Genomic DNA, 41,792 nt, shown 5'->3' with positions numbered 1-41,792 from the left:
ACCCGAGCCGTCCCGGCCAACAACCCGTCGGCCTTCAACCCCGCAACGAACGTACGGGCCGCCCGCATCGGCCCCACCGTGTGGGAACTGGACGGCCCGATACCGACACTGAACAGATCGAACACACTGATCATGGCTGCACTTCCTGTCGCGTCGGCCGCACCCGGCGGCTCAGTTGGCGGAACCGGGCGTGAACGAGCGGGCCAGCAGCAGCAGGTTCGCGGGCTTCTCGGCGAGTCGCCGCATGAAGTACGCGTACCAGTCGCGGCCGTACGGCAGGTAGACCCGCATCCGGTTCCCGCCCGACGCCAGTCGCAGTTGCTCGTTCTCGCGGATGCCGTACAGCATCTGGAACTCGAAGTCCTCGACGCTGCGCCCGCCCACCCGCGCCAGGTGCAAGGTGTGCTCGATGAGCTTCGGGTCGTGGGTGGCGACCATCGGATACCCCTGCCCCTCCATGAGGATGCGCAGGCACCGCCGGAACTCGTCGTCGACCTGGTGTTTCCTGACGTACGCCACCGAGGCGGGCTCGGCGTAGGCGCCCTTCACCAGGCGCACCCGGCTGCCCGCGTGGGCGAGCCGCCGGCAGTCGGCCGCCGTACGCCGCAGGCACGCCTGGAGGGCGACGCCGACCCACGGGAACTCCGCCCGCAGCTCGCCGAGCAGGGCGAGGGTCGCGTCCACGGTCGTGTGGTCCTCCATGTCGATGGTGACGCCGGACCCGACGGCCGCGGCGGCGGCGCAGACGTCGCGCGTGAGCCGCAGGGCGTGCCCGTACCCGTCACCCGGCAGCGACCCACCGAGCGCCGAGACCTTCAGTGAGACCTCGGCGGTCGCGGCCAGGTCCGCGGCGTGCAATGACCACAGCAGCGCGACGTACGTGTCGCGGGTGGCCTCGGCCTGCGCGAGCGCCGTGGTCCCCTCGCCGAGGAGGTCGATCGTGACCTGGAGGCCCACCCCGGCGAGCTGGCGGGCCACCGCGACCACCTCACGATCCTCCTCGCCCGCGACGAACCGGCGGACGATTCCCCGGGTCAGGGACGACCGCGAGACCAGTGCGCGCATGCGCTCGTTCTCCGCGGCCAGGAGCAGGAGCTTGTTCGGCATGGAACGCCTTTCCGGAGGGCCGGGTCGCGACGCCGTCGCCGGACGGCGGCGAGCGGGTTGGTGCCGCCGGGGTGCGGTGCGCGCACGCGTCCCCGGCGGACGTTCACGGGTGGGCCGTGGGGCCCGCAGCCGCCGCGTCGGCGTCGGCCAGGTAGGCGCGGTACTCGTCGGCCGTCATCAGCGCCGGCGCGTCGGTCAGGCGCACCCGCACCAGCCAGCCCGCCCCGTACGGGTCCGTGCCGATCAGGTCCGGGTCGGCGACGACCGCGTCGTTGGTGGCGACGATCTCGCCGCTCACCGGCAGGTACAGCTCGGCCACCGACTTGGTGGACTCCACCTCGCCGCAGACCTCGCCCGCGCTCAGGTGGGTGCCCGGTTCGGGCAGCTCGGCGTGGATGACGTCGCCGAGGGCGGCGGCGGCGAACGCGGTGATGCCCACGGCGGCCGGTTCGGTCGTGTCGTCGAGCCACTCGTGGTTCCTGCTGTAGCGCAGACGCGCGGGAACGTCCATGGTGCTCACTCCTGGGGATGAATCGGTGCGCGTCAGCGCGGGCGGCGGTAGAGCGGCGGCGGAGTGCCGCGTACCGCGTCGGCGGGGCTGAGGGCGCCGGACGCAACCGACCCGGACCGACCTCCAGCGAAGAGGCCGGCGCGTTCGCGTACCGCGCGGTGCCCGGCGGTCTCGCTGCCGTGGCGCAGCGGCGCGGACCAGCCGGTGAACCGGGCGCCGAGTTCGGCGCGCACGGCGTGCAGGGGTGAGCGGAGCAGGGGTGTCGGACTGTGCTGCACGGAGGCCTCCCTCGTCCCGACGCGGTCGCGTCGTACGGTCGGTTGCCTCCCGCTCTGTCATCGACCTGAGAGCTTCACCGCCGGTTGGCGGCTTGCACCGTGGGTGAGACGACGGATCGTCTGCTTTCCAGAGTTCGCCTCACCCGAGCGGTAACGGGGCCTGAGAGTTTCTTGGGAGTTTGCTCCTTCGGCGCCCCGACGGACGGTCGGGATCTCTCCCGCGCGGGTTCGAACGGCGTCTATGTAGTTGTGGGTCGCCCGCAGACCCTAGGCGACCGGCCGAGCGGGTGTCAACGGCTGCGGACGGTCGCCGAACCGTCACTCATATCGACCACCAGCGATTCTTTACACGATGTGTGATGTGTGCCATTGTACTGGCCACCCGCAGCGCGAGTCCCGCTTGATCGACGGACGTCAGCGCGCAGCCACCTCACACCACCACCCGCCGGCCGCCCGGCCGGACCACGAACGCCAGGAGGCGACCCGTGAGAACTTCGAGACCACGACACCGGCGCGGCTGGCCCGCCGTCCCGCTGGCACTGGCACTGGCCCTGGGGCTGGGGCTGGCCCCGATGGCCTCCGCCGGCACCGCGAACGCGGCACCGCCGCCCAGGCCGACCGGCGCCGCCCCGACCGACGCCGGCACCGGCTCCGGCGCCGCCGACGCCCACGTCCGGCGGTCGCCGCTGCCGGTCAACGAACGAGCCCCGCTCCCCTCGTCCCGGGAGGAGCTGCGCCGCGACTACGACCGGCCCGACGCCGCCCGAAGCCGCGTCGCCCCGTCGATGCGCGCCTCGGCCGCCGCGCCATGCGCGGTCAGCGACTTCACCAGCCGGACCGGCAGCGCCCTGGTGCAGCAGATCAAGGCGTCCACGACCGACTGCGTGAACACCCTGTTCAGCCTCTCCGGCAGCGACGCCGCCCAGGCCTTCCGCGAGGCGCAGATGACCAGCGTGGCGTACGGGCTGCGGGACGACGCCGCCGCCTACGACGGCACCAACCGCACGGGCACCGCCCAGCTCGTGCTGTACCTGCGGGCCGGCTACTACGTGCGGTGGAACCATCCCGCCACGGTGGGCTCCTACGGCCCCGGCCTGCGCACCGCCATCCGCGCCGGGCTGGACACGTTCTTCGCCAACAGCCGCTCCGGAAACGTCAGCGACGCCAACGGCGAGGTGCTGGCCGAGGCGGTCACCCTCATCGACAGCGCGGAGGAGAACGCCCGCTACCTGTACGTGGTGAAGCGGCTGCTGACCAGCTACAACAGCTCGTACGACTCGTCGTGGTGGATGCTCAACGCCGTCAACAACGTCTACACGGTGCTGTTCCGCGGCCACCAGGTGCCCGAGTTCGTCAGCACGGTCAGCGCCGACCCGAGCGTCCTGGACACCCTGTACACCTTCGCCTCCGGCAAGCGGGCCCTGCTCGGCACCGACCGCGGCTACCTCGTCTCCAACGCCGGCCGCGAACTGGGCCGTTTCCTCCAGCACACCGCCCTACGGTCGAAGACGCGACCCCTGGCCCGGGGCCTGCTCGACCTGAGCGCGATCACCGGCCCCACCGCCGCCCTCTGGGTCGGCGTCGCCGAGATGACCGACCACTACGACAAGGCCGAGTGCGCCTACTACGGCACCTGCGACCTCCAGCGGCGGCTCGCGGCCGAGGTCCTGCCGATCACCTACACCTGCGGCAACACCATCCGCATCCGCGCCCAGCAGATGACCTCCACCCAACTCGACTGGGCATGCACGAGCATGCGCAACCAGGACGCCTACTTCCACTCAATCGCGGCGGACACGGGCCCGGTCGCCAACGACCGCAACACGACCATCGAGGTCGTGGTCTACGACTCCAGCACCGACTACCAGACGTACGGCGGGCCGATGTTCGGCATCGACACGAACAACGGCGGCATGTACCTCGAAGGCGACCCGGCGGCCGCCGGCAACCAGGCGCGCTTCATCGCGTACGAGGCGGAGTGGCTGCGGCCCACCTTCGAGATCTGGAACCTCAACCACGAGTACACCCACTACCTCGACGGTCGCTTCAACATGTACGGCGACTTCACCGCCAACATCGCCACCCCCACCATCTGGTGGATCGAGGGCTTCGCCGAGTACGTGTCGTACTCGTACCGGGAACTGACCTACGGCGCCGCCATCACCGAGGCCGGGAAGAAGACCTACTCCCTGCGTACGCTCTTCGACACCACGTACAACCACGACACCAACCGCGTCTACCGGTGGGGCTACCTGGCGGTGCGCTACATGCTCCAGTCGCACCGCGGTGACGTCACCACGCTGCTCGGGCACTACCGCACGGGCAACTGGAACGCCGCCCGCACGCTGCTGACCGGCACCATCGGCAGCCGCTACGACACCGACTGGTACGCCTGGCTGGGCGCCTGCGCGGCCGGCAACTGCGGCGGCACCAACCCGCCCGGAAACCAGGCCCCGGTCGCGGCGTTCACGTCCACCACCAGCGGACTCAACGCCACCTTCACCGACCGGTCCACCGACGCCGACGGCAGCATCGCCGCCCGCTCCTGGACCTTCGGCGACGGCACCACCTCGACGGCGACCAACCCCACCAAGACCTACCGCGCCGCCGGCACGTACGCGGTCACCCTCACCGTCACCGACGACAAGGGCGCCACCGCCCGGACCTCCCGCGACGTCACGGTCACCGGCGATCCCGCCGCGCTGCCCGAGTGCACCGGCGGCGACGTGCGGACGCTGGGCCGCAACTGCCAGCGGAGCAACCTCCAGGCCACCACCGGAAACCTCTCCTACCTCTACCTCCAGGTGCCCGCCGGCACCGCCCGCCTGACGATCACCTCGTCCGGTGGCACCGGCGACGCGGACCTGTACTACAGCCCCAGCGGCTGGGCCACCACGAGCGCGTACACCCACCGGTCGGTCACCAGCGGCAACGGCGAGACGATCACGATCGACAATCCGGCCCCCGGCTACCACTACGTCAGCCTGCACGCCAGGCAGGCGTTCAGCGGGGTCACCGTGAAGTCGGAGTACTGACGACCCGCGCCACGTCCGGCAGTGGTGGCCGCCCGCGCGTAGCGCTGGCGGCCACCACCGGCTGGCGGCCGGCGCGCCCGCGTGGCCTTGCGGATCGGCGGCGGCCCGGGCCCGCAGCGCTCAGTCGTCGGCGGCGAGTTCGCCGAGCGTGACCGGCTGCGCCAGCGGACGGGACGCGTACCCGGCCAGGTCGGCCACGCCCGGCGCCCGGCCCACCTCCCGGGCCACCAGGCAGGCCGTGGCGTAGCCGCAGACCCGACCCTGGCACCAGCCCATGCCGGCCCTGGTCAGCAGCTTCGCGCCCCGGGCGTCGGTGGCGGACAGCTCCCGCACCGCCCGCCGGACCGCCGCGACGGGCACCTCCTCGCACCGGCAGACGAGCGTGTCGTCGGCGCACCAGTCCGGCCAGGCGGCCGGCACGGGGTGGACCGCGTGCAGCGCCGCCGCGAACCGGCGCAGCCGGCGCCGGGCCCGCAACAGCCGGTCGAGCCGGCGGGCCGGGAAGGGCGGCGGACGGCCGAGGGAGAGCGCGGCGGCGCCCCCGGCGAGCTGCCCCTCCACCAGCGCCAGGCCGGCACCGCCGACGCCGGTGACCTCACCGGCCGCGTACACCCCCGGCACCGAGGTCGCCTGAGCCGCGTCGGCGGCCAGCACCAGGCTGCCGTCGCGGTCCAGCCGGGTCGCGCAGCCCAGGGCCACGGCCAGCTCCAGCTGCGGGGTGAACCCGAAGCCCACCGCGAGGCCGTCGCACTCCACCCGGGTGCCGGTGCCGGGCAGCACGGTGCCGCCGGGACCGAGCCGGGCGACGGTCACCCCGGTCACATGGTCGGTGCCGTGCGCGGCCACCACCGCCGTCCGGCGGTGGTAGGGCACGGCGTGCCGCAGCATCCGCCAGCCGTACCGGCCGGCCTCGGCGAGCTTGCCCGCCGCGCCGACGACCGCGCGCGGGTGGCGGGCGTACCCCGCCGGGTCGTTCGCCTCGTAGACGCCGACGACGGTGCCGCCCGCCGCGGCCAGGCCGGTCGCGACCGGCAGCAGGAACGGTCCCGTCCCCGCCACCACGATCCGCCGCGCGAAGGTCACCCCCTGGCCCTTGAGCATGGCCTGGGCGCCGCCGGCGGTGACCACGCCGGGCAGGTCCCAGCCCGGGAACGGCGCGACCCGGTCGTGGGCGCCGGTCGCGACGACCAGCCGGCGCCCGCGCACCACCCCCGCACGGGTGTGCACGGCGAACTGCGGGTCGGCGCGGCCCGCCGGGGACTCCACGAACCAGACGGCGGCGTCGGCCCGGTACGCGACCCGGCCGAGCTGCCCGCGCAGCCGGGCGAACGTCGACCAGTCGGGGTGCTCGCCGCCGTCGGTGTCGGCGCGGTGCCGCCAGAACTGCCCGCCCGGGCGTGACCCGGCGTCGAGCAGCGCCACCCGGCAGCCGGCCCGCGCCGCCGAGGCCGCCGCGGCCAGCCCGGCCGGCCCGGCGCCGACCACCACCACGTCGTACGCGGTCACGGCCGCGGCCCGCCGTCGTCGTGGGTCTCGACCACGTCCCCCGGACGGGCGACGACCAGGCAGGCGCGCTGGGACGGCGTCCCGTTGACGCGTACCAGGCAGTCGAAGCAGATCCCGATCCCGCAGAAGATCCCCCGGGGCCGGTCGCCGACCCGGGTGCGCCGCCACGAGCGGATGCCGGCGGCGAGCAGTGCGGCGGCGATCGTCCGCCGCCCGTCGGTGGGGACGGGGCGGCCGTCAAAGGTGAACGTCATGGCGCTCCGGGGCGAATGGTCGTAGGTCCATGTCCGGGCGGCGCCCGGTCAGCAGTGCCGCGACGGCGTGCCCGGTGGCCGGGGCGAGACCGATCCCGGCGCCCTCGTGGCCGGCGGCGTGGTAGAGGCCCGGCACCCGGGGATCGGCGCCGATCATCGGCAGGTGGTCGGGGCTGTAGGGCCGGAACCCCCGGTAGGCGCGGATCGCCGACACCCGGCCGAGGACCGGGAAGAGCCGGACCGCGCCCGCCGCCAGCCGGCGCAGCGCCGGCAGCGGGATCGTCGGGTCGAACCCCACCCGTTCCCGGGTGGAGCCGATCAGGATCGTGCCCGCCCTGGTGCCCTCCACCACAGGCGAGACCTCCAGGTCGCCGGAGCTGCGGCCGACGTTGGCGACGTAGCCGGCCGCGTACACCTTGTGCCGCACCAGCGGCGGCAGCGCCTCGGTGACGAGGATGAAGCCGCGCCGGGGCAGGATCGGCAGCTCGACCCCGGCCAGGGCGGCGACCTCGCCGGCCCAGACGCCGGCGGCGTTGACCACCGTCGCGGTGTGCAGCGTGCCCCGGTCGGTCACCACGGCCCGGACCGCTCCGGTGGCGTCGCGGCGCACCCCGACGACCCTGGTCCCGGTCAGCAGCCGCACCCCGGCGGCACGCAGCAGGTGGGCGGCGGCCAGCATCGGCTGCACCTGCATGTCCTGCGGATAGTGCACGCCGCCGGCGAGGTCCCGGGCCAGGTGCGGCTCGAACCCGGGCAACGCCTCGGCAGCCACCTCGTACGCCTCGACCCCGACGGCGCGCTGGCTCGCGGCGAACGCCCGCAACGCGGCGTGTTCGGCCGGCGAGGCGGCCACCACCAGCCCGCCCTTGTGTTCCAGCTCGATGTGTTCCCCGCCGAGACTCTCTCCGAGTTCCCGCCACAGGGCGACGGAGTGCCGGGCCAGCGCCAGCTCCGGCCCGGGCGGCTTGTCGGAGACGAGGATGTTGCCCTCGCCGGCGCCGGTGGTGCCGGCGGCCACCCCGCCCCGGTCGACCACAGTCACGGCCAGTCCGGCGCGGGCGGCGTAGTAGGCGCAGGCGACGCCGACCATGCCCGCCCCGATGACGACGACGTCCGGGCTGGCGGCGGTCATGAGGCGACGCGGTGCATCCACGCCTCGACGTCGTCCGCGTGACGGGGCAGGTCGGCGGAGAGCATGCGGTAGCCGTCGTCGGTGATCAGCACGTCCTCCTCGATGCGCATGCCCAGCCCGCGCAGCTCGGCGGGGATCAGTTCGTCGTCCGGCTGGAAGTAGAGTCCCGGCTCCACGGTCAGCACGTGACCGGCCGCGAGGCGGCCGTCCAGGTAGGTCTCGGAGCGGGCGGCGGCGCAGTCGTGCACGTCCAGGCCGAGCATGTGGCCCGAGCCGCAGAGGGTCCACCGGCGGTGCAGGCCGCAGTCCTGCGCCAACGACCGCTCCGGCGTGCAGGGCAGCACCCCGAGATCTGCCAGCCCGTGCACCAGCACGGTCATCGCGGCCTCGTGGAAGGCCCGGAAGTGCGCCCCCGGCCGCAGGCACTCCAGCGCGGCGTCGTTGGCCCGCCGGCACAGCTCGTACAGGTCGCGCTGCAACGGGCTGAACCGGCCGGAGACCGGCAGGACCCGGGTGATGTCGGCGGTGTACAGCGACCGGGTCTCCGCCCCGGCGTCGAGCAGCAGCAGGTCGCCGTCGCGGACCGGCCCGTCGTTGTCGTTCCAGTGCAGGGTCGCCGCGTGCGCGCCGGCGGCCACGATGGACTGGTAGCCGACGTCGTTGCCCTCCAGCCGGGCGCGCTGCCAGAACACCCCCTCCAGGTACCGCTCGGACGTCCGCATCGCCATCGGCAGCGCCCGCACCACGTCCTCGAAGCCGCGGGTCGTGGTGGCCACCGCCTGCTCCAGCTGGGCGATCTCCCAGGGATCCTTCACCAGGCGCAGCTCGGCCAGCACGGCGGCGAACTCGGCGTCGCCGGCGGTGGCCCCGCCGCCGAGCAGCGCGTCGACACCTGCGTCGACGCCGCGCAGCACCCGCGTCGGCGTGTGCGCCCCGGCCAACGCCGGCGCCAGCTCGGCGACGTGGCGGGTCGGCAGGGCCAGCCGGCGGCTGCTCTCGCCTAGGGTGGGACGCCGGCCGGCCCACAGCTCGCCGTAGACCCGGTCCCGGAAGAACTCGCCGTCCTTGCGTCCCGAGCGGGGACGCAGGAACAGCGTGGCGTCCCCGTCGGGTTCGACCACCAGGACGCCGTCGGAGGACTGGTCGCCGGTCAACCAGGTGTACGCCGAGTGGGGCCGGAAGCGGTAGTTCTGGTCGTTGGAGCGCTGCTGGTAGCCACCGGCCGGGACCACCAGGCGCTGGCCGGCGAACAGCTCGTGCAGCCGCGCGCGCCGCCTCGCGGCCCAGCCGGCGACCTCGTCGACCGGCAGGTCGTACTGCTCGGTGTCCGCCCAGCCGGACAGCATGAACTCCTCGAGCGCGGGGCTGACGGGCAGGTCGTGGCTGCCGGTACGCAGGTCGCGGGTCACAGCGGCTCCTTGACGTGGAGGGGTCGGTGGCGTGGGTCAGTGGGGTCGCGGCGGCGCCGCGAAGGTGACGGTGCGGACCGAGGTGTAGAAGTGCAGGGCGGCGGTGCCCTGTTCGCGCGGGCCGTAGCTGGAGGCCTTCTCGCCGCCGAACGGGGCGTGGAAGTCCACCCCGGTCGTCGGCGCGTTGACCCGGATCAGGCCGGTGTCGATCCGCCGGGCGGCGTCGAGCAGCGCGCCGACGTCGTGGCCGTGCACCGAGGTGACGAGCCCGTACCGCACGTCGTTGACCAGGTCGACGGCGCCGGCCAGGTCCGGCACGGACAGGATCGCCGCCAGCGGCCCGAAGGTCTCCTCCCGGGCCACGGGGTGTGCCGGGTCGAGCCCGTCGATCAGCACCGGCGCGACGTAGTAGCCGTCGTCGGCGGCGGTCGGGCCGCCCGTACCGCCGGTGAGCAGCCGCGCCCCGCTGGCCCGCGCGGCCCCGGCGGCGTCGAGGACCCGCTCACGCGCCGCCGCGTCGATCACCGGGCCGGCGACCACGCTCGCCTCGGCCGGATCGCCGAACCGCAGCGACGTCACGGCGGCCACCAGCGCCTCGGTGAACTCCCGGGCGTCGCCCACCACGACGATCCGCCGGGTCGCGGTGCACTTCTGTCCGGCGTACCCCATCGCGGCGTTGGCCAGCAGCGCGGCGGTCTGCCCGAGGTCCGCGTCGGGCAGCACGACGGCCGCGTTCTGGCCGCCCATCTCCGCCTGGACCGGCAGTCCGGCGCGGGCGGCCGCGACCGCGACCTGCGCGCCGACCGCCGCGGACCCGGTGAACGAGACGACGTCGCTCGCCTCGACGACCGCCTGGCCCGTCGCCGGTCCGCCCGGCACGACGTGCAGCAGCCCGCTCGGCAGCAGCCCCTCGAAGAGCCCGGCCACGGCCTCGCCGCAGGCGAGCGCTTCCGGGGAGGGCTTGAGCAGCACGGCGTTGCCGGTGGCGAGCGCCGGCGCGGCCTTCCACAGCGGGATGGCCAGCGGGAAGTTCCACGGCGTGACCAGCCCGGCGACGCCGCGCGGGCGGCGTTCGGTGAAGAGCAGGCCGGGCTGGTGCGCCGGCAGCGAGGGCGCCAGCACGTCACCGGTCGCGGCGTAGCAGGCCTGTGCGTAGTAGTCCAGGATGGCCGCCCCGCGGTCGACCTCGGCGCGGGCCTCCCCCGCCGGCTTGCCGACCTCGCGGACGATGAGGTCGGCGACCGCGTCGGCCCGCTCGCGCAGCCGGTCCGCCGCCGCGCGCAGGGCCGAGGCGCGGCCGGCGGGCCCTTCCCGGCACCAGCCGGCCTGTGCGGTACGCGAGCGCGCGGCCAGTGCGCGCACCTCGTCGGGGGACACCGCGGCGCGCTCGGCGACCACGTCGCCGGGGCACTGCGGAGAACGGCTCCGGATCATTTCGGTCACCACAGGAATCCTGCCGGGAAGGGGTCGTCGGGATCGAGGAAGTACTGGGCGGTGCCGGTCAGCCAGGCCCGCCCGGTGACCGTCGGCACCACCGCCGGGCGGCCCGCGACGGTGGTCGTGTCGACCAGCCGTCCGACGAACCGGGTGCCGAGCAGGGACTCGTTGACGAAGTCGCGGTCGAGCGGCAGCAGGCCCCGGGCGTGCAGCTGCGCCATCCGCGCCGACGTGCCCGTACCGCAGGGTGACCGGTCGAACCAGCCCGGGTGGATCACCATGGCGTGCCGGGAGTGGCGGGCGTCCGAGCCCTCGCCGGCCAGGTAGACGTGGTGGCAGCCGGAGATCTCCGGCTGCTCGGGATGCACGGGCCGGTCGGTGGCGTCGACCGCCGCCATGATGGCCAGTCCGGCCTCCAGCAGCCGCTGCTTGTGGGCCCGGTCGAGGGTCAGGCCCAACTCGGCGAGGTCCACCACCGCGTAGAAGTTCCCGCCGTAGGCCAGGTCGTAGCGGACCCGGCCCAGTCCGGGGACGTCGACCACGGCGTCCAGCGCCGCGACGAAGGACGGTACGTTGCGGATCGTGACGGCGGTGGCGCGGCCGTCGGCCACCGCGACCGACGCCACCACCAGTCCGGCGGGGGTGTCCAGGCGTACGGTGGTCACCGGCTCGGTGACCTCGACCATCCCGGTCTCGACGAGCACGGTCGCCACGCCGATGGTGCCGTGCCCGCACATCGGCAGGCAGCCGGACACCTCGATGTAGATCACGCCGAAGTCGGCGTCCGGCCGGGTCGGCGGTTGCAGGATCGCCCCCGACATCGCCGAGTGGCCCCGGGGCTCGCACATCAGGAAGGTGCGCAGGTGGTCGAGGTGGGTCATCAGGTGTTCGCGGCGCTGCGCCATGGTGGCGCCGGGGATCACCGGCACCCCGCCGGTCACCACCCGGGTGGGCATCCCCTCCGTGTGCGAGTCGACCACGTGGATGACGCGGTTGGTACGCATCAGCGGTGACCCGCCGCGAGCAGCCGCTCGGTGGTCCTGCGGATCTCGGCGGCGACGGCCGGGGGCAGGGGCTGGCGCGGCTGGCGGGTGGGGCCGCCCGGCCGGCCGGCCACGTCCATGGAGAGCTTGATCGCCTGGACGAACTCCGAGCGGGAGTCCCAGCGCAGCAGCGGGTGCAGCGTCCGGTACAGCGGCACGGCGGTCGCCGGGTCCCCGGCGACGGCAGCCTCGTAGAGGCGGGCGCAACTGTCCGGGATGGCGTTCTGGTAGCCGCCGATCCAGCCGACCGCCCCGGCCATCAGCAGTTCGAGGGCCACGTCGTCGGCGCCGGCCAGCAGGTCGAGGCCGGGCGCGAGCTCGGCGATCTCGTACGCGCGGCGGACGTCGCCGCTGAACTCCTTGACCGCGACCACGAGCCCCTCCTCGAAGAGCCGGCGCAGCAGGGCAGGGGTGATGTCGACGCGGGTGTCGAGCGGGTTGTTGTAGGCCACGATCGGCAGGCCGGCCCTGGCCACCTCGCGGTAGTGGGCCAGCACGGCCGCCTCGTCGGCGCGGTACGCGGTGGGCGGCAGCAGCATCACGGCCTGGCAGCCCGCCTCGGCCGCCTGCTCCGCCCAGCGCCGCGCCTCGTCCGCGCCGTACGCCGACACGCCGGGAACCACCGAGAAGCCGGCGGGGGCCGCCTGCACCGCGGTGCGCACGACGGCCTCGCGCTCCTCGGCGCTGAGCACCTGGTACTCCCCCAGCGAGCCGTTCGGGACGACCCCGCGGCAGCCGTTGTCGGCGAGCCACCGGACGTGCGCCGCGTAGGCGTCGAGGTCGACGCTCAGGTCACGGGGGTCGAACGGCAGGGCGGCGGCCGCCAGGACGCCCCGCCACGGAATCTGTTCCACGCCACCTCCAGTAAAATGTTACATGGCACCGTAGCACGGTCGTCGGGACGTCCACCAGATCCGAACGGTGTTCCTCTCCCCGGCACCGACGACCGCACCCGCGACCGTGGTCGGCGCGCCGGCCGGCCGCGTGCCGGACCGGCGCGAGGCGCCCCGGCTAGCGCTCGGGCCGGTCGGCCCAGATGCCGCGCACGTGCCGCAGGTGACCGCGCATCAGGTTCACGACCCCGTCCCGGTCCCCCGCCGCGAACAGGTCCATGAGCTGGACGTGCTCGTCCGCCGAGTCGACCAGCCGGCCGTCCCTGACCAGCGCGTCGAGCCCGTACAGGCGGGTGCGGTTACGCAGGTCGGCGACCGTCTCCACCAGCCGCAGGTTGCCGCCCGCGCGCAGCAGGGTCAGGTGGAACTCGCTGTCCGCCTCGATGTACGCCACCACGTCGCCCCGGCTCGCCGCCTTGACGATGGCCTGCGCGAGCACCCGCAGCTCGCGCAGCTGCTCCGCCGAGAGCCGGCCCACCTGGTCGGCCACCACCGGGATCTCCAGCAGCTCCCGGATCTGGGTGATCTCGTCGAGTTCCCGCTCCGACAGGGACCTGATCCGGAAGCCCTTGTTCTTGACGATCGTGATCAGGCCCTCCTTGGCCAGATCGAGGATCGCCTCGCGCACGGGGGTCGGGGAGACCCCGAACTGCGTCGCCAGCGTGGGCGCCGAGTAGATGGTGCCGGGCCTGATCTGACCCGCCACGATCGCGGCGCGCAGCGCGTGCGCCACCTCCTCGCGCAGGCTCTGCCGCCCCGCGATGGCCGCCAGCGCCAGTACCGGCCCGGCGGCATCGGCGCCGCCCGCCTGCCAGTCGGCTGTCACCACCACGTCACCCCGCTCAGCCCGCGCCGTCACCCGTGGACCGGTCGTCCGACGCCACGGCCCGCCCGAGCTTACCGGTCGGCCCGGTGCCCGCCGCCATCGTCGCCCTGCGCCGGGTCGCCGGTGCTCAGCGGCCCGCGCCCGCCAGGATCTCGGCGGCCGCCCGCTCGCCGGCCTCGATCGCCCCGTCCAGGTAGCCGGCCCACCGGGTGGCGGTCTCCGTGCCGGCCCAGTGCACCCGCCCCACCGGCCGGCGCAGCTCCGGCCCGTACCCGCACCAGGAGCCGGGGGTCGGCGCCCCGCAGAAGCAGCCCCGCGTCCACTCGTCGGCCGACCAGTCGTACTCGACGAACTCCTCGGGCCGCCGGGCCGCCGGACCGACGACGGCGGCCAGGGCGTCCAGCAGGCCCGCCCTGCGCTCCCCCGGCGACATCCGCCGCAGCGCGTTCGCCTCCGGCCCGTAGCTGAACGCGGTCAGCACCCCGCGCGCGGAGTCCGGGGTGCCGTTGTCCACCGTCTCGGTGACCGGCCCGGCGAGGCAGACGGCGACACCGGAGCGGCCGTCCGCGCGCCAGAACGGCTCCGGGTAGACCGCGTGGACCTTGAACGCCGAGCCCATCGGCATCCGCTGGGTGAGCGCGTCGCGCAGGGCCGGCAGGGGCGGGTCGTACCGGATGCGCCCGGCCAGCGTCGGCGCCACGGCGACCACCACCGCGTCCGCCTCGACGCGGTCGGTGTCGGTGTGCACGACCACGCCGGCGTGGTCCTGCGCGATCGCCCGCACCGCAGCGCCCAGCCGCACGGCGTCCGGGCCGAGGGCGGCGGCCAGCGCCTCGGCCAGCACCGGCGGCCCGCCGACGACGCGGTCCTGCTGCGCGCCGCCGGCCATCGCGAGCAGCGCCCGGCTGCCGCCGCCGGAGCGCAGGTAGAACGCCATCTGGAGCAGGGAGATCTCGTCCGGCCCGGCGGCCAGCAGGCCGCCGGCGAGCAGCCGGCCGAGATAGCGGGCGGTCGCCGGGTCCGGCGCGGCCGTGCGCAGCCAGCCGGCCAGCGTCGTACGGTCCCACTCGGCGGCCTGCGCCGCCGCCCACGGCGCGGCCGGGTCGACCCGCTCGGCGTACGCGTCGAGCAGGTCGAGGACCCTGCCGGCGGCCTCAGGCGCCCCGGCGTGCCGGCCGTCGGGGAACAGCACGGTCGACGGGCCGTACGCGGCGGACGCGAAGGTGCCGATCCCGTACCGGGCGAGGAGCCCGTTGACCCGCTCCTGGGTCGGGCCGACCCACTGGGCCCCCAGATCGAGCTGGGTGCCGTCGGCCAGCCACCGGGTGAGCACCCGCCCGCCCACCCGGTCCCGCGCCTCCAGCACCCGCGTGCGTACGCCGGCGCGGGCGAGCGTGAGCGCGGCGGCCAGCCCGGAGAAACCGGCGCCGACCACGACGACCTCGGTTGCCATGCGACGGCATACCCGTTCGCGTCGCCGCCATGACCCGGCCGCCGGCCGGCGTCAACGCAGGTGGCGCCCGGCGGGGCAGCGCGATCGGCCCGCAGGGGCCATCCTTGTCCGGTGCGGCTGCCGCCCGCCTTGCGACGGCGGGGTGCGGCCGGAGCGTCGGAGCACCGTGAAGGACACGAAGGAGGATGCCGTGCGCTACGTCGACGGCCCGGCGGTCGAATGCGACCTCCACCTGGCAGCCGATCCCGCCCGGGTGTGGGAGCTGGTCACGGACATCGAACTGCCCGCGCGGTTCAGTTCGGAGCTGCTGCGGGTGAGCTGGTTGGATGACGCCCGGGGGCCGGCCCTCGGAGCCCGGTTCGAGGGGCACAACCAGCATCCCGCGCTGGGCGAGTGGCGCACCATCTCGCACGTCGTGCAGTTCGACCAGCCGCGGGTCTTCGGCTGGGTGGTCACCGACCCGGACAACCGTTTCGGCGGTGGCCCCGCCGACCTCACGCGCCCGGGGGCCACCTGGCAGTACCGCCTCACCCCTGAGGGCGACGGGTGCCGGCTGTCGCACTCGGTGCGCATCGGCCCCACCCGCACCGGGCTGAGCCTGGTCATCGACCAGGCCCCGGAGCACGAGGAGGAGATCATCGAACGCCGGCTGGCCGCCCTGCGCGAAGCCATGACCGGCACCCTCGAGGGCATCCGGGGGCTCGCCGAGCAGCCCCGCTGACCCGTCGCGTGGCCATCGCCGGCGTGAGCCTCGGCGCCGGGCCACGCTTCGACGGTGGACGGCCCGCCGAGTCAGGCGCGGCAGGGGCCGGCGCCAACGGTGGGCGGCCCGCCGAGCCGGACGCGGCGGGCCGTGTCACTCGGCGGCGCCGGCCGCTGACCGGTGCACCCGGCGGCCACGGCCGGCCGCGTGCTCCGGGAGCGACGCGTGGCGCCGCCGCGGCGTGCAGGCCCTCAGTGCGCCGCCAGGACCCCCGCCTCCGGTTCGAGGCCGGCGAGGCGGGCCGGGCGCACCACGAGGAGCAGGACCGCCGTCGCCGCCAGCATGCCGCCCGCGACGACGACGGCCATGGCGACCGCGCCGGTGCCGAGCACGCCCACCAGGGGCGCGGCCAGCGCGCCGACGCCGAACTGCACGGCGCCGAGCAGGGCGGAGGCCGTGCCGGCCGCCTCGCCGTGGCGGGACAGGGCCAGGGCCGGCGCGTTCGGCATCGCGAGGCCCGCCGCCGCGAGCACCACCCACAGCGACACGAGCAGGCTGGGCAGCCCGCCGATCCCGGTCACGGCGAAGGCCAGCAGCGCCAGGCCGGCCACGCTCCCCGCGCCCAGGGCGACGACCAGGATCCGCTGCGGCGAGTGCCGGCGCAGCAGCCGTACGTTGAACTGGGTGGCCGCGATCAGCCCGACGGCACCGGCTCCGAAGGCCAGCCCGAACTGCTGCTCGTTGAGGCCGTACTGCTGTTGCAGGACGAACGACGACCCGGCCACGTACGCGAACAGCGCCGCCATGGCCAGCCCGGCGACCAGGACCAGGCCCACGAACGTACGGTCGCGCAGCAGCGCGCCGTACACGGACAGCGTCGCGACGGCCCCGCCGCGCCGGCGGCGCTCGGCCGGCAGCGTCTCGCGCAGGCCCAGCGCGGCGACCACGACGAGCACCACGCCGAAGGCGGCCAGGGCGATGAACACGCCGCGCCAGTCCGTCCAGCGCAGCAGGCCGCCCCCGAGGGTCGGGGCGAGGATCGGCGCCGCCCCCATGACCAGCAGCAGCCGCGACAGCAGCTTGGCGAAGGCCGCGCCGTCGAACAGGTCGCGGACCACGGCCATGGCGACCACCGAGGCGGCGGCGACGCCGAGGCCCTGCACCACCCGCAGGCCACCGAGGACGGCGACGCTCGGTGCGACGGCGCAGAGCAGTGACGCCACGACGTACAGCGCGACGCCGGCGATCAGCGGCGCGCGCCGGCCGACGGCGTCGGACAGCGGGCCGATCAGCAACTGGCCGATGGCGAGGCCCGCCAGGGTGCCGGTGAGGGTCAGTTGGACCGCCGCCGACGTGGTCTGGAAGTCGGCGACGATGGCCGGCAGCGCCGGCAGGTACATGTCGATGGTCAGCGGGCCCACCGCGGTCAGCGACCCGAGGACGAGGACGAGCCGCAGGCGTTGCCGGGGGCTCATCAGCTCGCCCGGCGTCGGCCGGGCCGCCGGAGCCTCGCCGGTGTCGACGGCGGCGGTCAACGGATCGTCTCCGGCCGGTCGTCGCGCGGCCGGCCCGTCAGCGGTGTAGGAGTCACACCTGGCTGCAAATCCGGATCCGATGATCTCATTCCCGTCCGGCGGCGAGGTAACGCAGTTCACAGCCCGCCCGACCACGGTGCGACACGGCGCGGTGACCGACCCCAGTGCCGCGTCGACCCCCGTCGCGGCGGTAGGGGTTCCGGGGACGCCCGCCGGCCCGGCGTCCCAGCAAATGGAAGATCCCGCCACGCATCAGGAAGAAGCTCCGACCCCAGGCAGCGTTTCCGCTGGTCAGGCACGTGCTATCGCGCCACGCGCGAAGGGAGGCGGACCCCTGGGGTTCTGATCCCGGGATGCAAGGGTGGACACTGCCGAAGATGCCGCGGCGTGGCGGCATGGCACATCATGGGTTTCTACAGGAGGGCTTGGTCGAGTGTTCAAACGTGTCGCCATCGTCAACCGCGGTGAGGCCGCCATGCGGCTCATCCACGCCGTACGGGACATCGCCGCGGAGACCGGGACACGGATCGAGACCGTAGCCCTGCACACCGACGTCGACCGTACGGCCACCTTCGTCCGCGAGGCGGACCTGTCCTACGACCTCGGTCCCGCGTCCGCGCGCCCGTACCTCGACCTGAAGGTGCTGGAGCGCGCGCTGGTCGAGACCGGGGCCGACGCCGCGTGGGTCGGCTGGGGCTTCGTCGCCGAGGACCCGGCGTTCGCGGAGCTGTGCGAGAAGGTCGGTGTCACCTTCGTCGGGCCGAGCCCGGAGGCCATGCGCAAGCTCGGCGACAAGATCGGCGCGAAGCTGATCGCCGAGGAGGTCGGCGTGCCGGTCGCGCCGTGGAGCCGCGGCGCGGTCGAGACCCTCGACGCCGCCCTGGCGGCGGCCGCCGAGATCGGCTACCCGCTGATGCTCAAGGCGACCGCCGGCGGCGGCGGGCGCGGCATCCGCGTCATCACCAGCGAGGCGGAGCTCGCCGACGCCTACGAGCGCACCAGCCAGGAGGCCGCCCGGGCGTTCGGCAGCGGCGTCGTCTTCCTGGAGCGCCTGGTCACCGGCGCCCGCCACGTCGAGGTCCAGGTGATCGCCGACGGCCAGGGCACCGCGTGGGCGCTCGGCGTCCGCGACTGCTCCGTGCAGCGGCGCAACCAGAAGGTCATCGAGGAGTCGGCGTCGCCGGTGCTCGGTCCTGAGCAGACGGCCGAGCTGAAGGCGTCGGCCGAGCGGCTGGCCGTCGCGGTCGCCTACCGGGGCGCGGCGACCGTGGAGTTCCTCTACCACCCCGGCGACCGGCTGTTCGCGTTCCTGGAGGTCAACACCCGCCTCCAGGTCGAGCACCCGATCACCGAGTCCACCACCGGCTTCGACCTGGTCAAGGCGCAGCTGCACGTGGCCTCGGGCGGGCGGCTCGAAGGCGGCCCGCCGGTGGAGCGCGGGCACGCCATCGAGGCCCGGCTCAACGCCGAGGACCCCGACCGCGACTTCGCGCCCTCCCCCGGCCGCATCGCGCGCCTCGACCTGCCGGCCGGCCCGGGCATCCGCGTGGACACCGGCGTCAGCGAGGGCGACACCATCCCCGCCGACTTCGACTCGATGATCGCGAAGATCATCGCGTACGGCCGCGACCGCGACGAGGCGCTCGGCCGGCTGCGCCGCGCGATGGCGCAGACCACGGTGATCATCGAGGGTGGCGCGACGAACAAGAGCTTCGTGCTCGACCTGCTCGACCAGCCGGAGGTGATCGACGCCAGCGCGGACACCGGCTGGATCGACCGCGTCCGGGGCGAGGGCAGGCTCGTCACGCACCGGCACTCCGCCGTCGCGCTGGCGGCGGCCGCCATCGAGGCGTACGAGGAGGAGGAACGCGTCGAGCGTCAGCGGCTGCTGTCGACGGCGTTCGGCGGGCGCCCGCAGGTGCAGCACGAGAGCGGCCGGCCGCTGGACCTCAAGCTCCGCGGCGCCGGCTACCGCGTACGCGTCGCGCGGGTCGGCGCGCACCGCTTCCGCGTCGGCATCGAGGCCGGTGGCGCCGTGCGCACCGCCGACGTCGAGCTGGACCGCTTCGACCGGCACTCCGGGCAGATCGTCGTCAACGGCGCCCGTTACCGCCTGCTCATCGGCACCCACGGGCCGATCCACCTGGTCGAGGTGGACGGCGTGGCGCACCGGGTCAGCCGCGACGAGGGCGGCGTGCTGCGCTCGCCGATGCCGGCGCTGGTCGTCGCGACGCCGCTGCTGGTCGGGGCCGAGGTCGAGGCGGGCGCGCCCGTGCTGGTGCTGGAGAGCATGAAGATGGAGACGGTGCTGCGCGCGCCGTTCCGGGCGCGGCTGCGGGAGTGCGTCGTGTCGGTGGGCACCCAGGTCGAGGCGGGCGCGCCGCTGCTGCGGCTGGAGCCGCTCGGCGACGACGCCGAGGCCGCGGAGACCTCGACCGAGTCCGTCGAGCTGGACCTGCCCGTCGCCGCCGAGGCGGTCCCGGCGCGTGAGCGCGCCACGCGCGGGCAGGAGGACCTGCGCAGCCTGCTGCTGGGCTTCGACGTCGACCCGCACGACGAGCGCCGGCTGCTCGACGACTACCTCGCCGCGCGCCAGGGCGCCACCGAGGCGGGTCACCGGCCGCTGGCCGAGGAGCTCGACCTCATCGAGGTGTTCGCCGACCTCACCGAGCTGAGCCGCAACCGGCCGACGGGCGAGGACGGCGGCGGCCACGTGCCCAGCGCCCGCGAGTACTTCCACACCTACCTGCAGTACCTCGACGTCGAGCGGGCCGGCCTGCCGGAGACCTTCCAGGCCAAGCTCGCCAAGGCCCTCGGGCACTACGGCGTCACCGAGCTGGAGCGCTCCCCCGAGCTGGAAGCCGCCGTCTTCCGGATCTTCCTCGCCCTGCAACGCGCGTCCGCCGACGCCACGGTCGTCGCGACCCTGCTGCGCGCCTGGCTGCGGGAGCCGCCGCCGGACGAGTCGCTGCGCGAGCCCGCCGGCCTCGCGCTGGAGCGGCTGGTGGCCGCGACGCAGGTGCGCTTCCCGGTGGTCTCCGACCTCGCGCGCGGCGTCGTGTTCGCCTGGTTCGCCCAGCCGCTGCTGCGCCGCAACCGCGCCCGCGTCTACGCCGACGTCCGCCGGCACCTGCGCCACCTGGACGCGCACCCCGACGCGCCGGACCGGGCGGAGCGCATCGCCGAGATGGTGCGCTCCACCGAGCCGCTGGTGCGGCTGCTCGGCCAGCGGCTCGTCCGCGACCACCTGGACAACGCGGTCATGCTGGAGGTGCTGACCCGGCGCTACTACGGCAACAAGGGCCTCACCGGCGTACGCACCAGCAAGGTCGAGGGCTGCACGTTCGTGGTGGCCGAGCGGGCCGACTCGTGCGTGGTCTCCTCGGCCGTGCGCTTCGAGGCGCTGGGCAGCGCGCTGCGCGGACTCACGGAGCTGGCGAGCGGCCACGACGCCATCGACGTCGACATCTACCTGGCGTGGGAGGGGCAGCCGGAGGACTTCGACGCGATGGCCGCGGCGCTGCACGAGGTCGTCAACGCGCACCCGCTGCCGAACCAGGTCCGCCGGCTCACCACCACCGTCGCGGGTCGCAGCGGCGCGGTGATGCACCACCACTTCACCTTCCGCCCGTCGACCATGGGGATGAGCGAGGAGCGGCTGATCCGCGGCCTGCACCCGTACATCGCGCAGCGCATGCAGATGGAGCGGCTGAGCAGGTTCGACCTCACCCGGCTGCCGTCGTCGGACGAGGAGGTCTACCTCTACCAGTGCGTCGCGCGGGAGAACCCGTCGGACGACCGCCTCGTCGCGTTCGCGCAGGTACGCGACCTGGCCGAGCTGCGCGAGCACGACGGCCGGCTGGTGGCGCTGCCGACGGCCGAGGACGTGCTCGCCACCTGTCTCGACTCGATCCGCCGCGCGCAGTCGCGGCGCCCGTCGCGCAAGCGCTTCAGCACCAACCGGATCGTCGTCTACGTCTGGCCGCCGAGCGACCTCACCCGCGCCGAGCTGAAGATGATCGCCCAGCGCGTGCTGCCGACGACCGCGGGCGCCGGGCTGGAGGAGATCCTGTTCATCGCGCGGCAGCGCGACGCCAGGACCGGCGAGCTGACGAAGATCGCCGTACGCATCGCGTTCGACGCCACCGGCGGCACGAAGCTGACGGTCGGCGAGCCGTCGGAGGAGCCGGTCGAGCCGCTCGACGACTACCGGCAGAAGGTGCTGCGCGCGAGCAGCCGCAACGCGGTGTACCCGTACGAGCTGACCGACCTGCTCGGCACCTTCGTCGAGCACGACCTCGACGAGAACCACGCGCTGGTGCCGGTCGACCGGCCGAAGGGGCGCAACAGCGCGGCGATCGTCGCCGGTGTGGTGAGCACCCCGACCCGCCGGCACCCGCAGGGCGTCACCCGGGTCGTGCTGCTCGGCGACCCGACGAAGGCGCTCGGCGCGCTGTCGGAGCCGGAGTGCCGCCGCGTGATCGCCGCGCTGGACCTGGCCGAGCGGATGCAGGTGCCGCTGGAGTGGTACGCGCTGTCCGCGGGCGCCCGGATCTCCATGGAGTCGGGCACCGAGAACATGGACTGGGTGGCCGCGGCGCTCAAGCGGATCGTCGAGTTCACCCAGGACGGCGGCGAGATCAACATCGTGGTCGCGGGCATCACCGTCGGCGCGCAGCCGTACTGGAACGCCGAGGCGACGATGCTCATGCACACCAAGGGCATCCTGGTGATGACGCCGGACTCGGCGATGGTGCTCACCGGCAAGCAGTCGCTCGACTTCTCCGGCGGGGTGTCGGCCGAGGACAACTTCGGCATCGGCGGCTACGACCGGGTGATGGGCCCGAACGGGCAGGCGCAGTACTGGGCGCCGAACCTGGCCGCCGCGCGCGACGTGCTGATGGCCCACTACCAGCACACGTACGTCGTGCCCGGCGAGCAGCGGCCACGGCGGGCACGCACGAGCGACCCCGTCGACCGTGACATCTCCGACTTCCCGCACATCGTGGCGGGCAGCGACTTCACCACCGTCGGCGAGATCTTCTCCGCCGGGGCCAACCCGGACCGCAAGAAGCCGTTCGACATCCGGACCGTGATGCGGGCGCTGTCCGACCAGGACCGCCCGGTGCTGGAACGGTGGGCGGGCATGGCCGACGCGGAGACCGTGGCGGTGCAGGACGTACACCTCGGCGGCATGCCGGTGTGCCTCATCGGCATCGAGTCGCGGGCGGTGCCGCGGCGCGGCTTCCCGCCCACCGACGGCCCGGACACCTACACCGCGGGCACCCTGTTCCCGCGCTCGTCGAAGAAGGCCGCGCGGGCGATCAACGCGGCCAGCGGCAACCGGCCGCTGGTGGTGCTGGCGAACCTGTCCGGCTTCGACGGCTCGCCGGAGTCGATGCGCAACCTGCAACTGGAGTACGGCGCGGAGATCGGCCGGGCCATCGTCAACTTCCGCGGGCCCATCGTGTTCTGCGTGATCTCCCGCTACCACGGGGGCGCGTTCGTGGTCTTCTCCAAGGCGCTGAACCCGAACATGACCGTGCTCGCCCTGGAGGGCTCGTTCGCCTCGGTGCTCGGCGGCGCCCCCGCCGCCGCGGTGGTGTTCTCCGGCGACGTCAACGCCCGTACCGCCGCCGACCCGCGCGTGCGGGAGCTGGAGGCCCGCGTCGCGGCCGCCTCCGGCACCGACCGCGCGGCGCTGACGGCGGAGCTCGACGAGCTGCGCTCCTCGGTACGCGTGGAGAAGCTGGGCGAGGTGGCCGCCGAGTTCGACCGGGTGCACAACATCCAGCGCGCGGTCGAGGTCGGTTCCGTCGACGCCGTCATCCGCGCGGCGGAGCTGCGCCCGCGCGTCATCGAGGCCATCGAGGCCCGCCTGCGCTGAGGGCGGCGTGCCGCAGCGACGGCATCCGTTGGTGGTCCCCGGCCCGGGCGGGCCGGGGACTATCGCCTCCGCGTCGCGCGGGCGGCGCTGCTCGGCCAGCCGGGAGCGGCAGCCGGCCGACCGCCGCTCCCGGTGGACCGGTTCAGAAGGCGTACAGGTCCAGGGCGATCCCGTCCGGTCCCCCGGAGTGGCTGACCGCCACCCAGTCGTCCCCGGCGCCGGCGAGCCAACCGGGATACCGGCCCAGCTGGCGGCCGGTCGACACGTCGTGGACGAGCACGACCGGCCGCTGCTCGACCGCGCCGCTGACCGCCACGAGGCGTCGGGTCACGCTCGACCGCCAGCTCGCCGAGGTGCCAGCCAACCCCGGATCCGGCGCGCTCCACCGCGTCGCGCCGGTGGCCGCGTCGAGCAGGGCCAGCTCGCCGCCGTCGGCGGTGCGCCGCACCAGCACCGACCGGTCGTCCCCGTCGACCGGTACGCCGGGGGTGGCGGCCTCCCACTGCGTCTTTCCGGTCCGCAGGTCCACCGCCTGGGGCCGGCCGGCGGCGGTGACCGCGACGAGCCGGGTACCGGCCCCGATCATGGTCAGGCCGCTGCGGTCGTGCGCCAGCCGCTTGACACACTCGCCGTCCTCGCGACGCCCGCTGAAGACCTCGCCGGACCAGCCTCCGGCACCGGTGGCCGCGTCGACGGTGGCGATGTCGACCGTGCACCGCCGGTCGCCGCGGGGCGGATCGTGGTCGGTGGTCACCAGCAGGCCACCGGCGACGAAGCCGTGCCAGGCGCGGCTCGGCAACCGACCGGCACCGGCCTTGCCGGTGGCGGCCGCGACGGTGGTGTAGGTGCGCCCGTCCAGCCGCACCGCCACGTACCGCCCTGTGGGCGCGGCGTGCGGCGCGCGGACGCCGATCGCCTCGTCGGTCACCCGGGCGAACCGGTCGGCGGGCAGCTTCCACAGTTGACGACCGTCGCGCACGTCCCGGGCGACGACCACACACGTCGCGGACCGTCCGGTGCCGACGCACGCGCGGTGGTAGACGTTCTGCTGCTGGACGACGACGTCCTGGGTGTCCTCCGTCCGCCAGCGGGTGGCGCCGGTGGCCGCGTCGAGCACCTCCAGCGGCCCACCGTTGTTGGCGCTGACGACGATCAGGTCGCCCGCGACCGCGTACCGGTAGCTCACCGGGAACGGGTGACGCCACCGGTCCTGCCCCGTGGAGCGGTCCACCGCGCGCAGCTCCCGCCCGTCGGGCACGACGACGACCTGGCCGAGCTGCGTCAGCGGCTGGTCGACCCGCCCGGCCGTCACCGACCAGACCGGCGGCCGGCCCTCCTGTTCCGCTTGTCCCTCTCTTCCGCGCAGGCTCTCCTGGGTCACCTCGACGCGCGGCGCCGGCCGCTCGGGCGGCTCCGCCCGGGGGCCGGTGCAGGCGGCGAGCCCGACGAGCAGACCCAGGGCCGCCCCTGCCAGGCTCCAACGGGGTGGGCGGTACGACGGCGCCAACGCTCTCTCCCTCGATCGACGGACGAGCCCCACCCTAGGAACCGCCCGCACGCCCGCCCCACGAGGTGCGCACTCGGTGGCCGGCCGACGCCCGTGGGACGGCGGGCGGGCAGCGGGAAGGGCCAGTTCCGACGGAACTGGCCCTTCCCGACGATCAGCGCGGTGCGGTGGTCAGCCGACCGACTTGTTGTAGCTGTCGATGGCGCCCTGCACGCTCGCCGCCGCGTCCTTCATGGCCTGCTCGGCCGGCTTGCTGCCGACGATGGCCGCCTCGAGGCCGTCCTCGGAGGCCTTGCGGGCCTGCGGCATCACGCCCAGCAGGCAGCCGGCCGACGCGACCGACGGCGGCAGCGCGTGCAGCTGGTCGACGGCGGTGCGGAACTGGGGGAACTTCGCCATCCAGTCCTTGTCGATCTGCTCGTCGAGCGCCTTGGCGTTGATCGGCACGTACCCGGTGCTGGTGTGCCACTTGGCCTGCTCGACGGGCCCGGAGGCGAACTTCACGAACTCCCAGGCGGCCCGCTTCTCCTTGTCGCTGTGGCCGACGCCGTTGATCCACAGCGAGGCGCCACCGATGATCGGTCCGCCCGTCGAGGCGGCGCTCACCTTCGGGTACGGGGCGGTGAGCACGGTGAACTTGCCCTTCGCGGCGTCGACGTAACCGCGCAGCACGCTGGTGGACTCCAGGTGCATGGCGACGGTGCCCGACTTGAAGGCCGCCTGGGCGTCGTCGGTCTTGCGGCCGGTGTTGGTCGCGTAGCCGCCCTTCACCAGGTCCGTCCACCACTGCGCGACGCGTACGGCCGTCTCCTGGTCGAACTGCACCTTCGTGGCCAGGCCCTTGCGCCCGTTGCCGTTGTCGCAGTACTCCTTGCCGTCGGTGGCGAGCAACTGCTCCACCAGCCAGCCGTAGATGGCGGCGTTGAAGCCGTACTGGACCGTCTTGCCGCTGGCGTCCTTGACGGTGAGCTTCTTGGCCAGCTCGCCGATCTCGGTGAGGTCCTTCGGCGGCTTCGTCGGGTCGAGGCCGGCCCGCTCGAACGCCTCCTTGTTGAGGTACAGCAGGGGCGTCGAGGAGTTGAACGGCATCGACCAGAGCTTGCCGTCGACCGAGTAGTAACTGGCGATGTTGGGCTCGATGTCGCCGGCGTTGAAGCCGTCCTTCTCGATGAACTTGTGCATCGGCACGACCTGCTTCGAGTCGACCATGAAGCGGCTGCCGATGTCGTAGATCTGCACCAGCGCCGGCGTGCTCTTCTGCTGCACCGACGCCTTGTACTTCGCGATCGTCTCGTCGTAGCTTCCCTGGAAGACCGCCTTGACCTCGACCTTGCCGCCGCTCTGGGCGTTGAAGTCGGCCACGAGCTGGTCGACGGCGGTGGCGTTGGCCCCCTTCATCGCGTGCCAGAACTCGATCGTGGTCTTGTCCGTGGCCTTCTCCAGCACCTCGGCGCCGGGCGCGTCGAGCGCGCCACTGCCGCCGTCGGTGCCGGAGCCGGAGTCGCCGCACGCGGTGAGCGCGGCGGCGGCCACGACGGCGACGAACGCCGCCGCGCTACGGCGGAGCCGAGGTCTTCTCATGGGTTCTCCTTCTCGATGGTTCAACGCAGCGCCCCGGCGGTCAGCCCGCGGACGATGTAGCGCTGGCCGAAGATCACGACGGCCAGCGTGGGTAGCAGCGACAACGCGACGCCGGCGAGGACGAGACCCGGCTGCGCCGCCTCGGCGTCGTTGAGCTGGGAGATGCCGATCTGCAGCGTCTGGAACTCGGTGTCGCGGATGAGGATCAGCGGCCAGAAGTACTGGTTCCACGCCGAGAGGAAGACGTAGACCCCGACCGCCGCGATGGAGGGCTTCGACAGCGGCACGATGACCCGCCACAGCAGGCGCCAGTGGCCGCACCCGTCGATCACTGCGGCGTCGCGCAGCTCGGTCGGGAACTGAAGGAACGCCTGCCGCAGCAGGAACGTGCCGAACGCCGAGGCGAGGAAGGGCAGCACCAGGCCGAGGTACGTCAGCCCTCCGCGCGTCAGGCCCCAGTCGGAGATGGCCAGGTAGTTGGGGATGATGATCGCTTCCCACGGCACCATGAGGGTGGCGAGGAAGAGGCTGAACGTCGCCGCCTTCGCCGGCAGGCGCAGGAACGCGAAGGCGTACGCGGCGAAGATGCTGGTGACGACCTGCGCGACCGTGATGACGCCGGCCTGCACGGCGGAGTTGGCGTAGAAGCGGCCGAGCGGCACCGAGCTGAACACGTCGGTGACGTTCTGCCAGTGCAGCGCGCTCGGCACCAGCGCGGGCGGGTAGGTCGCCAGGTCGCCGGGCCCCATCACGGCGCCGACGAAGCCGTAGTAGACCGGGAAGAGCACGGGGATCGCCGCCAGGCCGAGCACGACGTAGACGGCGATCCGCCCGAGGTTGAGCTTTTTCATCGGTAGTGGACCCGCCGTTCGAGGACGCCGAATTGGACGGCCGTGCAGCCGAGCATGATGACCAGCAGCACGACGGCCTGCGCGCTGGCCGCGCCGAAGTCGGAGGAGCCGAAGGCGAACGCCTTCTCGTAGATCGAGTAGACCAGGGTCGTCGTGGCCTGGTCCGGCCCGCCCTTGGTCAGGATGTGGATCTGCCCGAAGCTCTGCAGGGCGTGGATCGTGGAGACCACCACGAGGAAGAACAGCTGCGGGGAGAGCAGCGGCACGGTGATCCGCGTCGCCAGCCGCCACCCGGTCGCGCCGTCCAGCCGCGCCGCCTCGACCACCTCCGGCGAGATCGCCGAGACCCCGGCGGAGAGCACGAGGATGTTGTAGCCGAAGTTCATCCACACCGTCGCGGCGCAGACGGCCGGCAGCGCGATCGACGGGTCGGTGAGCCAGTTGACCCGGTCGATGCCGAGGGAGCCGAGCAGGCCGTTCGCCACCCCGATCGCCGGGTTGTAGATGACGGCGAAGATGACCGACGCGGTCGCCACCGAGAACGCGAACGGCAGCGCGAACGCGGTGCGCAGCGCCCGTACGCCCCGGATGCGCGCCTCCAGCAGCAGCACCACGAACAGCGCGCCCAGCACGGCCGGCACCACCGAGAAGAGAGTGAACAGCGCCGTCGTGGCCAGCACCCCGCCGAACTCCCCGGACAGCATGTCCCGGTAGTGCGCCGCGCCGACGTACTCGGACGCGGCGCCGAAGATGTCGTTGCCGTGCACGGAGAGGTACAGGGTCCGCCCGAGCGGCCAGAACACGAACAGGGCGAAGACCCCCACCGAGGGCAGCAGCATCAGCCACGCGAGACCGGACTCGCTGAAGCGGGCGCGCCGCACCTGTCGGGCGGTGGAGGGCGTGGATTCGGAGGTCAGGGGGCGTTCGCCCGGTGGCGCGCTGACGGTGGAAGGGGGAGGCACCGCAGCACCCTACCAACGGCATCGAGGGATAGACATCATTTGGGGCGTGATGTGCCGTCAGCCCGGGAGCGGCAGCCGCGACGGTTCGGCACTTGACGCAAACGGGCGGTCGGGGCGCGATAGAGCCCCTACGGTCGGTTGTCGACAACGCGTCGCGACCACCGGCCCGAGGAGCCAGATCATGCAGACGATCGTGACCAGTGGGAGGCGAGGGTACGGTGCCCGCCGCCGGCGGGACGCATCGCGGGCGGTCCGGCCCGCTCCCGCCGCTGCCGAGACCCACCCCGGTGGTGCCTGAGCGTGTCGGCCGGGCACTCCGACGGAGACGGCGACCGCCCCCAGCGTGAGGGCGGACGTGCCGCCCGGGCGCACAACCGTCGAGAGGACGGTTCCCGTCTCGACGATCTCACCGACCGGCTCGACAAGCCGATGGGGATTCTCGGCCTCCTGTTCCTGCTGTTGGTGCTCGTGCAGGCGTTCACCCACGACGAGCCGCTCAGCACCATCCTCACGATCGCCGGTTGGATCCTGTGGGCCGTGTTCGTGGCGGAGTTCGCCCTGCGTGCCTGGCTGTCCCGGCACCGCGCCCGACAGTTCTGGCGGCAGAACTGGTGGCAGGTGATCTTCCTCGTCGTGCCCTTCCTGCGGTTCGCCCGCGCGGCCATCGCGCTTCGCGCCGCCCGGGGAGCCGGAGTGGTCGCCGCCGCCGTGCGCGGCTCCCGCTCGGCGGGCCGGCTGCTCACCAACCGGCTGGCCTGGCTCGCCGTCGTGACGGTGACGGTCATCCTGGCCGCCGGGCAGTTGCTGACGCTCACCGGCTCCTACCCGACCCACGGGCGGGCCCTGCACGCTGCCGCGCTCACCACCATCACCGGTGTGCCGCTCGGCGCCACCGACACGTTCGCGCAGATACTCGAACTGGTGCTCGCCGTCTATTCCGTGGTGGTGTTCGGCACCCTCGCCGGCGCTTTCGGGGCGTACTTCCTCAGCCACGGGCGCACTGCCGACGAGCCCGTACGGCAGGACCCCGAACCGGAGCGGTGAGCGACACGGAACCTCCAGTGGCGAGTACCGACGCCGACGCCACTGCGCGGGCGGTTCCGCGCCTCGCGCGTTCATCCATCGGGAAGTATCTATAATTCCGCCATGAGTGATGGTTCCCGGTCGCTGACGGGCAGGCGCGTCCTCGTCACCGGTGGCGCCCGCGGGATCGGCGCCGCGCTGGCCCGTCGGTTGCACCAGCGGGGCGCCAGGGTCGCCGTCGTCGGGTTGGAACCCGAGCTGCTGGCCGACGTGTCGGCGGCGTGCGGCGACGCCCCGTGGAGCAGCTGCGACGTCCGCTCCCGAGCCCAGGTCGACGCTGCGGTCGAGATGGCCGTGGACCGGCTCGGCGGGCTCGACGTCGTCGTGGCCAACGCCGGGGTTGCCGCCCAACTGCCGCTGGTCGGCGGCGACCCGGACGTGTTCGAGCGGACGAACGCCGTCAACGTCCTCGGCACCTACTACACCCTGCGCGCCGCGGCCCCGCACATCAGCCACCCGAACGGCTACGCGCTGGTGATCGCGTCACTGGCCGCAGCGGTGCACGCGCCGCTGCTCGGTGCGTACAGCGCCTCCAAGGCCGCGGTCGAGGCCCTCGGCAACACCCTGCGGGTCGAACTGCGGCCCTCGGGCGCCCGCGCCGGCGTCGCGTACTTCGCCGAGCTGGACACCGACATGACCTCGCGCGGGTTCGGCACCAGGGCCGCGACGGCGCTGCTGCACGGCAGCCGGCTGCACCGCGTCGCCTCGTTGGAGGTCGGCGTCGCCGCGTTGGAGCGCGGCGTCGCCCGCCGGAGCCGGCGGATCGTCGCGCCCGGCTGGGTGCGGCCCGTGCTGCCGCTGCGCATGGCGGTCCAGCCGCTGCTCGACCGCAGATTCCAACGCGGGCTGGTCGACGCGCTACGCATCGCGCAGGCGGAGCGTCCGCCGCTGACCACGCCGCAGCCGGATGGCCAACCGTGACCGCGCCCCGCATAAGCCCCGGCGGCCGGCAGGACGTCGGTACGTTCGGTTGGCTGTTCAGCCAGGCGGCCGGCCGGGTCACGGGCACCGGCCCGCCGAACCTGTTCCTCACCCTCGGCCGCCACCGCCCGCTGTTTCGCGGCTGGCTGCGTTTCGCCCGCCGCCTGATGCCGGGCGGCGTGCTGCCGCGCCGGGAGACCGAACTGGTCATCCTGCGGGTCGCGCACCTGTGCGCCTGCCGCTACGAGCACGACCACCACCTGAGGCTCGCCCGGCGGGCCGGCGTCACCGACGCGCAGATCGAGCGCGTGAGCAGCGACGACATCGGCGTCGGGTGGTCCGCCCGTGAGCACGCGGTGCTGGTCGCGGTCGACGGGCTGGTACGCCACCGCGACCTCGACGACGAGGCGTGGACGGCGCTGCGCGTCCACCTGGACGAGCGCGAGTGCATCGAGCTGTGCATGCTGGTCGGGCACTACGTCATGCTCGCCACGACCATCACGACGCTGCGCATCCAGCCCGATCAACCGCCCGGATAGCGCTCCACCGAGCAGCGCCTGCCTTGCTCGCGCGTACGAACACGCAGGTTCGCCACAGTGCGCCCGGTCGCACCGCTGCCGCGTCGGGAGGCTAGGGGTGCGTGCTCGTGCGGAGCGAACGCTCAGATGTCTGCGGTGTGCTGCGCGTCAGCATGGCCACGACGTCGGAGGTGGGCCGAATGCGCGACGCCCGGCCCGTACAGCCAGAGTGGCGAGGGCAGCGTTGGCGCCACCACCGATCACCGCGCCGATACCGAACGGTGCTGCTCGACCGAGAACGATGATCCCCTGCTTGCTCCCGTACTTCGTGATGAAGTGTCTCCCCAGGATCTTGTTGATCTGACGTAATGTCTCGGCGGGCACCTTGGCGACCACCTGACGTCCCCAGTGTTGCCCCGTACGCTCGGCGACCTTGGTGATGGTGGCGGAGCCGGACCCGCCGAGCATGATGCCCATCACGATCGTTCGACGGCGCTCGATCTCGTCGATGGGCACTCCGTGGACCTCGGCGATCGAGAGCGCGAAGAGGGCGCTCAGCTGAAGCGATGAAAGTGCCTCGCCGGCCGACAGCGCCAGCGCGACGCCCGTGCCGACGCCGGGCGCCGCTGCGGCTCCGCCAACCGCGGCACCCGTGCCGGTCAGGGCGCCCACGTACATCCGCTCCAGATTGCGGATCACCTCTGCCGGTGTCGCCTCTGGGTTCCGCTGGCGGGCCCGGGCGATGTTCTTGCGTACCAGTGGGCCCTGGAGGTCGATTGCCTTGTCCAAGAGGTCAAGCACCCGCTGCCCACGTACGGCTGCTTCCGGAACCGGTCCGTCGTGGGCATCCGTCGCCATGCGTTGAGCTCCCTGCGTCGTCACGTCCGAAATGAGTCCCCGCTCGACCAGCCGAGCGGAGCTTGCGCCAGATCATCGATCGGTGGACGCCACACACGGGCGACGTCGTCGATTGAGGCGCCTGTGGAATGGGCGGTTCGATTAACGTCCACCCCGTTGCGGTCAATGAGGTTACGTTGTGGCACCTCGCCACCGCCAGAGCTGGGATACGTCCAGATCGAGCGACGATCACCGAGTTTCCGCGCCACGACAACCCACTCTCACCAGCGCGATCTCGAACGGCCACCGCCACACGAGGCCGTCTACCGATCGCAGCCGCACCGCCGGAATGGCGGGTTTCCGACAGTCAGCGAGCGTCAACGACGCAGGCGACGGGAGCGCCCGCCGTCGCGGCCGGCGAGGAGCACGCAGCGCCGGCCACCGGGCAGCCGAACACAGCAGTAGACGCGGTGGCGGAGGCCCTGCTGGCCTCTTGATGGGTCACGCGCAGGAGTGGCTCGGGCCATGACCGTTGGGCTGGCCGGATCACCGCGCCGCCGTCACAGACCAGCGGCGGGCCAGCGTCGTTGCTGCAAGGAAGGCAGCGAGGACAATCGCAGCCTCGGCCGCGATCGCCAGTGGGGTGAACGGGTAGTTGAGCGACCAGGCGAAGGTGGCCGCAGCGGCGATCGCGGCTGCGATAGCGGGTGGCAGCAGCAGTGTCATCCGCGCCGCAGTGTGTCGGATGTGGGGCGCGTCTCGTAGGGCGATGCGTACGGCGAGGACGGCGCCGGCGATGACAACCGCTGCGACGGCGCCGTAGAAGACGCCAGCGGCAAGCCACAACGGCACGCGCACGCTTCGCGGCAGGTCGAATGCCGCCACGAATGCCTGGTGCAGGCTAATGACCACGACGTAGCCCACGACGAGGGAGAGCATCGCGCCCGCGGTCGCAACGCCGAGTACCTGGCCGTACCGCGGCGGGGTGCGCTCCACGCCGGCTTCCTCGGCGATTCGCACGGCGAACTCGACAGGGTCAGCGCCGAGAAGCTCTGCGGGATCGAGCCCGTCGGCGGCTGCTGCCTCGAGCTCGGCGCGGAGGTCGGCCGCGAGAGTCACCCGGTCGCGACGGTGAATACCGAGAGCGCGCCACTCTCGGTCTGCGGCGGCGAGGAGGTTGTCAACGGCCGACGTCGACGTGCTCATGGTCGTCTCCTGGATTCGGTGGACGGACGGCGAGGGTTGCGTTCACGACGCCAGCGAACTGGACCCACTGCTCGCGCCAAGCGCGCAGCCGATCGTGGCCGGTATCGGTGAGCCGATAGACCTTGCGGGGTGGGCCGTTGGGACTGGGCTGCAGCGCGTTGACGATGAGCCCCAAGCGTTGCAATCGGGTGATCAACGGGTAGACGGTGCCGTAGCTCACCGTTCCGAATCCGGCGGTGTCGAGTCGGCGGACGAGTTCGTAGCCGTGCGCCGGCTCGCCGGCAAGCAGCGCAAGCAAGCACATGTCCAGGCAGCCGCGCAGTAGCTGGGCCTGTCGCTCGGAAGCGGCTTCCGAGCCGCCTACTGCCGCTATCATGCACCACATAATACGGTCGGTACTATGCGTCGTCTAGTAGGTCTTCGTCAAAAGCCGGTTGATGCCGCACTCCACGGCGTGACGTTGTTGGTAGACGTGCTGCTCGGCCCGGCGCCGGCCCGCGTACGCGACGACGGCACCTCGTGAGCGGGCCTCGGACGACGAATGCCTTGCGGATCAAGGGGTGCGTTGATCGGGAAGCGAGAAGCGGGGTTCCGGTATCAAGGTGTGCCACTCCAGGACAACCCAAACCAGGAACGCCGCTCGGTGGATCAGACCGCCATAACCAGATTCTCGGCTGCTAGCGTTCGGCGCCATGTGGACCGAGGAGATCGTGGCCGGGCGTCCGGCCTGGCACCACACGGCGTCGGGTGTGGTGTTCCGGGAGGTGCCCGGCGGCACGTTCCGCATGGGTCTGTCCGAGGCGGAACTGGAGGCCGTACGCGCCATCGAGCGCAGCGGAGAAGTCGAGGACACCCTCGAGCCCTTCTTCGCCGGCGCAGCGGACGCCCAGCCGGTGCGGGAGGTGCGGGTCGAACCGTTCCTGATCGCCCGGCACCCGCTGACGGTCGCGCAGGTCCGGCACTGGCTGCCCGACTACGAGGACTTCTACGCCGACGAGGACACCACCACGGCCCGCCTCGAGGACGACCTGGACGACCTGCTCGATGCCCTGCCGTTCCGGCTGCCCAGCGAGGCCGAGTGGGAGTACGCGGCCCGCGCCGGCACCACCACGCTGACGTTCCGCGGCGACGACAAACCCGACGAGGACCAGATCCTCGACGACTTCGGCGACGAGGAGCGCACGGCCGCCGCCGAGAACGCCTTCGGCCTGGCCGCGATGGGCTCGGCCGGCGAGATCTGCGCCGACGTGTGGATCCCCGGCTTCGCGGACGCACCGGCGGACGCGCGGCCACGCGCCGGTGACGGGCCGCGGACCGTACGCGGCGGCGCCGCCGACCTCTACCCGTGGCAGGGCTGCGACGAGTGGCTGCTGCTGCTCTCTGCCACCCGGTACGAGCACTCCCAGTTCACCGCGGTCCGCCCGGCCGCACCGCTGCCGTCCCGGTAGGTCGCCTCCCGGCTGGTCGGCGCGTTCCCGATTCCAACAGGCCAAGACTGAAGCTGGTCTCGACGAGTACCAGGTCCGCGACCGGGGAACCCGTTACGCCCACATCAGCTCGCGATGGCCGCCCACGCCTGGCTGCCCGTGGCCCGATCCTTACCGCAGGAGGGAAACCAACCCTGGCGGCGACATGATGGATACCGTTTGAACGCTTCTACCGTCGCCTTCGGTGGACGCTTACCAGCCGCTGAACCTGTTTGCCGAGATCGCCGTAAATACCGCTGGTAAGCAGACGCATCGGTAGCGGTCTCAGCAGAGGTACGAGCCGCAGTAGCCGCGGATGATCGCAGTCGCACTGCGGGTGGCGCTCTGCCCGCCCTGGGAGTACGTGACGGTTGCGGTGATCTCACTATCGTTGGAACCACCCCGCACGGCAACGGCGCAGTCGTATGAGGTGGTGGTGCAGCCGGTGATCACATACTCATACGGGCCGGTGACCGTCCACGAGTAGGTGTAGCTGCCGGACGTGTTGAGCACGGCGAATCCGACGTTGTACGTGGTGGCCGGCTTACTGTTCAGGCAGGTGGTCTCCCATGTGAAGATCGTGCCGGGCGCGACGCGACAACCGAAGGTCTCGCCACCGAATGCGGCGGCCGGGGATGCGGTGGCCAGACCGAGCGTCGCGACAGCCAGAAGGGAGGCGACTAGGGCAGCAAGCAGGGCACGAGCACGACGGTACACGGCAAACTCCGTTCCACGCCGACGGGATATTGATGCTAGCAAATTAGTTGCCCTCGGAACACACCGTGTCACTGCCGTTGCAGTGCGTCCAGTTGCGCAGCAGGGCACCTCGCCAGGTACGGACGCGGTCGTCCAGCTCGTCGCTGCCGAGCAGGGCACGCAGCGTCGGGTGGAAGCAGCACCAGCGTCCATCGCCATGTCGAGCGAGAAGCCCACCTCACGGCCGTCCAGCGCGCCGACGAGCAGCGCGGCGCTCAGGCGACGGGTCCTCCCGGCTGCCTGGCCGCCGTCGCGATCGACGGAGTACGCCCGCCCCACGCACTCCCCGTCCGGCGCGTCACCGATGCCACACCGGCGCAGGTGCCGCAGGTCGCCCAGTTGCCGCCGGGACAGCGGCCGGGCACGACCGGCGACGGCCAGCACCTCGTCCAAGCCCGAGAGCAGGCTCTCGTCCGCCGCCGGGGACCGGTGCGGGAAAGCCAGCCGCACCGTCAGATTCACAGAAGCCGACAGCCGTCCCGTGGGAGCGTCATCGGCGGAGGCAGCGGGAGCACTCGCCGTCGTGGTCGCGGCACACCACGCAGCGCCACCGGTTGATAACGTGACCGCGACACCGACCGGTCGGCGTCGATGCCCTGGGGAGGGTCAGGCATGTGGGCGGACGAAGCCGCGCTGGACGAGGCAACGCGCCGGCTCGACGACTGGGAAGCGTCCATCGCGGACCGGGCGGCTCGGGCCAAGGAGCTGGCCTCGCGGGTGCAGGCGATGAGGGGCACGGCGACCAGCCCCGACCGGACGATCGAGGTCACCGTCGACTCCTCGGGCCTGCTGGTCGACCTGCGGCTGGACGAACGCACCCGACAACACTCCGCGGCGCACACCGCCCGGCAGATCCTGGACACCACCCGAGCCGCCCACGCCGACCTCCTGTCCAGGATCACCGAGGCGACCACGGGCATCCTCGGTGCCGAGGATCCGACAGCAACGGCGCTGGTCGAGTCGTACCGCCGCCGGCTGGATCCCGACCGGGGCACACCGGATGCCCGGCGATGACGGCATCCAGGTCGACCCCGACGGCCTGATCCGCCACGCCGCACGCCTCGACCGCCGCGCCGACAGTCTCGACACCGCCCGCCAGGCCGGCCAGCACGTCCGGTTGGGCACCGAGGCGTACGGGCAGCTCTGCGCGGTCATGCCGGTGCTGCTCGACGGCCTCCAGCAGACCCTGATCCAGGGCATCGGCACCGCGGCCGGCTCGGTGCGCAACACGGCCGACAGACTGCGGACCGGTGCCGACCGCTACCGTGCCGCCGACGCCCGGGCCGAGCAGTCGCTGCAGCGGATACGGCACAAGGAGTGACCACCAACCCGCTCGTCGCCACGGCCGCCGAGACCCCGCCCAGCGCCTGGGCCGGCATCTGGATCTGCGAAGACATCGAACTCATCGCCCAGGGCGTCCGCAACGGCAGCTGGATCGACGGCACCCTCGGCGTGGTCAGCGCCGGACTGGACGCCCTCGCCTTCGTCTCCGACCCGGTCGGCGCGCTGCTCCAGTACGGCATCGCCTGGCTGATCGAGCACGTCAAGCCGCTCAGCGAGGCACTCGACTGGCTCGCGGGCGACCCGGCGCAGATCACCGCCCACGCCCAGACCTGGCGCAACGTCGCCGCGTCGCTGCGCAGGGAGGCCGCCGACCTGGCCGCCGCCGTCCGCACCGACGTCGCAAGCTGGGGTGGCGGCGCTGGCCCCGCCTACCGCGCCTGGGCCGCCGAGCAGCAGCAGGCCATCGGCGGGCTGGCCCAGGGCGCCGACACCCTCGCCGCCATCACCGAAGGAGCCGCCGGCCTGGTCGCCGCCGTCCGGCTGCTGGTCCGCGACGCCATCGCCACCTGCGTCTCCCGGCTCATCGTGTACGCGGGCGAACTGGTCGTCACCGGCGGGCTCGCCGCGCCGCTGGTTCTGGAGCAGGTGACGACGTTGGTGGCGTCGTGGGCGGCGCGGATCGCACGGCTGCTGCGTGGGCTGCTGGCGAGTCTGCGACGGCTAATGCCGCTGATCCGGCGGCTCGGTGACCTGATCGAGAAGCTGAAGCAGGCGCTGGGGCGGTTGAGCACAGGCAGTGGCCCGCCAAGTCCCCGAGGTGGCCGCACCCAGAGACAAGAGCTGCTGGCCGAGCTGAGCCAGCAGGGCGTGAAGCACAATCCGGAAGAGATAGTCGCCATCGGCCGAGATCCGAGCGGGCGGATCGTGTTCCTCGAGACGGGAAACGGTCGTGCTGGCCTAACCCACATCATGCGCCACGCCGACGATTTCGGGAAAGCCGGCGTGCCGGAGGAGAAGATTTCGGATCTGGTGTTCGCCGCCGTCACCGAGGGCAAGGTGGTCGGGATGCAACGGACGCGCCCGATCTACGAGGTGATGTTCGACGGTATGGTGCACAAGGTCGCCGTCTCTGTCGGCAACAACGGATTCATCGTGGGGGCGAACCCAGTTGGACGCTAGCGCTTCGACCGTGCGGGTCATGGCGGATTACGAGTGTTACCCGACGTGGCTGACTGGATCCGCAGGAGTCGACAACGTCGATCCGGCCGAGCTGCCGATCTCGGGTGAACTGGCGACGGCTCTATTGCAGTGGGCACAGAAGTACGACGCTACGTTGGATCGGGATGATCCAGTCTCGTCCGGGTTTCCCGACGCAGATCAAGAGGCGGACTTCTACGCCGCCGGGCACAAGCTGGCCCGGCGTCTCGCCGCCGAACTCTCAGGTAGGCACCCCGTCGAGTACTTCGACGGGCGGACCGGACGCCTGGTCACCGCTGGCTCGTAGGACGAACGCGGACTCACAGAGCCAGTCGCGGCAGGGACCGGAGCCGGCGGATCCTTGGCTACAACTGGGCAACAGCGCCGGCTCCGCAGCCAGTGCTCGTCCGCCCTCATCGGGGCAGGCGGCGGGAGCAGGCGCCGTCGTGGTCGGCACGGAGCAGGCAGCGCCGGCCGCCGGGCATCCGCAGATCACAGAAGACCCGGTGACGCACGTGCTGGTTGTCCTCTTCCGAAACGGTGATCTCCCCCGGGTCAGTCTGCGGCAGCACCAGCAGCCAACGACTGATCACTCGGGCCAGCCGCTGCGCGGCCGGCAGGTCGGTGGCGGCGACGGGCAGGTGGACGACGTACCGCTGGGTCATGCCTGGTTTGCCCGGTCGGCGCGGGCGCGGGCCTGCTCGGACTGCCAGCGGCGCAGCGCGTCCTTGATGACGGCGGTCTCCCGGCGGCTGGCGGCCAGGGCGGCGTAGACGTTGGCCATGTCGCCGGCGACGCGGTCGAGGAAGTCGTAGACGTCGGCCGGTTCCAGGCCGCGGCGTCCGAGCCCGACCGACTTGAAGCGGCGCTCGCGCACCTGCCACGGCAGCAGACTGGTGTACGCCGACGAGCGGTAGGTCGCTCCCGGTCGCTGGTTGCGGACGCTCATCTGCTGCCTGCCTCTCCCTCGTGGACTGGAAGGGGTGGCCCGTCCGCCCTCCCCGCGCGCACGGGCCACCCCGCCCTGCCGCCGCAGCTTCGATCAGCGGTATGACACCAGGGCCTGTGGTCATCCTGTGACGATGCGCAGCATCAAGGCAACGTTCCACACCAGAATTCTTCCCTGAGGTATTGACTTTCTTTCCTGCCACCGATAGCTGTTACATGACCGAGTGACGCAGTGTTGCGCGATGGAATCAGGGAGTGTTGGGTGACCGAGGATGTCGGATCGACCGTGCCGCGCCGGCAACTCGGCCGGCTGCTACGCCAGTACCGCACCGAGGCGGGCGTGACCCTCGACGCCGCCGCCGAGGCCCTCGAATACAGCCGGCAGAAGATCTGGCGGATCGAATGCGGCATGGGCCCGGTCCGGGTGCTCGACGTCAAGGCGATGTGCGAGCTGTACGGGGTGTCCGCCGAGATGACCGAGGCGATGCGCGGGCTCGCCACCGAGACGAAGTCCAAGGGCTGGTGGCACGCGTACGGCGACGCGGTCCCGAGCTGGTTCGAGCTGTACGTCGGCCTGGAATCCGCCGCCGCCCATCTCAGGCAGTACGAGGAGACGCTGATCCCCGGGCTGCTCCAGACTCGCCAGTACGCCCTCGGACTCGCCCGACTCGACCGCCCTTCGCTCACCGAGGAGGAGCGCGAACGGGCCGTCGAGGTGCGGCGGCAACGTCAAGGGCTGCTCACTCGACGGCTCCCCCAGCCACCGCAGCTCGGTGCGATCCTGTCGGAGGCGGTACTCCGCCGCACCGTCGGTGGTCGCGAGGTGATGATCGAGCAGCTCGGTCAGCTCCTGGAAGTCGCGAACATGCCCAACGTCAGCGTGCGTGTGCTGCCCTTCGCCGCCGGACCGCACTCCGGCGCGGTCGCCGGCTCCTTTGTCATCCTCGATTTCCCCGCCGCAAGAGGTGGTCGGGCTGCACCGGAGCCGTCAGTCGCCTACAGCGAGTCCCTGACCGGAGCGCTCTACCTCGACAAGCCCGACGAGTTGGCCGCCTACCGGGCCGTCTGGAAGAGCCTCGATTCGCTCGCCCTCGATGAGGCACAATCGACCGACATGATCAAAACGATCATCGGGGAGTTGCGGCATGACTGACCTGACCGGCGCCGTCTGGCGCAAGAGCACTCGCAGCGGCGGCAACGGTGGCAACTGCGTCGAGGTCGCCACCAACCTGCCGGGCGTCGTCGCCGTTCGCGACTCGAAGGACCAGGCCGGTCCCGTCCTCATCTACCAGCCCGCCGTGTGGTCGGCCTTCATTTCAGCAGTGGTGGGCGGACCTGCCGCACCCGTGGACTGCGGCTGAAGTACGGCGTCGCGCGCAAATCGCTATTCGGCGAGCTCCCTCTGACATGCCTGCGCCTGCTCGCGGCACTGCTGAGCGAGACTCTGATCGCCGCCTGACTTCTCCAGATGGCTTGCCAGTGCCTCGAAATCGTCCCGAGCCATCCGATAGTCCCCGGCGAGGAAACGGAGATCGGCGAGGTCGATCCGGACCGCCAGAACCTGTGGGTCGTCCGCTCCGCGAGTGTCGCGTGCCGACATGAGTATGCGCTCCAGGACCTCGACGGCCTGCATGAAGCGTTCCTCTTCGGCCAACTCCCGTGCCCGGTCGTGCGACGCCGTCAAATCGTGGTGGCTGCTCGGCGTCAGCATCGGGCCTGGCCACATGGAAACCGGAGTATCCGTTCGACCCGCCCTACCGACAGCGGCTGGCCTGTCGTCGAGGAACGGCGCGAGGAGCCGTCCCACCTCGACTGCTGTTGTGGGGCGGTCGGTCGGCTTCTTGCCGAGCAGACAGTAGATCAGGTGCGCCAGATCATCTGGCACATCGGGCCGGTACTCGCTGACGATGGGAATCGGGGACCGGAGGTGCCGGCGCAGCAGGTCCGGCGCATTCGTGGCTTCGTACGGTGGGCTTCCGGCAAGCATCTCGAAGAGGATGCATCCGAGCGCGTACAGGTCCGCACCAGGACCGACGGCATCACCTGCGGCTTGCTCCGGCGCGATGTAGGCCGGCGTCCCCAGCGTGTGACCGGTGGCGGTCAAGCGGGACGCCTCCGCAGGACCGAGTAGGGCGGCGACACCAAAGTCCAAGACCTTGACCGCCCCCGAGGGCGTGATCATCAGGTTCTGCGGTTTGAGGTCGCGGTGCACCAAGGAGGCAGCGTGAGCGGTGGCGAGCACGGAACTGATCTGGGCGGCGATTGAAGCCGCCTCGCCCACGGCGAGCTGCTCCTGCTCGGCGATGTGGTCGGCCAGCACACAGCCCCGGATGAGCTGCATGACGATGTACAGGTCTTCGCCGTGCTCGCCCAGATCGTGGATGACGGGTACGCCGGGATGGTCGAGCCGCGCCGTGACACGTGCCTCTCGTCGGAACCGCTTCACGGCAGTAACGCGTTCACCCTCCGGTACCTCCATCTGACGCAGGAACTTGACCGCCACCGGCCGGTCGAGCCGCTCGTCGTAGCCCGCCCAGACCTGGCCCATTCCGCCGCGTCCGATCGGGTATGTCAGCTCGTACCGGTCACCGATACGGTCCCGCGCCTGCACGTCGCCCCCAATACGTCATACCGACCCCCGCTACAGCGGAGGCCGGGCAGTCACGTCAGCTGTCGCTGAACCAGCCGGCTGGTGAGGAACGGGCTTGGCGTCCCGTGCCAGAACACGACCAGCTCGTCCCGGGGGCGGGTCGCGGCGACGAAGAGCAGCGACCGGTCCCGTTGGCGCTCGCGCTGGTAACGCTTGGGGTCGCTGTCCCGGTAACGGCTGATCATCTGACGCGGCACAAGCCCATCCGACACACCAGCGATGATCATGCGCTGGTACTCCAGCCCCTTGAACCGGTGCATCGTCCCGACGTGGATGCCATCCGGCTGCCTCGGCCCGTCCGGTCCGATCTCCACGGCCGGCAGGCCCTCCGCCTGCAGACGCGCGATCACGTCGCCGGCCAACTCCTTGGTGGGCACACAGATCGCGACCGAGCCGTTCGTCGGGTTTCCCCATGTCGCCAGCTGGTCGACGATCATGTCCCGCTCCTGCGCCCAGGTCGCCGTCCCACGAAAGGTCGGCCGGCCGCCCCGCAGCAGCGAGCGGTAGCCGGCCAGGTCCTCCTCGCCACCGTCGAGGTCGTCGTAGACCTCACCGGTCATGATCTGCAACGCGTCGGCAAGGATCTGCCGGGTGGTGCGGTAGCTCAAGGTCAGACGCGAGGACCGACCGCGGATGTTGACGCCGAGGCTGCTCAGCGTGACGTGGTTGTCGTAGATGCGTTGGTGGGTGTCCCCGGTGAGGAACATGTCGTCGGGGCCATGAGCGACCATGGCACGAAGCATCTTCCAGTGGGCGGCGCTGAGATCCTGCGCCTCGTCGACGACGACGTGGCGGTAACGCGGGCGGTGGAAGCCGCCGGATGTTTCTCCGGTGGCGCCGGCGGCGGCCGCACGGTCCATCTCCAGGCGTGCTGCCCGCTGGGCCACCTGACGCCAGGTCCAGAGACCACGGCCCTCGAGCCAGGTGGTGAACCGCTCGGTCAGCTGCCAGATCTGGTCCCGTTCGACTCGGTTGAGGCTGCGACCGCGGTTGGGGCGGCGGGCCTTGAAGTAGTC

39 protein-coding genes and 2 riboswitches (1 of these 41 cut by a window edge) are annotated in these 41,792 nt (G+C 72.4%); of the genes, 13 read left to right on the top strand and 26 right to left on the bottom strand.

Features of this window, described 5'->3' with window-relative positions; all coding sequences use genetic code 11:
- The 4 genes from AC5L34_RS17875 to AC5L34_RS17860 form a co-directional block, all read right to left on the bottom strand.
- The coding region (locus AC5L34_RS17875) for a serine dehydratase beta chain (RefSeq protein WP_441174049.1) at positions 1-134 on the bottom strand (134 nt) is incomplete at its 3' end.
- A 37-nt stretch (positions 135-171) separates the two neighbouring features.
- Positions 172-1,107, bottom strand: coding sequence for a proline dehydrogenase family protein (locus AC5L34_RS17870; RefSeq protein ID WP_441178165.1), 936 nt, complete (start codon positions 1,105-1,107; stop codon positions 172-174).
- A gap of 103 nt (positions 1,108-1,210) precedes the next feature.
- Positions 1,211-1,618, bottom strand: a complete 408-nt coding sequence (gcvH, locus tag AC5L34_RS17865; protein ID WP_441178166.1) for a glycine cleavage system protein GcvH — start codon at positions 1,616-1,618, stop codon at positions 1,211-1,213.
- 32 nt (positions 1,619-1,650) lie between these two features.
- On the bottom strand, positions 1,651-1,896 hold the full coding sequence (locus AC5L34_RS17860; protein WP_441178167.1) for a hypothetical protein: 246 nt from the start codon (positions 1,894-1,896) through the stop codon (positions 1,651-1,653).
- 52 nt (positions 1,897-1,948) lie between these two features.
- A riboswitch (glycine riboswitch) is annotated at positions 1,949-2,029 on the bottom strand.
- A 5-nt stretch (positions 2,030-2,034) separates the two neighbouring features.
- Positions 2,035-2,127: riboswitch (glycine riboswitch) on the bottom strand.
- A 254-nt stretch (positions 2,128-2,381) separates the two neighbouring features.
- Here AC5L34_RS17860 and AC5L34_RS17855 point away from each other — a divergent pair.
- Positions 2,382-4,931: a collagenase gene (locus tag AC5L34_RS17855; protein WP_441178168.1), complete on the top strand. Its 2,550-nt coding sequence runs from the start codon at positions 2,382-2,384 to the stop codon at positions 4,929-4,931.
- Between the two features lie 120 nt (positions 4,932-5,051).
- Here the strand turns inward: AC5L34_RS17855 and AC5L34_RS17850 are convergent, their stop codons facing one another.
- The 9 genes from AC5L34_RS17850 to AC5L34_RS17810 all read right to left on the bottom strand — a co-directional run bounded on the left by AC5L34_RS17850 (position 5,052) and on the right by AC5L34_RS17810 (position 14,884).
- Positions 5,052-6,437: an FAD-dependent oxidoreductase gene (locus AC5L34_RS17850; protein ID WP_441178169.1), complete on the bottom strand. Its 1,386-nt coding sequence runs from the start codon at positions 6,435-6,437 to the stop codon at positions 5,052-5,054.
- Positions 6,434-6,691 carry a (2Fe-2S)-binding protein gene (locus tag AC5L34_RS17845; protein WP_357663247.1) on the bottom strand — a complete coding sequence of 86 codons (258 nt, stop codon included), beginning with the start codon at positions 6,689-6,691 and terminating at the stop codon, positions 6,434-6,436. The genes AC5L34_RS17850 and AC5L34_RS17845 overlap by 4 nt, the downstream gene beginning before the upstream one ends.
- A complete protein-coding gene (locus AC5L34_RS17840) occupies positions 6,675-7,823 on the bottom strand; it encodes an NAD(P)/FAD-dependent oxidoreductase (RefSeq protein WP_441178170.1) in 1,149 nt (382 codons plus the stop codon). Before AC5L34_RS17840 ends, AC5L34_RS17845 begins: the two co-directional genes overlap by 17 nt.
- Positions 7,820-9,169, bottom strand: a complete 1,350-nt coding sequence (locus AC5L34_RS17835; protein WP_441178186.1) for an aminopeptidase P family protein — start codon at positions 9,167-9,169, stop codon at positions 7,820-7,822. The genes AC5L34_RS17840 and AC5L34_RS17835 overlap by 4 nt, the downstream gene beginning before the upstream one ends.
- A gap of 99 nt (positions 9,170-9,268) precedes the next feature.
- Entirely contained in the window at positions 9,269-10,666 is a 1,398-nt protein-coding gene (locus tag AC5L34_RS17830) for an aldehyde dehydrogenase family protein (RefSeq protein WP_250100301.1), read from the bottom strand.
- A gap of 5 nt (positions 10,667-10,671) precedes the next feature.
- Positions 10,672-11,673: a proline racemase family protein gene (locus AC5L34_RS17825; protein ID WP_441178171.1), complete on the bottom strand. Its 1,002-nt coding sequence runs from the start codon at positions 11,671-11,673 to the stop codon at positions 10,672-10,674.
- On the bottom strand, positions 11,673-12,566 hold the full coding sequence (locus tag AC5L34_RS17820) for a dihydrodipicolinate synthase family protein (protein ID WP_441178172.1): 894 nt from the start codon (positions 12,564-12,566) through the stop codon (positions 11,673-11,675). Before AC5L34_RS17820 ends, AC5L34_RS17825 begins: the two co-directional genes overlap by 1 nt.
- 157 nt (positions 12,567-12,723) lie before the next feature.
- Positions 12,724-13,431: a GntR family transcriptional regulator gene (locus AC5L34_RS17815; protein WP_357977813.1), complete on the bottom strand. Its 708-nt coding sequence runs from the start codon at positions 13,429-13,431 to the stop codon at positions 12,724-12,726.
- A 127-nt stretch (positions 13,432-13,558) separates the two neighbouring features.
- Positions 13,559-14,884, bottom strand: coding sequence for a flavin monoamine oxidase family protein (locus AC5L34_RS17810; protein WP_441178174.1), 1,326 nt, complete (start codon positions 14,882-14,884; stop codon positions 13,559-13,561).
- A 166-nt stretch (positions 14,885-15,050) separates the two neighbouring features.
- Here AC5L34_RS17810 and AC5L34_RS17805 point away from each other — a divergent pair, with 166 nt between their 5' ends.
- Positions 15,051-15,605, top strand: a complete 555-nt coding sequence (locus tag AC5L34_RS17805) for an SRPBCC family protein (protein ID WP_441178175.1) — start codon at positions 15,051-15,053, stop codon at positions 15,603-15,605.
- 233 nt (positions 15,606-15,838) lie between these two features.
- On the opposite strand, the gene AC5L34_RS17800 is transcribed toward AC5L34_RS17805, so the two are convergent.
- Positions 15,839-17,062, bottom strand: a complete 1,224-nt coding sequence (locus tag AC5L34_RS17800) for a multidrug effflux MFS transporter (RefSeq protein WP_441178187.1) — start codon at positions 17,060-17,062, stop codon at positions 15,839-15,841.
- Positions 17,063-17,555: 493 nt separating this feature from the next.
- Here AC5L34_RS17800 and AC5L34_RS17795 point away from each other — a divergent pair, with 493 nt between their 5' ends.
- Complete coding sequence (locus AC5L34_RS17795) at positions 17,556-23,009, top strand: ATP-binding protein (protein ID WP_441178176.1); 5,454 nt, start codon at positions 17,556-17,558, stop codon at positions 23,007-23,009.
- A gap of 142 nt (positions 23,010-23,151) precedes the next feature.
- On the opposite strand, the gene AC5L34_RS17790 is transcribed toward AC5L34_RS17795, so the two are convergent.
- The 4 genes from AC5L34_RS17790 to AC5L34_RS17775 all read right to left on the bottom strand — a co-directional run bounded on the left by AC5L34_RS17790 (position 23,152) and on the right by AC5L34_RS17775 (position 27,910).
- Entirely contained in the window at positions 23,152-24,516 is a 1,365-nt protein-coding gene (locus AC5L34_RS17790; protein ID WP_441178177.1) for an outer membrane protein assembly factor BamB family protein, read from the bottom strand.
- A gap of 171 nt (positions 24,517-24,687) precedes the next feature.
- Complete coding sequence (locus AC5L34_RS17785; protein WP_350822745.1) at positions 24,688-26,097, bottom strand: ABC transporter substrate-binding protein; 1,410 nt, start codon at positions 26,095-26,097, stop codon at positions 24,688-24,690.
- Between the two features lie 20 nt (positions 26,098-26,117).
- Positions 26,118-26,948, bottom strand: a complete 831-nt coding sequence (locus tag AC5L34_RS17780; protein ID WP_089000488.1) for a carbohydrate ABC transporter permease — start codon at positions 26,946-26,948, stop codon at positions 26,118-26,120.
- The gene (locus AC5L34_RS17775) at positions 26,945-27,910 is read right to left on the bottom strand and encodes a carbohydrate ABC transporter permease (RefSeq protein WP_357718789.1); all 966 of its coding nucleotides are present in this window, start codon (positions 27,908-27,910) and stop codon (positions 26,945-26,947) included. The genes AC5L34_RS17780 and AC5L34_RS17775 overlap by 4 nt, the downstream gene beginning before the upstream one ends.
- Positions 27,911-28,339: 429 nt before the next feature.
- On the opposite strand from AC5L34_RS17775, the gene AC5L34_RS17770 reads away from it, so the two are divergent.
- The 3 genes from AC5L34_RS17770 (at position 28,340) to AC5L34_RS17760 (ending at position 30,453) form a co-directional block, all read left to right on the top strand.
- Entirely contained in the window at positions 28,340-28,954 is a 615-nt protein-coding gene (locus AC5L34_RS17770) for a hypothetical protein (RefSeq protein WP_441178178.1), read from the top strand.
- A 102-nt stretch (positions 28,955-29,056) separates the two neighbouring features.
- The gene (locus AC5L34_RS17765) at positions 29,057-29,914 is read left to right on the top strand and encodes an SDR family NAD(P)-dependent oxidoreductase (protein WP_494825993.1); all 858 of its coding nucleotides are present in this window, start codon (positions 29,057-29,059) and stop codon (positions 29,912-29,914) included.
- On the top strand, positions 29,911-30,453 hold the full coding sequence (locus AC5L34_RS17760) for a carboxymuconolactone decarboxylase family protein (protein ID WP_494825991.1): 543 nt from the start codon (positions 29,911-29,913) through the stop codon (positions 30,451-30,453). The genes AC5L34_RS17765 and AC5L34_RS17760 overlap by 4 nt, the downstream gene beginning before the upstream one ends.
- 147 nt (positions 30,454-30,600) lie before the next feature.
- On the opposite strand, the gene AC5L34_RS17755 is transcribed toward AC5L34_RS17760, so the two are convergent.
- From AC5L34_RS17755 to AC5L34_RS17745, 3 genes are all read right to left on the bottom strand, one after another.
- On the bottom strand, positions 30,601-31,290 hold the full coding sequence (locus AC5L34_RS17755; RefSeq protein ID WP_101414945.1) for a hypothetical protein: 690 nt from the start codon (positions 31,288-31,290) through the stop codon (positions 30,601-30,603).
- Between the two features lie 525 nt (positions 31,291-31,815).
- On the bottom strand, positions 31,816-32,475 hold the full coding sequence (locus tag AC5L34_RS17750) for a hypothetical protein (protein WP_494825989.1): 660 nt from the start codon (positions 32,473-32,475) through the stop codon (positions 31,816-31,818).
- On the bottom strand, positions 32,450-32,851 hold the full coding sequence (locus tag AC5L34_RS17745; protein WP_494825987.1) for a PadR family transcriptional regulator: 402 nt from the start codon (positions 32,849-32,851) through the stop codon (positions 32,450-32,452). The genes AC5L34_RS17750 and AC5L34_RS17745 overlap by 26 nt, the downstream gene beginning before the upstream one ends.
- A 316-nt stretch (positions 32,852-33,167) precedes the next feature.
- On the opposite strand from AC5L34_RS17745, the gene AC5L34_RS17740 reads away from it, so the two are divergent.
- Positions 33,168-33,923 carry a formylglycine-generating enzyme family protein gene (locus tag AC5L34_RS17740; RefSeq protein WP_494825985.1) on the top strand — a complete coding sequence of 252 codons (756 nt, stop codon included), beginning with the start codon at positions 33,168-33,170 and terminating at the stop codon, positions 33,921-33,923.
- Positions 33,924-34,226: 303 nt separating this feature from the next.
- On the opposite strand, the gene AC5L34_RS17735 is transcribed toward AC5L34_RS17740, so the two are convergent.
- The gene (locus AC5L34_RS17735; protein WP_494825983.1) at positions 34,227-35,159 is read right to left on the bottom strand and encodes a hypothetical protein; all 933 of its coding nucleotides are present in this window, start codon (positions 35,157-35,159) and stop codon (positions 34,227-34,229) included.
- Positions 35,160-35,309: 150 nt separating this feature from the next.
- Here AC5L34_RS17735 and AC5L34_RS17730 point away from each other — a divergent pair, with 150 nt between their 5' ends.
- From AC5L34_RS17730 to AC5L34_RS17715, 4 genes are read left to right on the top strand one after another with little or no spacing between them, the layout of a single operon-like run.
- On the top strand, positions 35,310-35,711 hold the full coding sequence (locus AC5L34_RS17730) for a YbaB/EbfC family nucleoid-associated protein (RefSeq protein ID WP_494825981.1): 402 nt from the start codon (positions 35,310-35,312) through the stop codon (positions 35,709-35,711).
- Positions 35,698-36,018: a type VII secretion target gene (locus AC5L34_RS17725; RefSeq protein WP_494825979.1), complete on the top strand. Its 321-nt coding sequence runs from the start codon at positions 35,698-35,700 to the stop codon at positions 36,016-36,018. The genes AC5L34_RS17730 and AC5L34_RS17725 overlap by 14 nt, the downstream gene beginning before the upstream one ends.
- Positions 36,015-37,160 carry a WXG100 family type VII secretion target gene (locus AC5L34_RS17720; RefSeq protein ID WP_494825977.1) on the top strand — a complete coding sequence of 382 codons (1,146 nt, stop codon included), beginning with the start codon at positions 36,015-36,017 and terminating at the stop codon, positions 37,158-37,160. Before AC5L34_RS17725 ends, AC5L34_RS17720 begins: the two co-directional genes overlap by 4 nt.
- 19 nt (positions 37,161-37,179) lie before the next feature.
- Positions 37,180-37,485, top strand: coding sequence for an immunity protein CdiI family protein (locus tag AC5L34_RS17715; RefSeq protein WP_494825976.1), 306 nt, complete (start codon positions 37,180-37,182; stop codon positions 37,483-37,485).
- A gap of 106 nt (positions 37,486-37,591) precedes the next feature.
- Here AC5L34_RS17715 and AC5L34_RS17710 read toward each other — a convergent pair whose 3' ends face one another.
- Positions 37,592-37,843, bottom strand: coding sequence for a hypothetical protein (locus AC5L34_RS17710; protein ID WP_350822758.1), 252 nt, complete (start codon positions 37,841-37,843; stop codon positions 37,592-37,594).
- The gene (locus AC5L34_RS17705; RefSeq protein WP_101409734.1) at positions 37,840-38,127 is read right to left on the bottom strand and encodes a DivIVA domain-containing protein; all 288 of its coding nucleotides are present in this window, start codon (positions 38,125-38,127) and stop codon (positions 37,840-37,842) included. The genes AC5L34_RS17710 and AC5L34_RS17705 overlap by 4 nt, the downstream gene beginning before the upstream one ends.
- A gap of 261 nt (positions 38,128-38,388) precedes the next feature.
- On the opposite strand from AC5L34_RS17705, the gene AC5L34_RS17700 reads away from it, so the two are divergent.
- Positions 38,389-39,279, top strand: a complete 891-nt coding sequence (locus AC5L34_RS17700) for a helix-turn-helix domain-containing protein (RefSeq protein WP_494825973.1) — start codon at positions 38,389-38,391, stop codon at positions 39,277-39,279.
- Entirely contained in the window at positions 39,272-39,487 is a 216-nt protein-coding gene (locus tag AC5L34_RS17695; RefSeq protein ID WP_441177594.1) for a DUF397 domain-containing protein, read from the top strand. Before AC5L34_RS17700 ends, AC5L34_RS17695 begins: the two co-directional genes overlap by 8 nt.
- A 23-nt stretch (positions 39,488-39,510) precedes the next feature.
- On the opposite strand, the gene AC5L34_RS17690 is transcribed toward AC5L34_RS17695, so the two are convergent.
- Entirely contained in the window at positions 39,511-40,737 is a 1,227-nt protein-coding gene (locus AC5L34_RS17690; RefSeq protein ID WP_494825971.1) for a serine/threonine-protein kinase, read from the bottom strand.
- 50 nt (positions 40,738-40,787) lie between these two features.
- On the bottom strand, positions 40,788-41,792 hold the 3' end of the coding sequence (locus AC5L34_RS17685; RefSeq protein WP_494825969.1) for a UvrD-helicase domain-containing protein. Its footprint extends 1,176 nt past the window's final position; 1,005 of the gene's 2,181 nt are visible here — the last part of the coding sequence; its start codon lies beyond the right edge, outside the window; the stop codon is at positions 40,788-40,790.

It is taken from the genome of Micromonospora sp. ZG13 (assembly GCF_059359355.1).
This window is presented reverse-complemented; position numbering and strand designations above follow the sequence as displayed.

Coding starts and splice junctions, on each gene's coding strand:
- AC5L34_RS17870 (WP_441178165.1), bottom strand. CDS start 1,107: ATGCCGAACAAGCTCCTGCTCCTGGCCGCGGAGAACGAGCGCATGCGC.
- gcvH (WP_441178166.1), bottom strand. CDS start 1,618: ATGGACGTTCCCGCGCGTCTGCGCTACAGCAGGAACCACGAGTGGCTC.
- AC5L34_RS17845 (WP_357663247.1), bottom strand. CDS start 6,691: ATGACGTTCACCTTTGACGGCCGCCCCGTCCCCACCGACGGGCGGCGG.
- AC5L34_RS17840 (WP_441178170.1), bottom strand. CDS start 7,823: ATGACCGCCGCCAGCCCGGACGTCGTCGTCATCGGGGCGGGCATGGTC.
- AC5L34_RS17835 (WP_441178186.1), bottom strand. CDS start 9,169: ATGCTGTCCGGCTGGGCGGACACCGAGCAGTACGACCTGCCGGTCGAC.
- AC5L34_RS17830 (WP_250100301.1), bottom strand. CDS start 10,666: ATGATCCGGAGCCGTTCTCCGCAGTGCCCCGGCGACGTGGTCGCCGAG.
- AC5L34_RS17825 (WP_441178171.1), bottom strand. CDS start 11,673: ATGCGTACCAACCGCGTCATCCACGTGGTCGACTCGCACACGGAGGGG.
- AC5L34_RS17810 (WP_441178174.1), bottom strand. CDS start 14,884: ATGGCAACCGAGGTCGTCGTGGTCGGCGCCGGTTTCTCCGGGCTGGCC.
- AC5L34_RS17800 (WP_441178187.1), bottom strand. CDS start 17,062: ATGAGCCCCCGGCAACGCCTGCGGCTCGTCCTCGTCCTCGGGTCGCTG.
- AC5L34_RS17785 (WP_350822745.1), bottom strand. CDS start 26,097: ATGAGAAGACCTCGGCTCCGCCGTAGCGCGGCGGCGTTCGTCGCCGTC.
- AC5L34_RS17780 (WP_089000488.1), bottom strand. CDS start 26,948: ATGAAAAAGCTCAACCTCGGGCGGATCGCCGTCTACGTCGTGCTCGGC.
- AC5L34_RS17770 (WP_441178178.1), top strand. CDS start 28,340: ATGGGGATTCTCGGCCTCCTGTTCCTGCTGTTGGTGCTCGTGCAGGCG.
- AC5L34_RS17765 (WP_494825993.1), top strand. CDS start 29,057: ATGAGTGATGGTTCCCGGTCGCTGACGGGCAGGCGCGTCCTCGTCACC.
- AC5L34_RS17755 (WP_101414945.1), bottom strand. CDS start 31,290: ATGGCGACGGATGCCCACGACGGACCGGTTCCGGAAGCAGCCGTACGT.
- AC5L34_RS17750 (WP_494825989.1), bottom strand. CDS start 32,475: ATGAGCACGTCGACGTCGGCCGTTGACAACCTCCTCGCCGCCGCAGAC.
- AC5L34_RS17745 (WP_494825987.1), bottom strand. CDS start 32,851: ATGATAGCGGCAGTAGGCGGCTCGGAAGCCGCTTCCGAGCGACAGGCC.
- AC5L34_RS17740 (WP_494825985.1), top strand. CDS start 33,168: ATGTGGACCGAGGAGATCGTGGCCGGGCGTCCGGCCTGGCACCACACG.
- AC5L34_RS17730 (WP_494825981.1), top strand. CDS start 35,310: ATGTGGGCGGACGAAGCCGCGCTGGACGAGGCAACGCGCCGGCTCGAC.
- AC5L34_RS17725 (WP_494825979.1), top strand. CDS start 35,698: ATGCCCGGCGATGACGGCATCCAGGTCGACCCCGACGGCCTGATCCGC.
- AC5L34_RS17715 (WP_494825976.1), top strand. CDS start 37,180: ATGGCGGATTACGAGTGTTACCCGACGTGGCTGACTGGATCCGCAGGA.
- AC5L34_RS17710 (WP_350822758.1), bottom strand. CDS start 37,843: ATGACCCAGCGGTACGTCGTCCACCTGCCCGTCGCCGCCACCGACCTG.
- AC5L34_RS17705 (WP_101409734.1), bottom strand. CDS start 38,127: ATGAGCGTCCGCAACCAGCGACCGGGAGCGACCTACCGCTCGTCGGCG.
- AC5L34_RS17695 (WP_441177594.1), top strand. CDS start 39,272: ATGACTGACCTGACCGGCGCCGTCTGGCGCAAGAGCACTCGCAGCGGC.